This window comes from Megasphaera cerevisiae DSM 20462 (genome assembly GCF_001045675.1).
In the GTDB taxonomy this organism is placed as follows: domain Bacteria; phylum Bacillota; class Negativicutes; order Veillonellales; family Megasphaeraceae; genus Megasphaera; species Megasphaera cerevisiae.
Genome location: NZ_LEKT01000001.1, coordinates 1 through 57,671 on the forward strand (window position 1 = coordinate 1; position 57,671 = coordinate 57,671).

General features: G+C 48.0%; 47 protein-coding genes, 1 tRNA gene and 2 riboswitches (1 of these 50 running past the window's edge). Of the genes, 43 read left to right on the forward strand and 5 right to left on the reverse strand.

The features are described 5' to 3' along the window. Positions 1–405: 405 nt before the first annotated feature. Entirely contained in the window at positions 406–819 is a 414-nt protein-coding gene (locus AB840_RS00005; protein WP_048512774.1) for a hypothetical protein, read from the forward strand. Positions 820–829: 10 nt separating this feature from the next. Further along, a complete protein-coding gene (locus tag AB840_RS00010) occupies positions 830–1,681 on the forward strand; it encodes a DMT family transporter (RefSeq protein WP_048512775.1) in 852 nt (283 codons plus the stop codon). A gap of 76 nt (positions 1,682–1,757) precedes the next feature. Here AB840_RS00010 and AB840_RS00015 read toward each other — a convergent pair whose 3' ends face one another. Next, the gene (locus tag AB840_RS00015) at positions 1,758–2,459 is read right to left on the reverse strand and encodes a hypothetical protein (RefSeq protein WP_048512776.1); all 702 of its coding nucleotides are present in this window, start codon (positions 2,457–2,459) and stop codon (positions 1,758–1,760) included. A 113-nt stretch (positions 2,460–2,572) separates the two neighbouring features. Then, positions 2,573–3,130: a TetR/AcrR family transcriptional regulator gene (locus AB840_RS00020; protein ID WP_048512777.1), complete on the reverse strand. Its 558-nt coding sequence runs from the start codon at positions 3,128–3,130 to the stop codon at positions 2,573–2,575. A 295-nt stretch (positions 3,131–3,425) separates the two neighbouring features. Between AB840_RS00020 and AB840_RS00025 the strand changes: the two genes are divergently transcribed. From AB840_RS00025 to AB840_RS00060, 8 genes are all read left to right on the forward strand, one after another. Beyond that, positions 3,426–4,703: a double-cubane-cluster-containing anaerobic reductase gene (locus AB840_RS00025; RefSeq protein WP_234984839.1), complete on the forward strand. Its 1,278-nt coding sequence runs from the start codon at positions 3,426–3,428 to the stop codon at positions 4,701–4,703. Next, positions 4,703–4,969: a DUF3343 domain-containing protein gene (locus AB840_RS00030; protein WP_234984840.1), complete on the forward strand. Its 267-nt coding sequence runs from the start codon at positions 4,703–4,705 to the stop codon at positions 4,967–4,969. The genes AB840_RS00025 and AB840_RS00030 overlap by 1 nt, the downstream gene beginning before the upstream one ends. A gap of 20 nt (positions 4,970–4,989) precedes the next feature. After that, complete coding sequence (locus AB840_RS00035; RefSeq protein ID WP_048512778.1) at positions 4,990–5,754, forward strand: acyl-CoA dehydratase activase; 765 nt, start codon at positions 4,990–4,992, stop codon at positions 5,752–5,754. A gap of 272 nt (positions 5,755–6,026) precedes the next feature. After that, on the forward strand, positions 6,027–7,196 hold the full coding sequence (locus AB840_RS00040) for an SLC13 family permease (protein WP_048512779.1): 1,170 nt from the start codon (positions 6,027–6,029) through the stop codon (positions 7,194–7,196). A gap of 45 nt (positions 7,197–7,241) precedes the next feature. Then, positions 7,242–7,571, forward strand: coding sequence for a 6-carboxytetrahydropterin synthase QueD (queD, locus tag AB840_RS00045; RefSeq protein ID WP_048512780.1), 330 nt, complete (start codon positions 7,242–7,244; stop codon positions 7,569–7,571). Then, a complete protein-coding gene (locus tag AB840_RS00050) occupies positions 7,561–8,193 on the forward strand; it encodes a radical SAM protein (RefSeq protein ID WP_048512781.1) in 633 nt (210 codons plus the stop codon). Before queD ends, AB840_RS00050 begins: the two co-directional genes overlap by 11 nt. A gap of 44 nt (positions 8,194–8,237) precedes the next feature. Then, the gene (locus AB840_RS00055) at positions 8,238–9,164 is read left to right on the forward strand and encodes an EamA family transporter (RefSeq protein WP_048512782.1); all 927 of its coding nucleotides are present in this window, start codon (positions 8,238–8,240) and stop codon (positions 9,162–9,164) included. Positions 9,165–9,292: 128 nt separating this feature from the next. Further along, on the forward strand, positions 9,293–10,390 hold the full coding sequence (locus tag AB840_RS00060) for a zinc-dependent dehydrogenase (protein ID WP_048512783.1): 1,098 nt from the start codon (positions 9,293–9,295) through the stop codon (positions 10,388–10,390). Between the two features lie 80 nt (positions 10,391–10,470). Here AB840_RS00060 and AB840_RS00065 read toward each other — a convergent pair whose 3' ends face one another. After that, the gene (locus tag AB840_RS00065; RefSeq protein WP_048512784.1) at positions 10,471–11,277 is read right to left on the reverse strand and encodes a DeoR/GlpR family DNA-binding transcription regulator; all 807 of its coding nucleotides are present in this window, start codon (positions 11,275–11,277) and stop codon (positions 10,471–10,473) included. Positions 11,278–11,515: 238 nt separating this feature from the next. Here AB840_RS00065 and AB840_RS00070 point away from each other — a divergent pair, with 238 nt between their 5' ends. The 15 genes from AB840_RS00070 (at position 11,516) to AB840_RS00135 (ending at position 39,291) form a co-directional block, all read left to right on the forward strand. Continuing rightward, entirely contained in the window at positions 11,516–12,667 is a 1,152-nt protein-coding gene (locus tag AB840_RS00070) for an iron-containing alcohol dehydrogenase (RefSeq protein ID WP_048512785.1), read from the forward strand. A 227-nt stretch (positions 12,668–12,894) separates the two neighbouring features. Then, positions 12,895–14,505, forward strand: a complete 1,611-nt coding sequence (locus tag AB840_RS00075) for a mannitol dehydrogenase family protein (protein ID WP_048512786.1) — start codon at positions 12,895–12,897, stop codon at positions 14,503–14,505. Positions 14,506–14,521: 16 nt separating this feature from the next. Next, entirely contained in the window at positions 14,522–15,535 is a 1,014-nt protein-coding gene (locus tag AB840_RS00080) for an alcohol dehydrogenase catalytic domain-containing protein (protein ID WP_048512787.1), read from the forward strand. Positions 15,536–15,573: 38 nt separating this feature from the next. Beyond that, a complete protein-coding gene (iolC, locus tag AB840_RS00085; RefSeq protein WP_048512788.1) occupies positions 15,574–16,590 on the forward strand; it encodes a 5-dehydro-2-deoxygluconokinase in 1,017 nt (338 codons plus the stop codon). A gap of 15 nt (positions 16,591–16,605) precedes the next feature. Then, on the forward strand, positions 16,606–17,925 hold the full coding sequence (locus AB840_RS00090; RefSeq protein WP_048512789.1) for a gluconate:H+ symporter: 1,320 nt from the start codon (positions 16,606–16,608) through the stop codon (positions 17,923–17,925). 15 nt (positions 17,926–17,940) lie between these two features. Next, positions 17,941–18,786, forward strand: coding sequence for a ketose-bisphosphate aldolase (locus AB840_RS00095; protein ID WP_048512790.1), 846 nt, complete (start codon positions 17,941–17,943; stop codon positions 18,784–18,786). Positions 18,787–18,970: 184 nt separating this feature from the next. Continuing rightward, entirely contained in the window at positions 18,971–19,801 is an 831-nt protein-coding gene (gene pgeF, locus AB840_RS00100) for a peptidoglycan editing factor PgeF (RefSeq protein ID WP_048512791.1), read from the forward strand. After that, positions 19,794–21,947, forward strand: a complete 2,154-nt coding sequence (locus AB840_RS00105) for an ASKHA domain-containing protein (RefSeq protein WP_048512792.1) — start codon at positions 19,794–19,796, stop codon at positions 21,945–21,947. The genes pgeF and AB840_RS00105 overlap by 8 nt, the downstream gene beginning before the upstream one ends. 27 nt (positions 21,948–21,974) lie before the next feature. Next, positions 21,975–24,452 carry a homocysteine S-methyltransferase family protein gene (locus AB840_RS00110; RefSeq protein WP_048512793.1) on the forward strand — a complete coding sequence of 826 codons (2,478 nt, stop codon included), beginning with the start codon at positions 21,975–21,977 and terminating at the stop codon, positions 24,450–24,452. Positions 24,453–24,624: 172 nt separating this feature from the next. Further along, entirely contained in the window at positions 24,625–24,771 is a 147-nt protein-coding gene (locus AB840_RS17000; RefSeq protein WP_159445778.1) for a hypothetical protein, read from the forward strand. A gap of 344 nt (positions 24,772–25,115) precedes the next feature. Then, on the forward strand, positions 25,116–29,900 hold the full coding sequence (locus tag AB840_RS00115) for a TonB-dependent receptor plug domain-containing protein (RefSeq protein WP_152669405.1): 4,785 nt from the start codon (positions 25,116–25,118) through the stop codon (positions 29,898–29,900). Positions 29,901–30,481: 581 nt separating this feature from the next. Next, positions 30,482–31,786 (forward strand): TolC family protein, encoded by a 1,305-nt coding sequence (locus AB840_RS00120; protein WP_200809879.1) that lies wholly within the window; start codon positions 30,482–30,484, stop codon positions 31,784–31,786. Beyond that, positions 31,783–32,970 carry an efflux RND transporter periplasmic adaptor subunit gene (locus AB840_RS00125; RefSeq protein ID WP_048512794.1) on the forward strand — a complete coding sequence of 396 codons (1,188 nt, stop codon included), beginning with the start codon at positions 31,783–31,785 and terminating at the stop codon, positions 32,968–32,970. The genes AB840_RS00120 and AB840_RS00125 overlap by 4 nt, the downstream gene beginning before the upstream one ends. 20 nt (positions 32,971–32,990) lie before the next feature. Beyond that, complete coding sequence (locus tag AB840_RS00130; protein ID WP_048512795.1) at positions 32,991–36,113, forward strand: efflux RND transporter permease subunit; 3,123 nt, start codon at positions 32,991–32,993, stop codon at positions 36,111–36,113. 46 nt (positions 36,114–36,159) lie between these two features. Beyond that, positions 36,160–39,291, forward strand: a complete 3,132-nt coding sequence (locus AB840_RS00135; protein ID WP_048512796.1) for an efflux RND transporter permease subunit — start codon at positions 36,160–36,162, stop codon at positions 39,289–39,291. A 171-nt stretch (positions 39,292–39,462) separates the two neighbouring features. Here the strand turns inward: AB840_RS00135 and AB840_RS00140 are convergent, their stop codons facing one another. Continuing rightward, on the reverse strand, positions 39,463–40,200 hold the full coding sequence (locus AB840_RS00140) for a type I 3-dehydroquinate dehydratase (protein ID WP_048512797.1): 738 nt from the start codon (positions 40,198–40,200) through the stop codon (positions 39,463–39,465). 67 nt (positions 40,201–40,267) lie between these two features. Next, positions 40,268–40,342: transfer RNA gene (locus tag AB840_RS00145), tRNA-Arg, on the reverse strand. Between the two features lie 325 nt (positions 40,343–40,667). Next, a riboswitch (SAM riboswitch) is annotated at positions 40,668–40,768 on the forward strand. An 80-nt stretch (positions 40,769–40,848) separates the two neighbouring features. Between AB840_RS00145 and AB840_RS00150 the strand changes: the two genes are divergently transcribed. The 18 genes from AB840_RS00150 to AB840_RS00235 form a co-directional block, all read left to right on the forward strand. Next, the gene (locus tag AB840_RS00150) at positions 40,849–42,330 is read left to right on the forward strand and encodes a putative sulfate exporter family transporter (RefSeq protein ID WP_048512798.1); all 1,482 of its coding nucleotides are present in this window, start codon (positions 40,849–40,851) and stop codon (positions 42,328–42,330) included. A 59-nt stretch (positions 42,331–42,389) separates the two neighbouring features. Further along, entirely contained in the window at positions 42,390–42,611 is a 222-nt protein-coding gene (locus AB840_RS00155; protein ID WP_048512799.1) for a hypothetical protein, read from the forward strand. A 58-nt stretch (positions 42,612–42,669) separates the two neighbouring features. Then, complete coding sequence (locus tag AB840_RS00160; RefSeq protein ID WP_048512800.1) at positions 42,670–43,440, forward strand: HesA/MoeB/ThiF family protein; 771 nt, start codon at positions 42,670–42,672, stop codon at positions 43,438–43,440. Positions 43,441–43,500: 60 nt separating this feature from the next. Continuing rightward, a riboswitch (cobalamin riboswitch) is annotated at positions 43,501–43,685 on the forward strand. A gap of 113 nt (positions 43,686–43,798) precedes the next feature. After that, complete coding sequence (locus AB840_RS00165; RefSeq protein WP_048512801.1) at positions 43,799–44,416, forward strand: MotA/TolQ/ExbB proton channel family protein; 618 nt, start codon at positions 43,799–43,801, stop codon at positions 44,414–44,416. A gap of 1 nt (position 44,417) precedes the next feature. After that, the gene (locus tag AB840_RS00170) at positions 44,418–44,834 is read left to right on the forward strand and encodes an ExbD/TolR family protein (protein ID WP_234984819.1); all 417 of its coding nucleotides are present in this window, start codon (positions 44,418–44,420) and stop codon (positions 44,832–44,834) included. Further along, on the forward strand, positions 44,831–45,607 hold the full coding sequence (locus tag AB840_RS00175) for an energy transducer TonB (RefSeq protein ID WP_048512802.1): 777 nt from the start codon (positions 44,831–44,833) through the stop codon (positions 45,605–45,607). The genes AB840_RS00170 and AB840_RS00175 overlap by 4 nt, the downstream gene beginning before the upstream one ends. A gap of 66 nt (positions 45,608–45,673) precedes the next feature. Continuing rightward, entirely contained in the window at positions 45,674–47,560 is a 1,887-nt protein-coding gene (locus AB840_RS00180) for a TonB-dependent receptor plug domain-containing protein (RefSeq protein ID WP_234984820.1), read from the forward strand. Between the two features lie 41 nt (positions 47,561–47,601). Further along, positions 47,602–48,576 (forward strand): ABC transporter substrate-binding protein, encoded by a 975-nt coding sequence (locus AB840_RS00185; RefSeq protein ID WP_234984821.1) that lies wholly within the window; start codon positions 47,602–47,604, stop codon positions 48,574–48,576. Continuing rightward, positions 48,576–49,577, forward strand: a complete 1,002-nt coding sequence (locus AB840_RS00190; RefSeq protein ID WP_048512803.1) for a FecCD family ABC transporter permease — start codon at positions 48,576–48,578, stop codon at positions 49,575–49,577. The genes AB840_RS00185 and AB840_RS00190 overlap by 1 nt, the downstream gene beginning before the upstream one ends. After that, positions 49,577–50,380, forward strand: a complete 804-nt coding sequence (locus tag AB840_RS00195) for an ABC transporter ATP-binding protein (protein WP_048512804.1) — start codon at positions 49,577–49,579, stop codon at positions 50,378–50,380. The genes AB840_RS00190 and AB840_RS00195 overlap by 1 nt, the downstream gene beginning before the upstream one ends. After that, complete coding sequence (gene cbiD, locus AB840_RS00200; protein WP_143742680.1) at positions 50,377–51,522, forward strand: cobalt-precorrin-5B (C(1))-methyltransferase CbiD; 1,146 nt, start codon at positions 50,377–50,379, stop codon at positions 51,520–51,522. Before AB840_RS00195 ends, cbiD begins: the two co-directional genes overlap by 4 nt. Then, positions 51,519–52,232, forward strand: a complete 714-nt coding sequence (gene cobI / locus AB840_RS00205) for a precorrin-2 C(20)-methyltransferase (RefSeq protein ID WP_048512805.1) — start codon at positions 51,519–51,521, stop codon at positions 52,230–52,232. The genes cbiD and cobI overlap by 4 nt, the downstream gene beginning before the upstream one ends. Next, a complete protein-coding gene (cobM, locus tag AB840_RS00210) occupies positions 52,229–53,014 on the forward strand; it encodes a precorrin-4 C(11)-methyltransferase (RefSeq protein WP_048512806.1) in 786 nt (261 codons plus the stop codon). The genes cobI and cobM overlap by 4 nt, the downstream gene beginning before the upstream one ends. A 10-nt stretch (positions 53,015–53,024) precedes the next feature. Then, positions 53,025–54,080, forward strand: a complete 1,056-nt coding sequence (locus AB840_RS00215) for a cobalt-precorrin 5A hydrolase (protein ID WP_048512807.1) — start codon at positions 53,025–53,027, stop codon at positions 54,078–54,080. A gap of 3 nt (positions 54,081–54,083) precedes the next feature. Continuing rightward, complete coding sequence (cobJ, locus tag AB840_RS00220) at positions 54,084–54,818, forward strand: precorrin-3B C(17)-methyltransferase (RefSeq protein WP_048512808.1); 735 nt, start codon at positions 54,084–54,086, stop codon at positions 54,816–54,818. Next, positions 54,815–55,597 carry a precorrin-6A reductase gene (gene cobK, locus AB840_RS00225; RefSeq protein ID WP_048512809.1) on the forward strand — a complete coding sequence of 261 codons (783 nt, stop codon included), beginning with the start codon at positions 54,815–54,817 and terminating at the stop codon, positions 55,595–55,597. The genes cobJ and cobK overlap by 4 nt, the downstream gene beginning before the upstream one ends. After that, on the forward strand, positions 55,594–56,814 hold the full coding sequence (locus AB840_RS00230) for a bifunctional cobalt-precorrin-7 (C(5))-methyltransferase/cobalt-precorrin-6B (C(15))-methyltransferase (RefSeq protein ID WP_048512810.1): 1,221 nt from the start codon (positions 55,594–55,596) through the stop codon (positions 56,812–56,814). Before cobK ends, AB840_RS00230 begins: the two co-directional genes overlap by 4 nt. Then, positions 56,814–57,671, forward strand: the 5' portion of a protein-coding gene (locus tag AB840_RS00235; protein ID WP_072061700.1) for a cobyrinate a,c-diamide synthase. The gene runs 546 nt beyond the window's last position; 858 of the gene's 1,404 nt are visible here — the first part of the coding sequence; it begins with the start codon at positions 56,814–56,816; the stop codon falls past the right edge of the window. Before AB840_RS00230 ends, AB840_RS00235 begins: the two co-directional genes overlap by 1 nt.

The following is a 57,671-nucleotide window of genomic DNA, read 5'->3' on the forward strand; positions in this document are numbered from 1 at the left end:
GTTCGTTTTGCTCGCGACTGTTGTTTTTTCTTGTTCCAGTAGTATGTGGTTTCGTAAGCATATGTAATGCCAGATCTTTTATCGGTTTGCGTTATGATGGACATGCTTCACCTCGTCATGTTTATATCTATTATTATAAAACATGACGAGCGAATAGTCAAGCGTAAATGGCAATGAACGTAGTAAAATCAATGGTTTTAACGATGTATGACGAAACATTCATCGTCATGTTTTCGAGAATCCAGGATATATACTAAGATAATATGTATTCTGTTGAAATACGTATGCTGCTGCATGAAAAATAGATATAAAATTTATTTGACGGATAGGCTGCATGGATTTAGAATTTAAATACGTTTTTTTATAGTATAATTTTATTTATAGTATGCAGGAGTATGTGAAAATATGGAAAAAAAATTCAAAATCGGGTTTCATCACATAGGCAAACCAGTCCCATTGGAAAAAATTCAAAACAATGCCGCAGTAAAGTATAGCCCTCTATTTGATATGTACTCATTGGATATGAGTAATGAATTATTCATTCCCATCGAATGGCATGCCTTTGGAAAACATTCGCCGCTGGATTATCGAATTCAGCATGAGATACACGTTGCCTTTACCGTATCTGATATTGTTGCGGCGCTTCATGGCAAAGAGATCATTATGCCTCTTTACCAGCCTTTTTCCGGATACCGCTGTGCGATGGCAAGTATTAATGGACAATTGGTGGAGCTCATTGAAACTTCTTTATCGGAACGGGAAATATGGGGAGAGGGAATATTCAAGGACAGTATTCTGTATCCGGACGCATCGGTATAAGAAAATGGGCATGAACAGTAGAAATAAGGGATTGATAGAAATTCATTCGGCTGTCTTTTTGTTCGGCATATCCGGTTTGTTTGGGAAACTTCTGACCATATCTCCCATAATTATTGTATTAGGCAGAGTGCTTTTTTCAAGCATTTGTCTGTTTTTTATCGTAAAATATCTGCACATGGCGATTAAATTAAAATGCCGGCTGCATTATGGATATTTTGGTATGATGGGAATGCTTTTGGCCATTCACTGGTGTACTTTTTTTCAGTCTATTCAAGTATCTACCGTAGCGATAGGCTTACTTACCTTTTCTACCTTTCCTATATTTGTCACATTTCTTGAGCCGTATTTTTTTAAGGAAAAGCTGTATTTGTCAGATATAGCGGCGGCTGCCATTACTTTTTTGGGCGTGCTGTTGGTGGTTCCGCATTTTAAAATGGGAAATACGATGACACAGGGCGTTATTTGGGGGATTCTTTCCGGATTTAGTTATGCTGCATTATCTATGCTGAATCGAAAATTTGTCAAGGCATATGCCAGCGTAAAAATTGCGTTTTATGAACAGGGTACAGCCGTGATTTTGCTGCTGCTGTTTCTACTTTTACAGCAACCCGTATTCAAAACCCGCGATGTCATGCTTTTACTGGCATTGGGAGTGTTTTTTACAGGTATATCTCATATAATATTTATAGACGGACTGAAGTATGTAAAAACAAAGACAGCCGGCATTATATCCAGCCTTGAACCTATGTATGGTATTGTATTTTCACTACTTCTGTTAGGAGAAATACCGTCAATTCGAGAACTGGTGGGAGGCAGTCTTATATTGACTGCCGTTTTTTACTCGACACTCAAAAAGCAATAGACAACAATAAAAAATGGACGGCTGCCAATGCAACAGATACGGCAATAAAAGCCTTATCATAGATCCGCCTTTGTATTTATAGGCCAGATGGTAAGCTGTTTTCTGAAATAAACTCATCTTTGTCCTGATTTTTCATGCTTCGGTAACCGATTAGCACTGTCCAGACATAGGCACAAGTCTTCGGAATCATCAGCATGCCGACAGCGGGCAGAGTCTGAGCCCAGAGGACGACAGGAATATAGCAGGCAAAGCTTAGTGTGATTGTCAGCCACATCCAGCGAAAAGCTGTATCCGTATGCTCTTTAGCACTGGTATAAAACAGTACAATGATCAGCAGACCCAGAAGGGCAAAGGGAATATTGCGGTAGATACCCCAGGAAAGGGGCGGCACCGCGCTCAGCCATTCGTTTTGAGGGAATAAGCATAGTACAATGCGCAGTCCAGCCAGACACCACACCGCGATTGTCAGCAGGTCCCGACCGGCAATATGATAGCGGCTGCGCCACACATAATATAAAAGCACGTAAAATACCGTCATGGTAATGGAGGTAATCAATTTGCCAGTACCAAGAAGCCCTGTAAAACTTGTCAATCCCGTTGTGGCAAGGGCATAAACCCGCGGAACCAGGTGAAAGGCATCACCGGCTCCCAGAATGACTGCCATAATCCCAAACAATTTGTACTGTGCGGCACGATTGTTTTTTATCATCAGGAATCCGACAGAAATCACTCCGATAAGATATACCAAATCAAATGCTATTTCTGCAAAGTTTCTCATATGTATCTCCTTTTCTTTGGCAGTAGGATAACCAGCTGCCGGCATAATTATATATTTTTATGAACGATGTTCAGTTTAGCGCAGAAAAATGTTTTTTCAAGATACGAATACCATTAGTACAAGATTCTGCGAATAACCTCTATGATTGCTGAGGTATCATAGTTTTCCTGTAATAAAGCGGCAAGAAGAAAACTGAAAATCAAATCAATAAATTTTTCAGCCGTAAATTGGGAAGTAAAGGCCTTTGGACGTACTGCTGTATCCTGCATCAGAATATCGTATAATTGCTTCCGGATATGGCGCTGGGAAGCAGCCATCAACTGCCGCCCTTTTTCCTTATCTTCTGACTGGAAGTGCAGAGGGTGGGCCGCAAAAAATCCCGGATACGTACGGCTTCTCTGTTCTATATTTTGGAAAAGCCAAACTATATAATCTGAAAAACAGAGAGATTTCCATTTATCTTCATCTGTATGAAATAAATACTGCCAAATGCTGGCTACCGTAGCCATAACCAACTCTGATTTGGAATCAAAATAGTTATAAATTGAACCTACTGACACACCGCAGGCCGCAGCAACAGTACGGATAGTAATGGCTGTCCAGCCCTGTTCCCGTAGCAGAGATCTGCTTACTTCTAAAATCAATTCCTTTGTTATCATACCTTTTGGCATACTACTGAACCTCCAATCTGAACAATGTTCATTTTATATGTATTGATAGATTTTGTCAAGAAATACTGTTATAAATAAAGCATGCACTGATTTGTACGGCTTGATGCGCTGTTTACATCAAATGGCATATTTGTTATAATAAATTCACATAATGCATCGGTGGATACGGGGCGTTGCAGCCATCATATTAAGGCGGCGAGTCACCGATGACAGATCGGGGAACAGGGTGTATTAAGATGCGGATGAGAGCATAGCGCTTTGTTGTTTTTTATACATGTGGAGCAGAAAGGATTGAATGCAAATGACAGACCGGCATGAAATGTGGAAAGAATTGGGAATGGATTTGGAGGCGCATGATACCTTGTGTGCCGTACTTCCGACAGCATTTGGAGATATTTTTTTGTCGCAGGAAAATCGCCCGGAAGGGATGGCTTTTTATGATATGGTCGTATCGGATATCCATGGTATCCGCCCAGCAGAACTGATAGAAGAGCAAAAACGAGGGCGTAAGATTTTCGGTACGTTTTGCCTGTATGTGCCAGATGAAATTATTGTGGCCGCTGATGGCATTGTGACCGGTCTTTGCGGCGGATCACAGTTTTGGGTGCCTGATGGTGAAAAAGTGCTGCCGAAAAATGTCTGTCCCCTTATTAAAGCATCCGTTGGTGCCCGGTTGGGGCGTACCTGTCCATTTTTTCGTATTGCTGATATGTATGTCGGAGAGACGACTTGTGATGGCAAGAAAAAAGCCTGGGAAATTTTAGGCGAAGATGTACCCTTGCATATTATGGATATGCCGCAAATGAAACGGGTTAAGGATATAGAAAAATGGATCGGAGAAATTAAAGAGTTCAAACAGGTTGTCGAAACCTTTACAGGACATGAAGTAACTGCAGAAAATCTGCATGCTGCTATTGTTCTCTTAAACAAACGCCGTAAAGCAATGGCGCGTGTCTACGCCTGCCGCAAAGCCGATCCTATACCTATCAGCGGCAAAGACGTGCTTCTTATGACCCAAATAGCATTTTTTGATGATCCGCAGCGCTGTGCCGATCAAGCGAACGCGCTGGCTGAAGAACTGGAACGCCGCATTGATGCCGGGATAGGCGTCTTTCCTAAAGGAACCAAACGCATTTTACTGACTGGTACGCCAATGGCGATTCCCAATTGGAAGATGCATCACATTATTGAAACCTCCGGAGCCGCTGTCGTTTGTGAAGAATGCTGTACAGGTACACGGTATGTTGAGCACCTTGTCGATGAACGGCCGATGATGATGGAAGGACAGCTGCAGGCGCTTGCCGACCGGTATATGAAAAATAACTGTGCCTGCTTTACACCGAACAAGGGGCGTATTGATGATATTATCCGTCTGGCAGAGGCCTACCATGCTGATGGCGTTATCGACGTCAATCTCAAATTCTGTACGCTCTACGACACGGAAAAACGGGATGTAAAGCGCGCGCTAAAGGCAGCCGGCATTCCTGTGCTGAGTCTGGAAACAGATTATGATGATACGGATGCAGAACAGCTGCGGACTCGTGTTGAAGCTTTTATAGAAATGCTGGGATAATGATGACGTGCTGTATTGATTACTATGTGTTATTTAAAAATCATACGGATGCTATGGCATTGTATCAGGCTGTGCGCCGGCGGGGCATTGCCGTACGGATTTCGCCGACCCCGCGGCAAGCATCCTTGTGCTGCGGCGTATCTCTTTTAGTTACGGAGGATGCCGTAGAGGCAGTTGAAACGTGTATTTGTGAAACCGGCGCATCCTATGAGCGAATAGTGCCGTTGCCCCGGCAGACAGATTCCCGCCGCGATGTATTTTGCTGACCCTATCGATAAGGAGCGCCATGATGAAGCAGATCTGGTATATTGGTATTGACATGGGATCGACGGCAGCCAAAATAGTAGCCGTCGGAGATCATGAACTTCGGTTTGTTATGCCTACGGGTTGGAGCTGTCTGGATACAGCTGGACAAATTCTGAAAAAATTGAAAAATCAGGGGATTTTACCGGAAAACAGCCGCATTGTTTCTACGGGATATGGTCGTCAGGCCGTATCCTATGCCGACAAGGCCGTGACGGAAATTACTTGTCATGCTGCCGGCTGTGCACAGCAATATCCCGATTGTACAATCATTGATGTCGGCGGCCAGGATACCAAGGCGATTCATGTGTGCAGCGCCGTAGTAGATGACTTTATTATGAACGATAAATGTTCGGCCGGAACAGGAAAATTCATAGAAATCATGGCCAACAGGCTTGGATGTACGATCGATACATTATTTTCACTGGCGGCAAAAGGCCGGCCTGTGAATATCAGTTCGTTGTGTACCGTATTTGCGGAGTCCGAAATTATCGGACATATCAGCAAAGGAAAAGCACGAGAAAACATTGCCGCCGGTATTGTCCGCAGTGTTGCCATCAAGGTAACTCAGCTGGCACAGCAGGTTCCCGTAACGGGACCGGTATTGCTTACGGGAGGGCTGAGTCATTTGCCGTATTTTGCCGCGGCATTGGGGAAGGAACTGCAATGTGTCGTGCGCAGCGCACCACAGGGCCGGTATGCGGGTGCCTATGGAGCTGCTGTCCTGGCAAAAAAAGTAAGCCAATAGAAATACGCTTAGTAATACAGACAGGCAGATTCTTTGCGGAGAGAACTGCTTGTCTGTTTTTGCAGTATATAATATTTTGAAAGGCGTAATGATGATAAATTATGATGACCATTTTTTCTGAAAAACGGTTCCCGTAAAGCATAAAAGATTGGCACTGACCCGGCGAACATGATACAATATATCAAAAGGCTTGTAGAAAATACTTTTCTCAGGCCTTTTGATGTTTCTACTAAAAAATATCGGATGATTTTATATAGAAATACAGGTGTATCATGGAAATAAGAGAATATAAAAAACTCGTCATTACGCTGAACCGAACCCGGTCGGTATCGCTGCCGGATATAGGACGCAGCCTGCGCAGTAATCCGGATTTGGCGGCGGCTGTCATATTTGCCGGTGCGACGACTGCCGCCGTGCCCTTTTCGCTGCCAGCAATGTTAGGAAGCATTAATACATCTCTGATCAGTATTCTATTTTGCTTGATGGCAATTATTGCGGGGCTGCGTCAAGGTGGTATTCTGACCTATTCGTACAGGCTTCTTTTTTCTGATACCGTTTCGTCCCGACGGCTAGTCCGCTTTTTTGTGTTCAGCTGCTTTACTATGTCCATGGCCGTGACTAATGATGTAGCTCTTATTATCTTTGTGCCGCTGGCGGTAATGGTACTGCAGGCAGCAGGAATGCAAAGTCATTTGATTTTTGCAGTGACCTTTCAGACAATCGCCGCCAATATGGGAAGTATTCTTACACCTATCGGCAATCCGCAGAATCTTTTCATATATTCTTATTATCATATGACCTTGTGGGAATTTTTAAAGGTAACAGGACCCATTACCGCTGTCAGCGGCATATTGCTCTATCTGATTTCTTTTTATATTCCTAATTACCCGGTAGATATACCGTCTGTACCGGCACCTGTTATGAAAAAAAGGACAGTCTTGGTGCTTATCTGTTTATTGGGACTATGTATTTTGACCGTGCTGCGTGTACTGACACCGGCTATTCTGGTAGGAATTGTCTGCCCCGTTCTATTTTTGACTGATCGGTCGGTGTTCCGCGGTGTAGACTATAAACTTATCTTGTTGTTTATCTTTTTGTTTATCGGCGTGGGAAATTTAGGACGGCTTCCTTTTTTTGCAGACGGAACCGCTGCATTACTGCAGGGACATGAGCTTTTCGTTTCATTGCTCCTTAGTCAGGTTCTCAGTAATGTGCCAACGACAGTCCTGCTAGCGCCATATACTCAGCATGCGCAGCCCTTGCTTGCCGGTGTCAATATTGGCGGTTTGGGAACAATTATTGCATCTATGGCCAGCATTATTTCCTTTAAAGTCTATGCAGACTGCCGGGATAGCCGCCCCGTCCGGTATCTGCTGATTTTTACCACTGTCAACATGGTGTTTCTGCTGTCTGTTCTGGCCGCATGGTGCCTGCTAGAATAATTGGCAGAGCCTTGTCCTGCTTTAATTTTGAAAGGAGTCCTTTGGGTGTATACAGTAATTAAGAAGCTGGAAATTTCAGCTGCTCATCATTTAGTACTCGACTATGAAAGTAAATGCGAAAATCTTCACGGACACAACTGGATTATCTATGTGACCTGCCAAGCGGAATCGCTAGATGCTAACGGCATGGTTATTGATTTTAAAAAAATAAAAGAATTGATCCATGGAACCATGGATCATCATAATTTGAATGACGTTTTTGATTTCAATCCGACAGCAGAAAATATTGCCAAATGGATTTGTGATACAGTACCCAACTGTGTCAGAGCAGAGGTGAGGGAAAGCGAGGGGAATACAGCCGTTTATGAAAAATAGCTTGTGGGTCAATGAGATTTTTGACAGTATTGATGGAGAAGGGAAAACTGCCGGACAATTAGCTTCCTTTATCCGCTTGAAAGGCTGTAATCTCCGCTGTGCCTATTGCGATACGACATATGCTTTTCATGAAGGATATCTCATGGAGGCGGAGACCATTGCGTCAAAAGTATCCTATCCGGATATAACTATCACGGGCGGCGAACCTTTATGCCAGGATTTACACGGGTTGCTGGAACTCCTTCAAGATCACAGCATCAATATCGAAACGAATGGCAGTATGGATATTACACCATATTTTCGTTATGCCGGCGTATGGTTTACTATCGATTACAAAAGTCTGTCATCGGGCATGAGTAATCATATGCTGCTTCACAACTTCCGCTGTCTTCGCCCGCAGGATGTACTGAAATTTGTTGTCGGAACGAAGGACGATTTGGAACAGGCACGCTTTGTATGCGATACATACCGGCCTGGGTGTCCCGTGTATGTAGGGGCTGTTTTTGGGGCAATATCTCCGGGAGAGATCGTTGAATTTATGAAGGAATATGAGCTGACTGACTGGCACCTCCAGCTGCAGCTGCATAAATTTATATGGGCACCGGAGGCTCGCGGTGTATAGAAAAATATACCGAAAATTACCGTTTGATACTATGGGGGAATCATATGAAAACACGTGATGCAGTACTGGCGTTTATCGTCATTGTCGTATGGGGAATTAATTTCACTGTTATCAAATTTGGCGTGGAGGGCGTACCGCCGATGCTGCTGGTAGCGCTGCGTTTTATTTTCGCGGCCTTCCCAGCCGTTTTGTTTATAAAGCCGCCGGACGTCAGCTGGAAATATGTTGTGGCCTTTGGCTTGACTGTAGGGGTTGGTCAATTTTCCTGCTTATTTTATGCCATCTATACCGGTATGCCGGCTGGTATTGCTTCAGTCGTGCTGCAGTCCCAAGCTTTTTTTACGATTTTATTTGCTTGTATCTACTTTAAGGAACGCATCCGTACTAGTCAGATTATCGGCCTGTTGGTATCCGGAGTAGGACTGTTTTTTATTACTGGGAGAGTAGGCGAACAAAATGCTGCGCCAATTCCCATAAGCGCTTTTTTTATTATTTTGGCAGCCGCATTTTTCTGGGGACTTTCCAACATTGTTGTACGGCAAGCCTCACAGGCAGCCGCGGCACAAGGGAAGAAAATGAATGTGTTCAGCATGGTTATATGGTCGAGTCTGGTGCCGCCGCTGCCTATGCTGGCTGCTTCGTTGGTTTTGGAAAAGCCGGCATTGATTTGGCAGGCACTGATTCACATTAATGCGTTGTCAATTTTTTCCATTATATATCTTGCATTTTTGGCTACGGTGGCAGGATATGGTCTGTGGAGCCAACTTATGTCGAAATATCCCGCGCAAAAAGTGGCGCCGTTATCTTTGCTGATTCCTGTAGTGGGCCTGATTGCGGCCAGACTGATTTTGGGAGAAGAATTATCACTGATGCAGTGGGCCGGCGGCGTGATTATTATTGCCGGCTTGCTTATATCTAACTTTACCGTGCTGACAAGCACATTGGCTTTCGGAAAACGAAATAAAAAATAACATCATAATAAAAAACACAGGCATAGACTTATGGGAAGCAGGTGCCTGTGTTTTTTTACGTAGGGAATATCTTGTGATATTTTTTTATTTGTTTTACAATAATAAAAAAGATGAAAAGGGGAGGTGTTATGAAAGCGGCAATATATAAAGACATTGGCAATATTGTGATAGAAGAGATAAAAACGCCTCATGCCGGAGCAGGGGAACTGTTGGTGCAGGTCAAAGCCTGTGCTATCTGCGGCGGTGATCTGCGTACCTTCCGGTATGGGCATCAGGCGATTCATCCCCCCATGGTACTGGGACATGAAACTTCCGGTGTCGTTGTGGAGGTTGGGACAGGTATCGACCGGTACGCTGTCGGCGATCGTGTCATCGTGGCTCCCGGGATTGGCTGCGGCCATTGCTCGTATTGTTTATCGGGAAATCAGCATTTATGCTATCACAGAAGGACCATTGCTCATCATTATAATGGCGGTTTTGCCGAATATGTTTTGATTCCGGCGATTGCCGTTCAGGCCGGCAATGTAAATTTCATTCCCACTGAAACGGATTATTTGAGTGCCTCTCTGGCAGAACCGCTGGCCTGTGTCATAAACGGGCAGGAAGCCATGCATATTCAGCTAGGGGATACGGTGGCGGTTATCGGCGCCGGTCCTATTGGACTCATGCATGCAGAATTGGCAAAAGCCAGCGGTGCCGGAAAGGTGTTTTTGATCAATCGCAGCGCGGCGCGGCTGGAAAGCGCCAAACCGCTGGGATATGACGGGTATATCAATTCAGGCAGTTGTGACGCCGTGCAGGCAGTAGAAGAATTGACCGGCGGCAGGGGTGCCAATGTAGTCATTGTCACGGTAGGCAGCGCAGCAGCACAGCGTATGGGAATGCAAATGGCCAGTAAAATGGGCAAGGTCTGCCTGTTTGCGGGACTGCCCAAAGACAGCCCCATGGTAGAACTCGATGCCAATCGAATCCATTATCGCCAGATTGCCTTGTATGGTACATTTTCGTCGGCTCCGCGTCATAATGCCTTGGCCATAGAAATGATTCGCAGCGGTAAAATCAATGTAGATCAAATTCTGACACACGTCGTTTCCCTGGACGATATTTGTTACGGCATAAAGCTTGTGGAAAACCGGGCCGGCCTTCGCGTGGCTGTAGCACCTCATTTAGAGGATATCCAAAAAGATATTGCAAAGCATGAGAAGCTTATTGTGGCACGACCTTGAACGCATCTGCTGCGGAAGAAATTTCTAAAATGAAATACCGGCACGAATAAAAAAACTCACCGTATACACGGCGAGTTTTTTTATTCAGCATGAGCTGATGTTTCTGCTGAAGCTATCTGAGGCGTCAATAGATGGACACCCTGTTCTTTACAGTATTGTATGTATTTTTCAGGCGGCAGCGTATCAAGAAAAATATAATTGAAGTTCTGCAAAGGACTAAACGTTACCAAAGACGAGACATCCAGCTTAGATGAATCAATGAGTAAAAATTTTTCACCCGATTTAGTCATTAGCTTGCGTTTTATCTCATTTTCGGAAATAGAAGCATTAGTGGCACCGTTTTCCAATGAAATGCCGGTGGAAGCCAGAAATATTTTGGAAATATTATAATTGTCGAGACATTTCAATACACTGGGGCCGACAAACGCCATAGAAGGATAATATAATGTGCCTCCAGTCGTGATAAGATTAAACTCTTTGGTTCCCGTATAGATAGCGGCTGCGTTTACGACGTTGACACTGGCAGTAATAATCGTCAGATTTTTTGTATTCAAAAGATATGGAAGCATATGCATTGTCGTCGTGCCGGAATCAATAAAAATCACATCGTTATCCTCGACGAAGGAAGCCGCCATGCGGGCAACCTGCTGCTTTTGCTGGAAATTCTTGGATTTTCTGAGCTGAAAGGGCTCGGGAGAAGTAGAGTGGGATTCTTCTAGCACGATACCACCGTATACCTTTTTTATGATACCCTGATTTTCCAGCTCATTGATGTCACGTCGGATCGTGTTTTTGGATACGTTAAACGTGTTGCATAAATAATTAATGGAAAGACATTTTTCCTTTTTCAGCATTTCATGTATAGTATTAATTCGGGTGATTTTCATGAATATATATCTCTTTCTGTTTCGATGATGAGGCTTTTTATCACAAAAAGCTCATTGTAAATCCAATATTGTAAATATTAATTTTAAAGTCATTATAAGGGAATTTTTAAAAATATACAAGTGATTTTTATAAAAAGGCAGGTTCAGCAGGAAAAAAAGAAATACTATTGACTTTTTATGAATATTGCATTAAATTATAATCTAAATATTATCATAATATAATCAAAAGGAGATCAAAATGGAAAATGTATTTATGGTTCCAAAAAAAATTGTATACGGCACCGGCAGTATCAGCACACTGGGAAAGCATATTCAAGGCCGAGGGACGAAGGCGCTGATTGTCACAGGCCCGATCGTAGCTCGTCTCGGCAGTGTAGCAAAGATTACCCATACACTAACAGCATCAGGCATAGACTATGCGGTTTATCTGTGCCCATCTACCGAACCGACAGACACCGTTGTCACTGCGGGACTGACTATGTACAAGAAGCAGAAATGTGATTTTTTAATTGCCCTAGGCGGCGGCAGTCCGCTGGATACGGCCAAAGCCATTGCACTGCTGGCGATATATGGCGGACAGCTTTCAGATTATATGCATACTATCATCGACCGGCCGGTTCCTTTTCTTGTTGCCATACCGACAACTGCTGGTACCGGTTCGGAGGCGACTAAAAATACAATTATTGCAGATACAACGCAACATATAAAAATGCTGCTGGGCGGGCCTTCTCTTATTCCGGCCTTAGCCGTAATTGATCCGGACCTGACCATGACCGCCCCGCCCAGCGTTACCGCGGCCACAGGGATTGATGCGCTGACGCATGCGATTGAAGCCTATACCTCGAGAAAAGCACAGCCCCTGACGGATCAATTTGCATTGCCGGCGATAGCGAAAATATATCAAAATCTGCCTGTATGCTGTCGTGATGGAAAAAATGCCAAGGCTCGCCTGCAGCTGGCGCTGGCGTCCTTGGAAGCAGGTATTGCCTTTACCAATGCGTCTGTCACTCTTGTACATGGCATGAGCCGTCCTATTGGTGCTTTGTTTCATATTGCGCATGGGGTATCCAACGCAATCCTGCTGCCTGCCTGCCTAGAATTTGCTATTCAGGAAAATACCGCACGTTTTGCCGTCATTGCCAGAACTATGGGAATCGCTGGCAGCAATGTTCCTGATACGGCCGCCGCGCAGGTTCTGCCGGCGGCCGTAGCTCGGTTGTGTAAGAACGTAGGAATTCCGACACTGGCAGAATTAGGGGTAAAGAAAGAAACCTTCTTGGCGCAGCTGGATAAAATGGCGGCAGATGCTTTGGAAAGCGGCAGTCCACAAAATACAATGAGAATTCCCGATAAAGAAGATATGATCCATATCTATAAAAAACTTTTCTGATATTCGTAAAAAAGGTCAAGGTCTAAAGATGCCTTGACCTTTTTTTAAATGGCTTTTTTACGGTATCTTCCTTTTATTCGTAGGTTTTTAAGTTACACTTTCATTACAATTTGTAAATATTGATATGATTAAACATTGACACGAATAAAATATGATGATAATATATTGGGCATAAGGTGATTAATATGTGCAAAAAATGATCAATAAACAAAAAGGAGGTACTTAAAATGTATTTAAACAAGAAAACGGTGTCTGATTCTGCGAAGTGGCAACAGGCTGGGGTCACTGGCATTGCTTATGATTACGAGCAGTTTGTGAAAACAAATATAGAAACGCCGCAATGGGTTCATTTTGGCATCGGTAATATTTTCAGAGCTTTTGTTGCGTCGCTGGCCCAGAACTTGCTGAACGAAAAACAAAGCACCGTAGGAATTGCTGCCGTCGAAGTCCATGATGAAGAAGTGCTGGAAAAAGTATACGTGCCCCACGATAATTTGAGTCTGCTGGTTATCATGAACGGAGATGGATCATTGGAAAAACACATTATCGGCAGCATCAGTGAAAGCCTGTTTGCTGATCCGTCTAACCAGCAGGACTGGGCCCGGGTGCAGTATATATTTACGTCACCATCACTGCAGCTGGCCAGCTTTACCATTACGGAAAAAGGCTATGCCGTGTATGATTTTTCCGGTAGTTTTACCGCAGACGTGCAGCACGATTTAGTTTACGGTCTGACAGCGCCCAAAAGCATGATGGGTAAACTAGCCGCATTGATGTATGCTCGTTTCAAAGCCGGAGCCTTTCCTATTTCTCTGGTCAGTATGGACAATTGGGCTCGAAACGGAGAAAAGCTGCAGCGTGCTTTCGATACGATCTGCAATAGCTGGGCAGAGCGGCATCTGGTGGAACCAGAATTTTTAAGGTATATCCGCGATCCGCAAACCGTAGCTTTTCCGTGGACCATGATCGATAAGATCACGCCGCGGCCCTCCCGTTCAGTGGAACAGCAGCTGCTGGCATTGGGCATAGAGGGCAACGAAGTATATTGCACGCAGAAAGATACGCATATTGCGGCCTTTGTCAATGCTGAAAAACCGCAATATTTGGTAATCGAGGACGATTTTCCCAATGGCAGGCCGCCGCTGGAAAAGGCGGGCGTTATTTTCACGGATCGGGATACCGTAGAAAAAGTAGACAAAATGAAGGTCTGTACCTGCTTGAATCCACTCATGACGACATTGGCCGTATTTGGCTGCACCATGGGATATACTCTGATGGCAGATGAAATGAAAAATCCTTATTTAAACAAGCTGGTTCGCAAAATTGGCTATGACGAAGGCCTGCCGGTTGTAACAGACCCCAAAGTTATCTGCCCCAAGGATTTTATCGATGAAGCTGTCAATGTGCGCCTTACCAATATTTATATGCCTGACACGCCGCAGCGTGTAGCAACGGATACCTCGCAAAAGGTGGCGCGTTTTGGTGAAACGATAAAATCATATCTGAAAAGTGAGACGCTGGATCCGTTGGACCTGGTATACATCCCCTTGGCGATTGCCGGCTGGTGCCGCTATCTGATGGCTGTCGATGATGCGGGAAATTCCTTCAGTCTAAGTACGGATCCGTTGATGGAGGAATTACAGAAGAATATTTCTTATTTGAAATTAGGTGATTCTGACAGTGTGGGCGAGAATTTGCACCCTATTTTATCCAATACAGAAATATTTGGTCTTGATCTGTACGAGGCAGGTCTGGGCAAACGGATAGAAGCAATGGTGGGCGAACTGATTGCTGGTCCGGGTGCCGTTGCCAATACATTAGAACGTTATTTACATTAAGAAAGAAGGAATGTACATGAAAGCCATCTGCATTGAAAAACCGGGAGAAATCCATGTCGCGGAAATTGCGCTGCCGCAGCGTAAGGAAGGCGAAGCACTGATCGAGGTTAAATCGATGGGCGTGTGTGGGTCTGATGTAGCCGCATATCGGTTTAACCATCCCAATTGCCATTATCCACTGATTATTGGACATGAAATTGCCGGCATTGTCAGAGAAATAGGGCCGAATGCCACTGGCATTGCCGCAGGAGACAGAGTCGTATTGGATCCGTACTTGTATTGCGGACACTGTTATCCCTGCTCGCAGGGACATACGAATTGCTGTGAATCGCTGCATGTACTGGGCGTACAAGTAGACGGCGCCATGTGCGAATATGTTGCACATCCGGCAGATATGCTGATTAAAATCCCTGACAGCATGACATGGAAAGAAGCAGCACTGGCTGAACCACTTACGATCGGTATCCATGGTATTCATACGATGGGAGTGCAGGCAGGAGAGCATGTTACCATCATTGGGGCGGGTACCATCGGCCTCATGGCAGCATTGACAGCCAAGGCCTGTGGCGCTGTTCCCATACTGGTTGATGTGGTTGACGGACGTCTGCAGAAGGCGCGGGAAATGGGACTGGAATATACCGTCAATTCCCTGACGGAAGATGCAGAAGCATATATCCGGGATCTGACCCATGGCCGTATGTCCGAAACGGTAATGGAAGCCTCCGGTGCGGAAGCCGGTATTGCAAACGCGCTGCGCTATGCTTCCTATTTGGGACGGATTGCGCTTACCGGATGGCCCAAAGGCGATGTGACGCTCCCGACAGCATTGATTACGCGAAAGGAATTACAGGTACGGGGTTCTCGGACCAGTGTTAATGAATTTGCGGAAGCGATCGATCTTATCTCTCAGGGCAAGGTAGATGTCAATCCGTTTATTACCGTGGCGGTCCCTTTTGAAGAGCTGCCGGAACACATTATAGGACAGGCACAGCATCCGGATACCTACTTAAAAATAGTAGGACTGTTATAATACCTAATTCTAAAGAGCTCATAAGGAGGACCTATACGATGAACAGCATGATGTTTGACCATTCAAGAAAATTTGATATCGTGTGCAGCGGGCGTATTGCTGTCGACTTTAATCCGGTAGATTTAAATCAGCCCTTGGAGGATTGCACGACCTTTAAAAAATATCTGGGCGGCTCTCCGGCCAATATTGCGGTAGGAATGGCACGTTTCGGGAAAAAAGTAGGATTTATCGGAAAAGTATCCAAAGATCAAATGGGTACATTCGTTACCAAGTTTTTTGAAAAAGAAGGCATTGATACGACACAGGTATGCCAGGCCGGACAGGGTGAATTTATCGGTCTGACATATACGGAAATATTAAGCCCTACGGAAAGCAGCATTCTCATGAATCGCAACTTTGCCGCTGATTTATCGCTGACGACTGATGATGTATCGGAAGATTATATTAAGCAAGCCAAAATTTTTCTTATTTCCGGAACGGCGCTGGCAGCCAGTCCGTCACGAGAAGCGATGCTTTTGGGACTGCGGTATGCCAAAAAAAACAATGTCAAGGTTGCCTTTGTATTGGATTATCGGGGCTATACCTGGAAATCGAAAGAAGAAGTATCCCTGTACTATTCGTTCATAGCAGAAAACAGTGATATTCTCATCGGATCCCGCAGTGAATTTGATTTGATGGAAGCTACGCTGTTTAATGATAAAAACGATAAAAAATCGGCGCAATTCTGGTTGGACAAGGGAAATCAAATTGTCGTCATTACCCACGGCAAAGACGGTTCTACGGCCTATACGCAAAACGGTGAATCCTTTTCCATCAAGCCTTTCCCGGTCAAAAGCCTGAAAGGCTTCGGCGGCGGCGACGGCTATACCTCGGCCTTCTTATATGGTCTTACCGAAGGCTGGGATATCATCGACTGCCTGGAATTTGGCAGTGCCTCAGCGGCCATGCTTATAGCCAGCCATGCCTGCTCGCAGGATATGCCGGATACGACAGCTGTCAAGGCTTTTATCAAAAAAGAAAAAGAAGAATATGGGGAAATGATAGCCCGAGTTTAAGGAGGAAAATAATATATGCCGTTACTCATACTTGCATTGGGAATCGTCTTATTGTTTATATTGATTGTAAAATGTAAGCTTAACAGCTTTTTATCTTTAATCGTTGTATCTATGGTTATTGGCCTGGCTGAAGGCTTACCGCTGCTGAAGGTCATTCCGTCTATCGAAAATGGGGTCGGCGGCACGCTGGGGCATCTGGCACTGGTTATCAGCTTTGGGGCGATGCTGGGCAAACTCATGGCTGACAGTGGCGGTGCGCAGCGGGTTGCGACGACGCTGATTGACAAATTTGGTCGTGACCATGTCAAATGGGCGCTTTGCATTACCGGATTTGTCGTAGGGATTGCACTATTTTATGAGGTAGGTCTGGTACTGCTCATTCCTATCGTATTCACTGTCGCTAAATCAGCGGATCTGCCGCTGCTGGAAGTAGGCGTTCCCATGACTGCCGCACTTTCCGTTACGCACTGCTTTTTGCCTCCCCATCCGGGACCGACGGCTATTTCTGTTTTGTATAATGCCGATATCGGCCTGACCTTATTATATGGCATCATTATTGCGATTCCGACAGTCATCATTTCCGGTCCCTTGCTGTACCGCACGATGACGGATCTGCATCCGGCTATTCCGGAAGGCTTGTCGACCTCTAAAACGTTTACGGATGAAGAAATGCCAGGCTTTGGCGTGAGCCTGTTTACCGCGCTCATTCCGGTATTTCTGATGGCATTTGCCTCTATTACAAAGCTCATATGCCCGCCGGACAGCTGGATCAATGTCATTATGGCTTTTATCGGCAACCCGGATATGGCACTATTTCTGGCGGTAGCGGTAGCCATTTATACTTTTGGCCTGGGCCGCGGCAAGGCTATGCCGGAAGTAATGAAATCTCTGGAACAAGGCGTGCTGGCTATTGCCATGATTTTGCTGGTTGTCGGCGGCGGCGGTGCGTTCAAGCAAGTACTGGTGGATAGCGGCGTCGGTAATTATATTGCCCAGCTGGCGGAAAGTGCGCCGTTCTCACCGCTCATTCTGGCTTGGTTTGTTGCTTCCGTCATTCGCGCCGCTGTTGGCTCGGCTACGGTCGCAGGCCTGACGACGGCCGGTATTATGGCACCTATTGTCGCCGTTACGAACGTAAGTCCGGAGCTCATGGTATTGGCTACTGGGGCCGGTTCTGTCAATTTTGGCCCCCCCAATGATCCCGGATTCTGGATGTTCAAGGAATTTTACGGCCTGACAATGAAGGAAACCATTCGTACCTGGTGTGTCATGGAATGTGTAATAGGGATTTGCGGTATCCTTGGGATTTTAGCCCTGAACGCAATTATTTCATAAAGGAGAGAACGCTGTATGTCACTTGTAAAGATGAGTGCCCTGCTGGATAAGATTGAAGATAATTCATATGCTGTGGGATCGTTTAATGTATCTAACATGGAAATGGTGATGGGAGCGATCAAGGCTGCAGAAGATCTGCATTCTCCCATTATATTGCAGATCAGTGAAGGGCGGCTGCCGTATTCACCGCTAGCGCTGCTCGGCCCGATTATGGTTGCCGGTGCGAAAAACGCTGCTGTTCCTGTCGCTGTCCATTTAGATCATGGCGTAACGATGGAAACCATACAGCTGGCTCTTGATTTAGGCTTTACGTCTGTCATGTTTGACGGCTCCAAGCGTACTGTTGAAGAAAACATCGCCATGACAAAAGTCGTAAAAAAGATGGCGGCGGTATATGATGCGGATATAGAAGCAGAAATCGGCCGGATTGGCGGATCTGAAGGAACCTACAGCGCGGATGAATTGATTACCACTGTCGAAGAAGCGAAATATTTTGCTGATGCGACAGGTACGGATGCGTTGGCTGTTGCGATTGGCACGGTGCATGGCCATTATCGGGAAAAACCGGATCTGCATATAGAACGCCTCAGGGAAATCGCCTCCGTCGTTTCGTGCCCGTTGGTTCTTCACGGCGGTTCGGGCATTTCTGATGCTGACTTTCGGAGATGTATACGCGGCGGGATTCGAAAGATCAATATTGCTACCTCTTCCTATGATGCCGTAGCCCGGCATATCTATGACCGGGCACAGGAAGACAGGCACGCTTCCTATTTTGACTTCAGTGCCGCGGCTGCAAAGGGCACTTATGAAAATGTAAAGCGCCACATGCTTGTGTTTGGCACAGAAAACAAAGTGAAATAAACCGACTGAATGAAAAATACCCTTGCGCAGGATAATGTGTTATCACCCTGCGCAAGGGTATTTTTGATAATGACGGTAAAAGCTGACGCCGGTCATATTTATATTGTCACTGGTCAGATGACAGGGAATTTTGTATAATAGTACCAATGCAGACGCCTATGGCTTGCGGAGGAGGAAGATAGTCATGTTGGAAACTAAAAATGGAATCACGTTTGCCACGTTTGATATATTGAATAAGACTGGAACAGTTACTGCCGCGGTTTCAGCACGCACCGGCGGAATAAGCCGGCCGCCCTTTGATTCGCTGAACATGAGCTTTTCCAGCGGCGATGTGCCGGAGCATATCCGGGAAAACAGGAAGCGCTGCCTGGAGGCCCTGGGAATTGATCCGGTCCGGATCATCAGCTGCAATCAGGTACATGGTATTCATATTGAGGCGGTGGGAAAAGACGACTGCGGCCGCGGTGCGTTGAATCGGCAGGAGGCAATTGCCGATTGTGACGGACTGATGACCCATGAAGTCGGAGTTCCGCTGACGATGAATTTTGCTGACTGCACGCCTCTTTTGTTTTATGATCCGGTTCGGCGCGTTATCGCGCTCAGTCATGGCGGCTGGCGCGGCGCAGCGCGGAATATCGGTGCCGTTACCCTGAAAAACATGCACGATGCCTATGGTACGAAGCCGGCGGATGTGCTGGCGGCGATCGGGCCGACCATACATGACTGCTGCTTTGAAGTGGGCGGTGATGTATTACAGGCATTTTCTACGGTTCTTCCTGAAGCGGAAGTACGGCGGCTGTCCCGGGACAAGGAGAATGGAAAATATTATTTTGACCTGCCCGGCGCCAATAAGGCACTGCTGCTGCAGACCGGTATCCTGCCGGAGCACCTGGAGGATGCCGGTATTTGCACCGGCTGCCGTGAGGAGTTGTTTTATTCGTATCGGAAGGCGAGTTGGCGTAAAGAAAAAACAGGCCGTCACATGGCGGTGATGGAGCTGAAGGAATATGCGTGATATACGGATTATCAAAGGGCGCTATATCGTGCCGGACGAAGAAACGGCATTGAAGCTGGCCGGGTATCGCAGCGGCAGCCCGGATTGGGAAACAGGCCGTGCACGGTTTCAGGAACTGGAACCGGAAATCAAACGGCATATACAGCCTAAAGCAGCGCTGGCTTTTATCGAAGACCGGCAGGAGCGGGGGCTTTTCATTATACTGACTCTGGGTTCTGCCGTCACCAGACGGGCTGACGCTTTTTTTGACAGCCGGGATTATTTGAGTGGTGTATTGTTTGATGCCATGGCTGGCAGCTGCTTATTTGCGTTTGAAAAACAGCTGCTGCCGCAGATTAAAGTTATTTGTCAGGAAAAGGGCTGTGGTATTGCATGCCGGCATGAAGCTGGGATGGATATTCCCTTGTCCGTACAAGCAGAGGCCGCTACCGCCGTAGCGGCAGAACGCACGCTGGGTGTCCGTGTAACGGAGGACATGGTACTGCTGCCGGCCCAATCCATGTGTATTGTATTTGACCTCTCTCGTGATCCCTCTGTATTTCGACTGGAGCATGACTGCCGCAGCTGTACACAAAACCACTGCCCTACGAGAGGGGGAAAAACGGGTGCGCATATACCCTGCCGCAACGGCCAAAGCGTATGGCAGACACTGCAGGAACAGGGCATCTTCGTCCCGGCTCCCTGCGGTGGCAAGGGTCTATGCGGAAAATGCCGGATCCGTGTCTGTCAGGGGCAAATCCCCGTTACCGCGGAGGATGCTGCCTTTTTTTCAGCCGCAGATCTGCAGAATGGCTGGCGTCTGGCCTGCCGGGCTATTCCTGACGAAGACATAGAAGTGATCGTTCCCACCTGTGAAACCAATATATTTGCGTCTTTGGGAAGTCCCCGGGACGGGGTGAAAGAGCCTGCCGATCCCAGTCACAGCTATGGCGCAGCCGTCGATATCGGGACAACGACGCTGGCCGTAGCTCTCGTCGACATGACGCAGCGCCGTATTGTGGATACGGTCACGGCACTCAACCGGCAAACCCGCTTTGGCGCTGATGTCATCAGTCGTATTCAGGCTGCTAATATGGGACGCGGCAGAGTCTTGCAGCAAGCTGTTCAGCAGGAGCTGCTGCGTATGCTGCAGACTCTGCTGCACCGGTACCAAGGTCTGCAGGTGACGCGAATAGCCGTTGCCGGCAATACGACAATGGAACATCTTTTCATGGGATATTCCTGCAGCGGTCTGGGGACTTGGCCATTTTCGCCTGTTTCCTTTGGCGGCGAGACCGTTCCGGCAGTTCAGGTATTCGGCAAGGACAGCCCCGCTTGGATGTCTGCGTGTACGGTCACGCTGCTGCCCGGTATCAGTACCTACGTAGGCGCCGATATTACCGCAGGCTTATGGGCCTGTGGCCTGCCGGGCAAGGGAGGGCCGGCTTTATTTCTTGATCTGGGAACGAATGGTGAAATGGCCCTGGCAGCTGATGGCCGGATCACCGTGGCCTCCGCTCCGGCAGGGCCGGCGCTGGAGGGCGGCAACATTTCCTGCGGCACCGGCAGCATTCCCGGAGCTATCTGTGGAGCGGACATGCTTCATGGACGGGTGCAGCTCCGTACGATTGCGGATGCGCCGCCGGTGGGTATCTGCGGTACCGGTGTTATCGAAGCCACTGCCATGCTGCTCAAGTCAGGCATACTGGATGCCGCGGGTAAGCTGCAGGAGCCGTATTTTCATGACGGATTTCCACTAGCGCAAAGAGCTGACGGGGACACCCTTCGTCTGACACAAAAGGATATCCGGGAAATTCAGATGGCCAAGGGGGCTATCCGTGCCGGCATGGAGGTCCTCATGGCGCATTGCGGTATAGGCAGTGAAGCTCTTGCTCAGGTATATGTGGCAGGCGGCTTTGGTTACTATCTGAATCCGGAAAAAGCAGCCGCCATTGGATTGCTGCCGGCTGACTGTATCGGACAGGCGGCGGTGTCAGGAAACACGTCGCTGGCTGGAGCGGCAGCCGTATTGACAGATGAACGCGCATTGGCGGATATGCAGTATATCTGTCGGATTGCGGAAGAGAATATATTGGGAAATGACGATATGTTTCAAACTCTATATATACAGTATATGAATTTTGACATATCGCGGCCGCTGCCATAAAGACGGCTGCCGACAGGGGGGAAGAAAATGACGAAAGAAGAATTTCAGAAGCTAGTAGAACATGGCGTGGTCATGCTTGACGGGGCGACAGGTACTAATCTGCAGCAAGCGGGCATGCCTATCGGTGTATGCCCGGAACAGTGGATACTGGAAAACAGGGACGTTATGCTGGATCTGCAGCGTCGTTTCGTTGAGGCAGGGACGCAGATACTCTATGCGCCGACCTTTACGGGAAACCGGATCAAGCTGGCCGAATATGGCTTGGAAGAGCGGTTGAAGGAAATAAATGGAGAATTGGTACGGCTCTGCAAGGAAGCTGCCGGCGGCAGGGCTTACGTAGCCGGGGATATGACCATGACCGGCCGGCAGCTGTATCCTATGGGAGACCTGTCATTTGATGAATTGGTCCAAATTTATAAAGAACAAGCCCAGGCGCTGTATGAAGCCGGCGCCGATCTTTTTATCGTAGAGACGATGATGAGTCTCCAGGAAACGAGAGCCTGCGTTCTGGCGATAAAAGACGTCTGCGACCTGCCCGTCATGGCCAGCCTGACCTTTGAAAAAGATGGCCGTACACTATATGGCACGCCGCCGGAAGCGGCTGTCGTCGTCCTGCAGGGACTTGGCGTCGATGCGGTAGGCCTCAACTGCTCCACCGGTCCGGAGGATATGGTCGATACGGTACGATCCATGTATGCCTATGCGGATATTCCTGTTCTGGCCAAGCCCAATGCGGGGCTTCCTATATTGGAGGACGGCCGGACCATATATAAAACGACGCCGGAGGAATTTGGCCGGGACGGCCGTCTCCTCGTCGAAGCCGGCGCCCGTATCGTCGGTGGCTGCTGCGGCACGACACCGGCCCATATCCGGGCCTTGGCAGATTCCGTGCGTGATATGGTGCCCCTGCCGATCCGTGCCGCAATGCGCCGCGTACTGGCGTCAGAACGAAGCGTTGTAGAGGTGCGTTTGGATGGTCCCTTCCGGGTTGTCGGCGAACGGATCAACCCGACCGGTAAAAAGAAGCTTCAGGCAGAGCTGCGGGAAGGCAAACTTGATCTGGTTCGAGCGATGGCGCGGGAACAAGAAAAAAACGGCGCGGCCATCCTTGATGTCAATATGGGAACCAACGGCATTGACGAAAAAGAAATGATGCTTCGTTCCGTCTATGAAGTCACAGCTGTTTCCGGCCTGCCCTTATGCATTGATTCCAGCTTTCCTGAAGTCATCGAAGCGGCGCTGCGGATATATCCCGGCCGGGCTCTGATCAATTCCATTTCCTTTGAAAAAGAAAAAATGAAGCGGCTCCTGCCTGTCGCCAAAAAATACGGTGCTATGTTTATTCTGCTGCCTGTTTCCGATCAGGGGATTCCTCAAACCCTCGAAGAAAAACATGACGTTATCCGGAATCTGCTGCAGGAAGCCGCAGTCTTTGGTTTTACCAAAGAGGACGTCATCGTCGATGGCCTCGTCGCTACGGTAGGTGCTTCACCGTCAGCGGCGCTGGACTGCATGGCAACCTTTTCCTATTGCCGGCACGAGCTGCGCGTCCCGACGGTTTGCGGCCTGTCAAATATTTCTTTTGGCTTGCCGGATCGGACTTATGTCAACATGGCCTTCCTTTCCATGGCCATTGCCAACGGGCTTACTCTGGCCATTGCCAACCCCTCTCAAGACATGCTCATGAATGCGGCAGCCGCCTCAAACATGCTCATGAATAAGGCTGGCAGCGACATTGCCTATATCAAGCGGATGCAGTATTTTGACAACAAGGAAATCGAAACGCAGCGGCAGCGGCAGGCTGAATGGATGGCTGCCGGCGGTTTTACCGGTCCGATTGCGGACAGTGCTGCCCAGCCGGCAGAAGCCAAAGACGCGCTGGGCGATAACGCCGTGTACCGTGCTGTATTGGAAGGGGAAAAAGACCGTATCGTCCAGTGTGCCCAGGGGGAGCTCCAACGGGGCCTGGCCCCGGAAAAGATAATTGATACCCTCCTGATCCCGGCTATCAACAAGGTTGGCGAGTTCTACGACCAGCAGGTATATTTTCTGCCGCAGCTTATTGCCAGCGCCAATACGATGGAAACGGCCATTGCCTATTTGGAGCCGCTGATTCAGCATGGCGGCGATGAACGGGAAATGGCGACGATCGTGATTGCCACGGTCGAAGGCGATGTCCACGATATTGGTAAAAACCTGGTAGCTCTCATGTTGCGCAATTATGGCTACCACGTCATTGATCTGGGAAAGGATGTGCCGGCGGCTTCGATTATTGAAACGGCAATGCGGGAAAAAGCCTCCATCGTCGGCCTTTCCGCACTGATGACGACGACCATGATGCGCATGAAGGAAGTCATCGCCCTGGCATCAGAAAAACAATATACAGGCCGCATCATTATCGGCGGCGCCGCCGTGACGCCCAGCTTTTCCGATGAAATCGGCGCCGACGGATATTCTAAGGACGCCGCGGACTGTGTGAAGCTGGTAGAAAAGCTTCTGGCCTGATAAAGGAGCGAATGTGATGAAATTGCGAATACTGGTGGATAACTACACGCTCATCAATCAATAGTATCTGAGAGAACCTGGGGTCTCTTAGTATCTGGAGGACGACGGACGAGCCTATCTGTTTGATACGGGGTATTCTGATGTTTTCCTGCGCAATGCGGCATCCCGGCAAATGGAAAAAACAGTTTCCTATTTTGAGCAAATCAAGCCGGATTCCGTAGATGCCGCGCATTGTACGGATCTGGCGGCAAAATGTGCCTTGTCCCGGGTGACGTCTGTCGTCGAGGGCGGCGTCTATACCGTACGGCAGTGGATCTGACGGCAATACACGGCAGACACATATATAGATATATGAAAAAAATCTTCAGACCGTAACAGGGTTTGGAGATTTTTTTTTACAGGCCTACCTGGTACATACTGTGGCGTAATAGAAACGATGGCCCGTCCTTACGGAAAGCATCAAAAAACGCAAAAAGAAGAAAAAAATCCATCTTCTCAAAACAGATGAAAGACAGCATGCATAGTATACTCTTACTATACTATTTTGAAAAAATGTCCAAACGGATCATTTTTATGTCCGAATGGAGTAGAAGGATTGGGCTGTATTTGATATAATGGCAAACAGAAAATGATTACTGGTATCGAAATAGATACTATGTGGAAATGGAGAAGCCTTATGAACTATACAGCAGCAAGAATGCCTCGCCGTGCCTGGTATGCCGGCCTGTCCTGGGCTGTCGCACTGTGGCTGACGGCTCCCGTCCTGGCGGCAGAAAGTCCAGTGGGGGGGGGGGCAATAATTCGGTAACGACACGGGATGTCGTTGTGGAGGCGGACAAGGCGAAGGAGGAAGCGAAGTACAATTCGCAAAGTGTCACCGTCATTACCAAAGAAGATATTGCGCGCAAACAGGGGAAATCCGTGGAGGACGTGATTTTCAACGAAGTAGGCGTGACCAGAACCGTCGACACTATGGGTAAAGTAGGCATCTCTATCCGTGGGGCCGATCCTCGTCATACCCTGATTATGGTGGACGGTCAGCCCGTCCTGGGAGACGTGAGTAAATACAGCGGCAATGGCGACGAGCTCATGCGGATCGGCGCGGAAAATATCGAACGCATCGAAATCATCCGCGGCGCCGCCAGTGCTAAATACGGAGCCGATGCTATCGGCGGCGTCGTCAATGTCATTACGAAAGGGCCGAAGGATACAGCGGCTGTACAGTTTAATGCGGAAGGACGATATCATAGCTCACGATATACGAGTCCGTATGAATCGAGTGCCTTGCCGACCAACTTTTTTTTACGGGCCGACAGCGGCAAGGTGGGGAAATTCAGCATATCCGGATGGACATCCAAACGGGACATTATGCCGGTGTACAGTAAAGAGCGAGCTTATGGTGATGGTACAGACAATATGTGGTTTCAGCAGTTTAAGCCATCCCTGCGATATTACGGTGACGTGAAAAATAGCGGTGTTAGTGGTGCCTACGAATTTAATCCAGATCATAAAATAAATTTCAGCTTTAACAGCGAACGGGAAGATGTGGAACGGCGCAATAAGTCCGCTTTGGATATTGGCGGTATCTTTGAACCGATGCAAGTCTTCAACCGGAATATGAAACGAGATTCGTATTCTTTTTCATATAAGGGTAAGGGAGGTAATACGGACTGGACTATTGACTTCATCCACGGGAAGATGAGGGAAAATGATGTCGCGATATTGGATATGGGAAGCGGAAGTCAATACAGTGGGAGAAATACGTTAGCCAGCGTGGATTGGCTGGAACATGAACGAACGGATGTTAATGTAGGTATGAATACTGCTATTAACGACAAACATCTGCTAAGTTACGGATTTGGTCACATGCGGGAATGGGCGACAGGGACGCGTTTGAAAAGTGCTCCGAAGACACATATCGAAACGATTAATCCATGGGATTACGATAAATCTTTATATGTTGAAAAAAATACAGCGAGTGGTACAGATGCGCCACGTTCGTATGTCCATAATTTTGAACTGGTGCGCGATGGAAAAAGCTTTTTATGGGATAAGAATAAAGAATTTTATGGTGAGAAAACTCCTGGTTTTACGTATAAAGATGCGCTGATAATGAAGGATGATAATGCCCTAACTTCTATTGTTGGCGGTATGATTCATAATAAAGAAGCCACTTTAAATGAACTACGAGTAAAGTATGGTGTTGATCTTGTGAACCGATATGTTGCTTTTGACACAGCACTGAGACAAGAAAATAAATTGACTGATATTACGTTGGATAATTATAATAATCACAATCTTGATGTGAATGGCAAGATTACCAATGCTAAATGGTGGATGTCTCCGGTGCTGGCATATTATGGTTTCCTTACACCTTTAACACAAAATAAAGAAGATATTCAATATAATGGTAATTATTATGGACAGGGATTTGAAGATCGGGCAAATCAGGTTTCTGTCGGAGAAGCAGAAATCAATAAGACCTATGCCTATGTGCAGGATACGTGGCAGGTCAATGATCAGACTACGATTACACCGTCTCTGCGCCTCGACCACAGCGATCTCTTTGGCAGTCAGGTTACAGGAAATGTAGGACTTCTGCATAATGTCCATGGCAATCCCAAACGACGTTTCAAGGCCAATATCGGCACCGGCTATGCCGAACCGGGCATGGGCGAGCTCTATTATAATTGGGAAATGTTTGGCGCCGCCGGCAGTCATTTGGGGTGGTACTGGATCGGCAATCCGAATTTGAAGCCGGAAAAATCTCTCAATTTTGATGTGTCCCTGGAAGGGGAAAGCAATAAGACCTTTACCAAGGTCAGTCTCTTCCACAATGAAATCAAAGATTATCTGACCAGCTATTTTACGGGACAATTGATCGATTTTGGATATGGTGATATATATAATCGATATGGTTCGGATTTTTATCATCCCATGCCGGATCGGGTCTACAGTTTCCGCAATATCGGCAAGGCCAAGATTACGGGCTTGGAAGCAGAAGTACAGCAGAAATTCAACGATCACTGGTCGGCTAAGCTGGGCTATACACTCTTACATGCTGTCAATGCCAGTGACGACGACATGCCCCATAAGCTGTTGGATCGGCCGACCCATAAGGTGGACATTGGTCTGAACTACAAAAATACCAAAGGCGATTTCCGCGGCGCTCTCTGGGGCAGTTACTACATCCACATGCTGGACAGCAATTCTGTATCGACGGAAAGCCTCTTTGACAAGGATGAAGACGGCAACTATATCCGCAAAGAAGGAAAATATCAGGAAAAGACCTTTGGCATCTGGAATATACTTTTCGAGAAAGATTTCAGCAAGGATCTGACGGCCTATGTGGGCGTCGATAATATTTTTGATCACCGTGATGATGACCGGGCCTTTCAGGACCGGGTGTACCGCTTTGGCGTCAATGTTAAGCTGGAGGACTTAGGCGAAGCCCTGTCTCAGCCGTTCCATATACGGAAGGATAAACAGGGGAATCCTATCATTACGAACGTATACGGCGGCGACTGGTTCCTGAGCCGTCCCGGCGACCTGTTGGAACAGCGCAAGGCCGGTGATGTTCGTTTTTTTGGCGACTATCGTGTGCGCAGTAATATGTTCAAAGGCGAAGACAAAGTCGCGATGCGGGATACGAAGACAACCCAGCCCAGTGCCGCCGCAGCGAAAAACTATGCTGATAAAAGCGATCATGGTTTGGAGCAGCGACTCCGTGTCGGCGCCGATTACCAGATTGCTGACGGCCTGAACCTGCAGGTCGTCGGTTCCACGGCGAAACGGGATACGTCGTACAACGTGGCGGAAAAACGGGGCCTCCACGATCCGTACTTGGAACAGGCGGAACTGACGAAGAGCACGAAAAAATGGGACTGGTCCGTAGGCCGTATTTCCGAGCCTATGGGCGTGACGGGCTATTGGTTTGGCAAGGAGTATGACGGCGCTCGCGTCGTCTATACAGATCAAAAGACACAGGTCAGCGTGGGTTATGGTGATTTCAGCCAGACAACAGGTGTTACAGACAGTGCTTATAATCATAATGAATTGACGATGATTCAGAGAGCACCAACGATTGAAGAATTATTAGGACTTAGTCTGTATAAAATTGATAATGTACTTGGTGGTATTTATCAATATCCTGATTTGGTAAATGGAGCTGACGGTCAATTTGATTATCGCAAGAAATTTGATATGGCTAAAACTCCAGAAGAAAAGATCCAAGTTATGAAAGATTTTTTTGATGTTATGAAGATCGTATCAGATACCGCAGTAAAAGAATATGTTGGCTATAAAGGTTTTTATGAAGATTTAGTCGAAAGGGTTAATCCAGGAAAGAATCTTAATGGGCAACTTAATATTCAAGTTAAAACGAATAACGGTATGGTAGATCTTACTGATTCTAAAGCCCTGAGTGAAATCGTAGGGGAAGATAATCCTTATATGCTAAATATATATAAGAATATGAGTTTAGAAGATTGTTTGAATACGGATATTGTGAAAAGAAGACTTTCAGAAATTTTAGATAAGTCGGGAGCTGTTGCATATTATACAATGAATGGGGATCCATTAGCGGACAAAAATGCGGCTATCAACTATTTATTTACTTCTTATGTGGGACAAAATACCGCATATACGGTAACTGATTATAGTAAACCCTTTGGAACGCAGAGGACGATATATGGTGATTATGCAGTCTATAATATAATAAGTAAAATACTAGATAATGTTAAGTGGCCTTTAAATGAATTTCTTGCCAAGTATCTGAATCTAGGGACGGTCCCGCTTCCCGGTGGACCAATCACCTTTACCCAAGAAGGGTATCTCCTCAAACAAGACGTCATCCCCGCCATGGACCGGGCCGCTTATATCAAGGTACGCCGTCAGCTCAGCGACACCGTCGGCGTCGAAGCGTGGAAGCTCAATTCCTTTGGTCAAGGGGCTCAGGACTCCCACGGCCTTCACGACATGCAGATCGCCGACGTCCTCGGCATCGGCACGCAGATCCGCCTGGGCAAGCGGTCTATGCTGTCCTTTGACTACGGTCAGAACCGTTCCGACATGGGGAAATTCTTCCATGGCGGCCGCGATGCCTATGGTGATTACAGCGGCGGCCATACGCCGGACTTCTGGGTGGCCCGCCTCGACATCGGTATCGCCGATACGGACATGCCCGGCAGCTGGCACGCCTATCTGGATTACAAGGCCTTCGACCACGGCTCCTTCGTCGGCGGCACCGGAGCCGACCTGCCGGACCGCTACCTCGACGGCATCCGTTCCTTCACGACCGGCATCGGCTACGTCCCGGCACGCAACCTGCTCTTGGAAGCGAGCTATACCTTCGGTGCCAAGAGCACGCAGATGCGGGATACTCTCTATACGCCGGAAAACTTCCGTCTGGGAGATTATACGAGAGTTCAAATGACGTATAAGTTCTAGTTAACGAATTGCCGGACCGACCCTGAGTATGGCAGGGCCGGGCTCGATGAACCGAGCCACTACAACGCCTCAATACACAAGAGTTCCATATTGAATCATGCCCAGAGAGGGCCTGCTGTCTTAGCCTTTCGTAGGGGCGTCCATTCATGGCGCCCGCCCATAAATAGAGAACGGCATCGAGTCGTTCTCATACATAGAGATTCCTCGCCCAGACAGATTATGCGATTGGCCGGTACCGGCAGACCTGCTGTTTATACACGACAGCATATCTGCCGTATCATAGAGGCCCTGCGTTACCTCATTTCCGTGAGGGCCGAATCATTTTCTCGGAAGAGTCGAGACAGCTTGCTGTCCCGGCTCTTTTTATATATGCAGAAATGATAATCGTCTTTATTTCATTGTCTATATTACTTTCAGTATGTGAATACATGACAGTTAATATTGAACATTTTGTTATAATTCTATCATGTAATTGTGACAATACTGTGATATTTTTGCTGTATCATACAGTCATAAACGAATCTAGTCTATTGATAATGGTGTACATTCAAATCATGAGAAAGGCAGGAGGCAAATCATAATTGTATCAAATAAAAGTAGTTATGTTTTTTGTTATCGGAATGGTGTTGATTATGTGCCCCAAGACAGGAAGGGCAGCAGACGCGAGTAATTCTGCCCCTTCTTCTCCAACTGTTTCGCTGACATTGGCCGATAGCGTCCGTATGGCAATGAGTCATAATTATAATCTCAAATATTATCAGGGGGCAAAAGAAAAATCATATTGGGCGCTGCAGCAGACAAAAGCAGGAAAGGGAATTACCGTTACATATGATTACACAGGAGAACGATATAAGCCAACCAGTTCCAATCATTATACGAATTATTTTGATAACCAGGTGGAGGCTTCCGTGACGGTATATTCAAAAAAGATAGATGCCGAAATAGAAGAGGCCAAGCAGGATCTGCAATATGCAGATTTAGATGTCACCGCTGTCAGGCAGCAGCTGAAGGGGACGGTAATCAGTGATTACTTTTCTGCTCTGGAATATCGGAATGAGTTTAAAATCAGTCAGGATACGATCAAAAATTACCAGGATCATTTAAACTTTGTACAAGCTGAATTTACGCAAGGATTAGTTGCCAAAACAGATGTGCTCTCAAGTCAGGTAAATCTGGCAAACGAACAGGATACGTTTATTCAGTCAAGAAATAATTATAATAATGCCATTGCGGCGCTCAATAACGATATAGGACTCGCCCACGACACGCCGTTGATATTGACAGATGCCTTTGGGTATCTGCCCTATTCTCTGACACTTGAAGAGTGCCTTCAATACGCATTGAGCCATCGTCCTGAACTGGCACAGTATGAGGCAAAGAAAAAAGGGGCAATCGCGGAGATTGCGGAGGCTAAAAGCGGCAAATTCCCGACAGTAAAGCTGGGCGCCGGACAAGAATGGTATGATTATCAGAAGGTTTCGGGATTCAACAATGGAAATTGGTTTGTGGAATTGACGGCTTCGTTTACTCTTTTTGATTCTGGTCTTGTCAATGCTGAAATCCGCCAATCAAAGTACAACTTGGATATGGTAACCAATCAGGCAGATGCGGAACGGGATTCGGTACTGCTGGAGGTTCGGGAGGATTATCTGAGTATGAAAGAAGCAGCGCAGCGTATCAAAACGGATCAAGTCACGATTCAACAGGCTAAAGAGAATTTTTCTATTGAAAGTGTCCGCTATTCCGTCGGAGCAGGGACAAATTTGGATGTACTCGATGCTATATTGTCTTTGAATACAGCTCAGGTAAATTACACAGAAGCGTTGTATGACTATAATAATTATAAAGCAAAGTTGGAGGTCGCAATGGGGGTTCCTGTAGTATGATATTTCATATCAAGAAAAAATGGACGTTAAAAAAGCCGTCTCGTACGGTATGCATCGGGGTTATCATACTGCTTATGGCCGCAGGGCTGGGAATTACGAAATACGGTTCTTTTTTTAAGCAGAAAACTGCAGCGGTTCCGCAGGCTGTCGAAGTCAGGGCAATGCGGATAGCGGCCAAGGATACGCCTGTGGATTATGAATTTGTCGGCAAGGTGGTTTCAAAAAACGAAATATCCATCATGTCAAAAATTTCAGGTAATATTATCAATAAAATGGTCAAGGGCGGCGACATCGTTTATCAAGGGCAGCCATTGTTTCAAATTGACGACAAGCAGTATCAATCCAAAATAAACGCTGCCAAGGGAACGTTGTCCAAGGATAAGGCCACATTGCAAAATACGCAGCGGGACCTTGCGCGCTACCGCGCTTTGGCGCAGATCCAGGGAGTGTCTCAGCAGACGGTGGATTCCTATGAAGCGCAGGCAGAGGAAGAGCAGGCTACGGTGGATTCTGACCAGGCTTCGCTTGATGAAGCGCAGCAGGATGAGCAGGATACGCTTATTTTGTCGCCTGTGGATGGGAAGATTGATGTCAATGATCTTAGTGTCGGACAGTATATTACAGCCGGATCCAGTACGCTGGCCACGGTATCCTCGCTGGATCCGATCTGGGTACAATACAGCATTAGTGAAAATGAATATATCCGGCTGTCTCAGGAGGGACAGGCTTCTTTGCCGGAAAATTTTAAAAATAATTTGAAATTGATTTTAAGCGATGGGAGCGAATATCCTCTGCGCGGTCAAATTGATGCTATCGATAAAGGAATCAGTACGACGACAGGCACGTTGACAATCAAAGCGGTGTTTGATAATCCGCAGCATTTTCTGATTCCCGGCATGTTTGCCAAAATTGTCGCGGCCGGAGAGGTACGCAAAAATGCGCTGTTAGTGCCGCAGCAATCGGTGAAGGATCTGCTGGATAATTCTTTTGTCTATGTCATTACGGCGGATAATACTATTGAAGCCCGCAAAGTCACGCTAGGTCCTAAGGTAGGCAACATGGTTATTATTGATGACGGCGTTAAGGACGGCGAAGCGGTAGTGGTGGATGATGTGGACAAGGTCAAGGACGGCGCAGCGGTAGCTCCGACTTTTGTTACGGCCGATCAGTTCAGCAGTACGTAGAGAGAAACGGGGAAATACATATGGCTAAATTTTTTATTGAGCGGCCGGTTTTCGCTATTGTATTCTCGATCATTATCGTCCTTTTAGGCATTATTTCTGTCGTGAATTTATCCATTGCTCAATATCCCAAGATAACACCTCCGACCGTTTCCATCAGTACCAGCTATCAAGGCGCGAATGCAGAGGTAGTAAACGACGCGGTAGCGCAGGTAATCGAAGAGAAGGTCAATGGCGTGGATGGTATGGAAACCATGACGGGGAGCGTCATGGACGATGGCTCTTATAAACTGCGCATACAGTTTGAAACCGGAAAGGATCCGAATATAGCAGCCGTACAGGTACAGGACCGCGTATCGTCGGCAAACTCGTCTTTGCCGACAACGGTACAGGAAAAAGGAGTTACAAGCAGGAATTCTTCTGAAGATATGGCGTTCGTTTTTCAGTTATATTCTCCCAATCATACATATGATGCAAAATTTTTGAAAAACTACGGCAGTTTGTATTTATTAGATAGTCTGAAGCGAATTCCCGGTGTAGGGGATGTAAATGCTATGGGATCTGACTATAGCATGCGTGTCTGGCTTCAGCCCGACAAAATGGCTAAGTTGGGTGTATCGGCCAGTGATGTCGTATCTGCGGTCAAAAAGCAGAATCTGGAGGCACCGGCAGGCGCTATGGGGGCACGGCCTTCTTCTGACCACCAGGAGTTTCAGTTTACGGCCCGCGTAAAGGGCCGGTTAGCAGATGCTGCTCAGTTTGGCAATCTTGTGATAGCTGCTAAATCAGATGGCTCTATCGTATATTTGAAGGATATTGCCAGAATAGAATTGGGAAGTGAAGATTACACGCATGTCACGACTCAGAACGGAAACGAAAGCGCCGGTTTTGCGATTTTGCTGAACAGCGATGCCAATACGCTGGAGGCAATCGGCAAGGTCAAAACATATTTGGAACAGGCAAAAAAAGATTTTCCGCCGGATATGGATTATCAAGTGTCTGTGGATAATACAAAGTTTATCCGCGAATCCATGGTCGATGTCAGCAAAACCTTTGTTGAGGCACTTTTGCTGGTAGCTGTCATCGTATTATTGTTTTTACAGAGCTGGCGTGCTACGCTGATTCCTCTTCTGGCAATTCCTGTTTCCCTTATCGGTACGTTTGCGGCTTTTATTATTTTGCATTTTACGATCAACACGCTGACGTTGTTTGCGTTGGTATTAGCCATTGGATTAGTCGTGGATGATGCGATCGTGGTCATAGAAGCCGTAGAATATCATATGCGGTATGATTTTTTGAATCCCCATGATGCTACCTGTGCAGCTATGAAAGAGGTATCCGGTCCTATTGTGGCAATTGCCTGCGTATTGGCTTCTGTATTTCTGCCGGTTGCTTTTTTTCAGGGAATGGTAGGCATATTATACCGTCAATTTGCCTTGACGATTGTCGTTTCTATGGCGTTGTCCGCGCTGGTAGCGCTGACGCTGACACCGGCACTGTGCGTGCAGCTGCTGCATGCCTATCAGCCAACACCGCCGCGCGGCAGAGTACGCGTTTTTTTCAGGAAGTTTAATACAGTCTTTGCAGACTGTATCCAGACGTATAGCTTGTATTTGCAGCAATGCATGAAAAAAACGACAGCAAGCCTGTTTTTTCTGCTGGCATTAATTGGGATCAGCGGTATATTGTATGCGGTGGTACCCAGCACGTTTATTCCCACGGAGGATCAGGGACGCTATATTGTGGCTGTCAATTTACCGGAGGCATCTAGTCTGGGCCGTACGAAGGCGGCGTTGGAAAAGCTGGCCGGAATGATACAGAAACAGCCGGGCGTTTCTCAGGTCATGACGCTTTCGGGCATGGATTTGGTAGGTGGTGGTGATAAATCCAGTGCCGGCGCGATTTTCGTTTCTTTGAATCCCTGGGAAGACCGTACCAGCAACGCACAAAGTATTCAATCAGAGATCAATCAGACCATGGAAAACGGACGCCATCTGCAGGAAGGAACGGTAATGGCCCTGAATCCGCCGGCTTTGCCGGGGCTGGGATCTGTCGGCGGCTTTTCGATGATGCTGGAGGATCGGAGCGGCAATACATTGACTGCTTTGGATGCAGCCGCTCAGAAATTTATAGCAGCCGCACAGCAGCGGCCGGAGATTGGCCGGATTTCAACTGGCTTTACTGCCGGGACACCGGGCTATGAATATGTGGTGGACCGGGATAAGGCCAAGGTACTGGGGGTATCGGTCAGTGATATCTTTGATACGTTGCAGATTTTTATGGGCGGAGATGAGGTCAATGATTTTACTCTGTTTGGCCGCAATTATAAGGTATCTCTTCAAGCTGACAGCGCGTTCCGCAGTGACGTAAATTCTCTGCAATATTTATATGTAAAAAATTCAAAGAATGATATGGTCCCGTTAAATACCCTGATTATACCTAAAAAAGCATATGCACCTTCCGCAATTACTCGCTTTGACGGGGTAAAGGCAGTTCAAATCAATGGCGGTGAAGCCGCGGGATATAGTTCCGGGCAGGCCATGAAGGCGTTGGAGGAGGTAGCAGCGCAAACGCTGCCGGAGGGATATACCTACGAATGGTCCGGACAAAGCCGAGAAGAACAGAAGTCTTCTTCTAAAGCGCCCTTGTTGTTTGGCATGGCCTTTTTATTCGCGTTTTTATGTCTGGCAGCTTTATATGAAAGCTGGAGTGTTCCCTTTGCTGTTTTACTGGCTATTCCGGCGGGTGTATTCGGCGCGTTTTTATTTCAATATATACGAGGTCTGGAAAATAGTATTTATATGCAGATCGGACTGGTCATGCTGATTGGGCTGGCGGCTAAAAATGCGATTTTGATCGTGGAATTTGCAAAAATAAGAGTCAATCAGGGAATGACGGTACAGCAGGCTGCTATGGAAGCGGCTCAATTGCGGGTACGCCCGATTGTAATGACGTCTCTGACCTTTATTATCGGCTGCCTGCCGCTTATGTTTGCCAGCGGCGCCGGTGCCGGCGCCCGTATTTCCATGGGGACAGCTGTTGTCGGCGGTATGCTGGCTGCGACAGCAATCGGCATATTCCTTATTCCCGTGTTATTTGTACAGATTGAAAAGCAAACAGAAAAATTTCACTTTTGGCATCGATAGCGGCATACCTGCTGTGTGACAGGCTAAGGAGAGATCAGGAGAAACCATGGCTAAATTTTTTATTTACAGACCTATTTTTGCTATTGTAGTTTCCATTATCATTGTACTGCTGGGGATCGTATCAGCTTTCAATTTGTCGGTGGCCCAGTATCCCAATATATCGCCGCCAACGATTGCCGTCAATACTAAATATCAGGGGGCGAACGCAGAGGTCATAAATGATACGGTAGCACAGGTCGTGGAAAACCAGGTAAACGGGGTAGACGGCATGCAGTCTATGACCTCTTCCAGTACGGATACCGGTTTTTATACACTGAATGTGCAGTTTGAAACAGGCACTAATTCCGATATTGATTCCGTACAGACACAAAACCGCGTATCTGAGGTGAAATCCTCTTTGCCGGATTCGGTGCAGTCGCAGGGAGTTACTACTACTAAGTCTTCTGATGACAGCGCCCTGACCTTTACGTTATATTCCCCTAACGATACGTATGATGCCAAATTTTTGGAAAATTACGGCAATATTTATTTATTGGATGATATTAAGCGGATCAAAGGGGTAGGAGAAATATCCGAGTTTGGAGCTGATTACAGCATGCGGGTATGGCTGCAGCCCGAAAAAATGGCCAAGTTGGGCATTGCCGTCAGTCAGGTCATATCGGCCATTGAAAGTCAAAATGTGCAGGCACCTGCCGGATCACTGGGAAAGATGCCTGCAGATACGAAACAGGCATTTGAATACACGGTACGGGTACAGGGACGTCTTACGAACGCGGAAAGCTTTGGCAACATCATTATATCTGCAGCTTCAGATGGCACAATGATTCGCTTGAAGGATATTGCCAAAGTAGAAATGGGCAGCCGGGATTATATTTATAATTCCAAGCAGAATGGACATGCCAGCGCCGGATTTTCTGTCAAATTGAACAGCGATGCCAATTCATTGGAAACGATTGGACAGATAAAGGCTCTGCTGCAAACCGCGAAGGAAAAGTTTCCTGCAGGCATGGATTATGCCGTGACCATAGATAATACGAAATTCATATATGAATCAATTTTAGAGGTATGCCGAACCTTGGCAGAAGCCCTGGCACTGGTTGTACTGGTTGTCTATCTGTTTTTACAGAGCTGGCGGGCAACACTGATTCCGCTGCTGGCAGTTCCGGTTTCACTGATTGGGACTTTTACCGCATTTACTTTTTTGGATTTTACTATCAACACCTTGACCTTGTTCGCTATGGTGCTGGCTATCGGCCTGGTAGTAGATGATGCGATCGTTGTTATCGAGGCCGTGGAGCGGCATATCAGAGATGATGCCATGAGTCCCCGCGAGGCTACACTGCAGGCGATGAAGGAGGTATCAGGACCGGTTATTGCGATTGCTTTCGTGCTGGCGTCGGTCTTTTTGCCGGTTGCCTTTTTTGGCGGCGTCATGGGAATTTTATATAAGCAATTTGCTTTGACAATCGCATTTTCCATGGGGGTATCCGCCTTTGTGGCTTTGTCGCTTACGCCGGCATTGTGTGCCCTGATTTTAAAGCCGCAGCCGGTATTGCGGAAGAATACAATGATATTGACTCGCTTTTTTGATGCTTTTAACAACTGGCTGCAGAAAACGACGGTTCGGTATGAGCAGACTATTCGGCGGCTCATTCCTAAAGCAAGGCTATGTGTTATGGCATTGGCCGGGATGTTGGCTTTGACCGGCGTGTTATATCAGTTGGTGCCCAGCTCTTTGGTGCCGGAAGAGGATCAGGGCTATTACATGGTCGGCGTGACGCTGCCGGAGGGGGCCAGCCTGACACGGACGATTCATGCTATGGACACGCTTTCCGCAAGTATTCAAAAGCAGCCCGGCGTGCAGCAGGTAATGTCTCTGGCTGGAACAGATCTGCTGACCGGCTCCTCTAAAACGAATACAGGAGAACTTTTTGTGGGCCTGACTCCCTGGAAGGAACGAACCGGCAGCGGTCTTTCGGCACAAGCGGAAATACAGAGTACGCTGGCTCACGCTTCTTCCTTTTTGGAGGGAAAGGTCAGCGCTTTCAGCCCGCCGGCATTACCCGGATTGGGTTCCGTAGGCGGAATCTCGCTTATGATAGAGGATCGTAATGGCGGTACGTTGTCGAATTTGGATACGATAACAAAAAACTTTATAGAAAAAGCGAAGGCTCATAAGGAAATTGGTTCTGTTTCTTCGAATTTCAGTACTTCAACGCCAGGCTATCAATTTGATGTTGACCGGCAGAAGGCTGAGGTTTTAGGCGTATCTGTCGATGATGTTTTTTCCGCTTTGCAAGTATTTCTGGGAGCGGATGAGGTAAACGATTTCACAAAATTCGGACGTAATTATAAAGTCATTCTTCAGGCCGAAAGTCCGTATCGGAGTGATACGGATACATTGCAGCATGTATTCGTCAAAAGCTCTTCTGACGACATGATTCCGCTGAGCACTCTGGTAACAGCCAAACGCGTGCTGGCACCATCTGTTATTACACGGTTCAACGGTGTTCAGGCGGCCAAGATCACTGCGTCAGAGGCTTCCGGCTATAGTTCGGGACAGGCAATCCAGGCCTTGGAAGAGGTTGCCAAAGAAACACTGCCGGATGGCTATACCTATGAATGGACCGGTCAAAGCCGGGAGGAACAGGAGTCTGCCGGGAGAACCCCCATCGTTTTCGGCATGGCGCTGTTGTTTGCATTTTTGTGCCTGGCAGCCCTGTATGAAAGCTGGAGCGTTCCGTTCGCCGTCTTGTTTTCCATACCTACCGGTATTTTTGGCGCTTTTGTATTTCAATATATTTCGGGACAGGCTAACAGTGTATATATGCAGATAGGCTTAATCATGCTGATGGGCTTAGCAGCTAAAAATGCGATTCTCATCGTGGAATTTGCCAAGGTACGAGTGGACCAGGGCATGAGTCCGGAGCAAGCGGCAGCAGAGGCAGCAAAATTACGACTGCGGCCTATTATTATGACTTCGATGGCCTTTATCATCGGCTGTATTCCGCTGATGCTGGCGACCGGCGCCGGATCGGCGGCACGGGCCTCCATGGGCACTGCCGTTGTCGGCGGTATGCTGGCCGCTACAACGCTGGGTATATTTCTTATTCCCATATTATTTATCATGGTGGAACGATTCACGCAAACAATCGGCAGACTGCGGAAATCACGATAAAGCAGTGCCGTAATGGCCTTTTTTATGTTGATTCTTGAAAACATATGAAGAAAAAAAGTATTGCATATAAAAAATCTGCCGGCTGAAATGAGTCGGCAGATTGTAGTTGCAGAGAGGATACTCGTTTGTGTTTTTTATTTTATATAATCCTAGCCTTTGAGAAATCAGAGGTTAGGATTCTTTTTGCAGCAAGGTCTGCAGTACCGTACTGGATAACCGTGTTTCTGTTTCTTCACCGCCTGCGGCATAGAGTACCGGAGAGCCGAAGGTGCTGCCTGCCAGCAGCTCTTTTTTGGCAGCCGGGCCGGTAGGCTCAATAATGATCTGTACTTTCTTACGAGAATCGGCAAAGACAGCGGCTCCGGTTTTCAGGGCTTCAATATCAGCGGCAGACCGGACAGGACAAAGGAGATGGAACATGGACGCATCGGAATCTGCTATAGCCGTCAGCTTTTGCGTAACCATAGCGGCCGTGCTGCCGCCGGCGAGCCGGAGGGTAATAATAGGGACGATGCCGGAGTCGACAGCCCGTTCAGCAATATCATCCATATAGTCTTCACGGAGTGTGGATTCAATTTCCACCGCATCAACCAGACCGGTGCGAACGGCAAATAAGAGAATGTTGTGGTAATCTGTTTCCGTATGGTAGTATTCCGGTATCTGCGACATATCACAGGAAAAGATCAGTGGAGCTTCGTCAGATTCCTTGGTAATAGTAAGCAGTGCATTCCAGAGCTGGGAAAAGTTAATGACGCCGTTGAAGCTGCCGCTGTGAAATTGGATCATATCAAAAGGCTTGTTGACGAGCTGCTGTGTTTTCCGGCCCAGATCAGCAATTGTTTCGCCGCACAGGGGCACACAGATTTGGGGGACAGCGGCATCAAAACGCAGTACGTGTACATTGGACATGGAAAGTTCCTCCTGTTTTTTGCACAACAATATAAATAAAGAGCAGCCATCAAAGGCTGCTCTGGTTTGGTGCGCCTAGTAGGATTCGAACCTACGCACCCGGTTCCGGAGACCGGTGCTCTATCCCCTGAGCTATAGGCGCATAACAAGGGTCGTAACGACTACCTTCTAATATTACCACGTCTTACAAAGAAATACAAGAAAAAATTACTTTCAAAGCCTGTCTTTTTCACTAAATATAACTAAAATATAAATTAACCGGAATTGCCGTTTTCTTCCTTGACATATTCCCTATAATAGTGTACCATTTCCGTAAACATTGCAATGTGTAGTTGGCTTTAAAGTAATTATTTTCCAGATTGGGAGTTGGATACAATGAGGTACTTAAAAAATTTGACGATCATGTGTTGTAACTGCATATAGTGTACTGAAATAGTTTTTACGTTATTATTTCATCGTACATACATCATTCATCGAGAGCAGCAGAAGGACTGGCCTAATGAAGCTGCGGCAACCTCCGTCATACGGAACGGTGCCAATTCCAGCAGGATTACCTGACAGATGAGCTAGCAATAGGATATTTGCGCGCATCTGTATAGATGACGCGTTTTTTTATTTGCATAAAAAAATGAAATGCGGGGTGTTTGCATGACAACAGAACATACTACTACAGGTGCTGCTAATTCAGCCTTTTTTAAAAGTGAGGATTGGTGGGCGGTATGGCTGGGTTTGCTGATTTTTATATTGGGAGCCGGTCAGATTTGGAATTTGGATTTATTGGGGTGGGTGTCACGATTTAGCGTTTGGATCGACCCGGAGCAGGCTGTACAGGCCAGTTCAAAGTCGTTTGCATGGTTGAACGGCATTGAGTCTGCTGTGATCACGTATCTATTTGTTTTGGTTATTACGACGGCTGGAGCGTATTTCATGGGCAGTCGTATTCGGAATTTTGCTTTGGGGTTTACGGTAATGTATTGGATTACCGTAGGAACTAGTATTCTTGGTAATTACGCATATTTAGCGGCGACTCCGAACAGCCGCGATGCCTTTCATATTTCATGGTCTCTCAGTTTGGGAGAACTGGGTTTTGTATTTGCGTTGCTTGTCGGGTTAATTATCGGTAATTTTTTTCCCAAAACGGCGCAGTTCTTATCTGATGCGGCCAAGCCGGAGTGGTATATCAAAACCGGTATTGTGATTCTTGGCATGAGTATTGGCATTCAGACGATTGGCGCATTGAGCCTGGCTGGAACGGTCATCGTTCGCGGTATATGCGCTGTCGTGGAGGCGTATTTGATTTACTGGCCTGTTGTGTATATTGTGGCCCGGAAATTTTTCCGCTTTACGCCGGAATGGGCAGCTCCCATGGCCTCGGGTATTTCCATCTGCGGTGTAGCGGCAGCTATTGCGACGGGCAGTGCCATCCGGGCCCGCCAGATTATTCCGACAATTCTGGCTTCGGTCATTATTGTATTCGTGGCGGTTGAACTATTGATACTGCCGTTTGCCGCGTCCTACTTTTTACCGGGTGAACCTATGGTAGCCGGATCGTGGCTGGGATTAGTCGTTAAGAGTGACGGTGGTGCCGTCGCTTCCGGGGCGATTGCCGATACCTTGATCCGCAATCAGGCGCTGCAGCAATTTGGTATCCGCTATCAGGAAGGATGGGTGCTGATGGCCACGACGACTTCCAAAGTGTTTATTGATATTTTTATCGGCATTTGGTCTTTTGTTTTGGCTATTGTATGGTCTGTATATCATTTAAATAGTAAGCGCGCGGCTGCGGATACCTCATATACGGTTTCCAAAAGAGAAATTTGGGAACGGTTTCCGAAATTTATTATTGGTTTTGCGGCGACCTTGATCATTATTTTTGCTGCCGGCTATATACAGCCGGATATTGTTAAGGCAGCCAAGGCCGGTGCAGGGCAAGCCAATCTGCTGCGCGGTGTCTTTTTCAGCTTGTGCTTTTTCTCTATTGGATTGGTAACCAATGTACGCAAGCTTTGGCATGCCGGTCTTGGCCGGGTTATCGGCGTCTATGCGGTGGCATTGCTGGGATTCATCATATGGGTTGGCTTGATTATTTCATGGATTTTTTATCATGGTGTCGTACCGCCTGTCGTGTAAAGGCTGAAATTTTTATAAAATAATGAAGTGCGTTATAATAGCAGAAAGGGGAGATTGAGATGACAGATCGTTCATTGCATCGTGCAGATCCTACAGCAGATGCATATTACTATAAGCAGGCACATCAGCAGATCAGCCAGCAGGTGCAGGAGGCCGGACTGGAGTCAGATGCCGACGAATATTTCGAACTGCAGCCAATAGAAAAAAAACTTTGTGCCTATTCGCTTGGTCTGGGGCTGATTTTACTGGCCGTCTTTATTCTGGTTTTTGAGATATTTTAGAATGGTATGACGGCGGGGCAGCGTAAATTTTTATAATATAGTTTAGGAGGAGACTTCGTTGAATTTAACAGAGGAACAGTTAGAGCGGTACTCCCGACATCTCGTGCTGGACACGATCGGGCGGCGGGGGCAGGAAAAGATAATGGCAGGGAAGGTGCTGGTCATCGGTACTGGCGGGCTGGGATCGCCGGTCAGCTTGTATCTGGCGGCAGCCGGAGTCGGTACGCTGGGAATTGTCGACAGTGATGTCGTCGATTTATCCAACCTGCAGCGGCAGCTTCTTCATACGGTACAGGATATCGGCCGGCCTAAAGTTTTGTCTGCCCGAGAAAAAATTAACCGTTTGAATCCTGATGTCAATGTGGTTACGTATCATGAAAAGGTCGATGCCCAAACGCTGACCGATGTCATCAGAGACCGGGAGTATGATTTCATCATCGATGCTACGGATAATTTTCCGTCCAAATTTTTGATCAATGATACGTGTGTCCTTTTGAAGAAGCCTTTTTCTCATGCCGGCGTGATCCGATTTCAGGGTCAGACCATGACGTATGTGCCGGGAAAAGGTCCCTGTTACCGCTGCCTCTTTGAAGAACCGCCGCAGGAGGGGGTCGTGCCGTCGTCAAAAGAAGTAGGGATTCTTGGCGCAGCCGCCGGCGTCATCGGTACAATACAAGCTACGGAGGCTTTGAAATACCTGCTCGGCGCCGGAACCTTGCTGACGGGGACCTTACTCACGTATGACGGGCTGACCATGACTTTTCGCAGGATTCCAGTCAGCCATAATCCCCAATGTCCCGCCTGCGGCAATCAACATGCTTCAGTATGATGCTGTCCCGATGTAAAAATGAATTTGACACGTCATATCCGTCATGCTATAGTAAATAAAACTATATAAAGCAGGTCAGGTGTCATCCCAGACTCAATAGAGAAGCCGGTGCGAAACCGGTGCGGTCCCGCCGCTGTATGGAGGAGCTAAGCTGCAGATATCGCCACTGTATCCCAGAGGGTATGGGAAGGCGCAGCGCTGCTATGATCCCAAGCCAGAAGAACTGCCTGACTGATAATCACCGATAGACCTGCGAGCGATGGGTATGGAGATTTATATTGAAATAGCAGCCGTAAGGATATCCTTGCGGCTTTTTTTATTCTCATGGCATATAGTAATAGTAATGTAGGAGGATGAAATGGACGTTATTGTACAAGGATTGCATGTATTTCAAAAGGGTGGCATTGTCATGTACGTATTGCTGGCCTGTTCTTTTTTTGTCGTATATATTGGGGCTGAACGGGCTTTGTTTTACGGGCATATGGATTCAGGAGAGTCCTTTGCGTCCCGCTTTTATACATATATAAAGATGAAAAAATATGATGATGCCCGGGAGCTGGCTGCCGGTCAAAAGGGCGGATTGGCGCTGATTCTGGCAGATGCCATGAAGGGAAACGAGCAGGCAGCCGTGCCGGCGTTTATGGAGGTCCAGTCGGGAATTTTGATTGCCAAGCTCCGCAGCCGGCTGTATTATTTGAGCGTCATCGTGACTATGGCGCCCCTTTTGGGACTGTTGGGAACGATCAGTGGTATGATCCGTTCATTTAGTATTTTTAACGTCGAGTCTGGCCAGGCCGTCGCTATTACAGGTGGTGTTGGGGAGGCCCTTGTTGCCACGGCGTTTGGCTTGTGCGTCGCCGTATTAGCTCTGGCCGTCCATGCGTATTTCACACAACGTCTGGATCGTATGATCACGGATATGGAAATGTGTTTTTCTGCGCTGGAATGGATGCAGTCCGGCATGTCTGGACGGTGATATGATGCGTTTACGAGACAGACGTTCTTTTACCAAGCCCGAGGTTATGATAATTCCCATGATCGATATCATGTTTTTTTTGTTGGTATTTTTCATGATCAGTACGTTATACATGGTAGATATGAAAACGGTTCAGGTCAATTTACCGCAGGCTCTCCATGCAGAAAATCAGACAAAAGTCAATTATATCGTAACCATCAAAAAGGATGGTACGTTGTGGCTGGAGGATGCACAGACAGATACAAACAGCCTGATCCGCAGCGCCCGTGAGGAACAGCGGCGCAATCCGCGCTTTTCTGTAGTAATCCGCGCGGATCAGGGTCTGGATTACGGACAGGTCATTGCTTTATTAGATGAGCTGCGGGGAGCGGGCATTAGCCACTTTGGTCTTGCCGCTGAAAGCGGTGGTTCCCAATGATACCGGAAAAGCAGGGCAGACGGCTTGCAGCAGCCATTTCCATAGGCTTGCATGCCGTGGTTTTCAGTGTACTGGCAGCAGGCGGTCTTTTTTCTTTTCTGCAGCATCATTCACAGCCGCCGGTCGATGTGACGGTGTATAACGAAGATTCACCCCATGACCAACTGGCGGCAAATTCGGGGAGTACCGGCAGTAACAGCGCAGCTGCTGAGACGGTCATGATAGCGCAGCAAAATTTACCGCAAATAAGTGAAACGTATACGCAGGAAATTCAAAAAAAGAAAATAGTAAAAACCGGTATGACTGAGCAGGAATCAAGTGAGACACCGTCAGAACCAGTTGCTGCCGCCGTGATGAACGGTGATGCAGCAGGCAGCATATCGGCTGAGACAGGCAGCTCGACAGGCCCCCAAAGGTCAACCGGTAATGAAACGGATGCTTCCGGCAATGGAAATAATATAGGCAGCACAACTGACGGGCCGGGCCGGATGCCATTTCAAAAGGCGCGGCTTATTGCAAAGCCTGACGTTGATTCGTACTATCCACCGGAACTGCGGACAAAAAATATTTCCGGTATGGTTGCCGTGCGTGTGACGATTTCGTCTGATGGCACGGTCGTCGGCGCAGCAGTTATCTCACCGTCAGGGTATCCGGCCATGGATGCGGCGGCGCTGCAGATTGCATATCAATGCCGGTATGAACCGGCAAAAAATGAATATGGGCAGGCAGTAAGTGCTGAACGAACACTGCATATTCCGTTTGAGCTAAAATAATGAAACAAGGATAAAGCGTATAAGGCTGCAATAACTATATAAAATAAATAATGAGGGGTTTTTAAGATGAAGCGATATAACATATTAACTGCGTGGATTTGTCTTTTTATGGCAGCCAGCATGCCGGTACTGGCAGAACAAACCGTTGATGATGATACGGATACAATCATCGTCAGGGCGAAACGATATGTGACGCCGCTGGCGGTGCCTGTTGTTTCTTCCAGCCAGTCCAACACAACCGTAGTGACGTCCAAGACTATTGCGGACAACCATTATCTTTCTGTTCAGGAGGCGCTGCAAAAAGTCAATGGCGTTACCGTTACCGACCAGGTGCCGGGCATTTCGTCTTATATTCGTCTCAACGGCGACGACCGGGTTCTGATTCTTGTCAACGGCCAAAGCATCGCCAATGCTCAGAGCGCCGCATATGGCCGGGGCTCTGTGGATCTTGCGACCTTGCCGGGCGTAGCTAATATCGATCGCATTGAAGTAACCAAGGGCAGCGGCTCCGTCAAATACGGCAGCGGAGCGGTCGGCGGCGTCATCAATATCATTACGAAAAAGGGAAATAAAAACAGCACGACACTGGATATGAATACAGGCTCGTGGGGAACGCACAACTATACCCTCAGCAATGAAGGGACGAGGGGCAATACGAGCTGGTATGTGACGGGCAGCTTGAATCATCGCAAGTATTACAAATTCAACGGCGACGGATATAATACGGATCAGAGCCGCGGCGATTTCAACAAGGATTCCTTTACGGCACGTATTGACCAGAAGCTCAATGCCGCAAGTTCGCTGACTTTTGATGTGTCTCATACCAATTCTGAAGGACATGGTTCCACTTTCGGATCTAGTGAGACAGATGATTTAATTCATTTAACAGCGAATAAGATTATTGAGCGTCTGAATAATGATTACAGCGTAACCTATCATTTTAGAGAGAATACGCAGACTCCGGGATTCCTCCGGTATTTCAATGATTATTCTCAAAATTATTGGACATACCGATTCCATTCCCGAACCCAGGGGGTACAGCTGCAGAACAGCTGGAAGGCAGATAACAGCCTGATCACAGCCGGCACGGAATGGACGGAGGATACGGGAACCAACGCCGCTGCCGGATATATCGATCAAAAACGGACCAATCGGGCATTTTATGTTGAAGATGCAATTGACTGGGGCAAGCTGACGGTAACGCCGGGTATCCGCGTCGACGACAATAGTCAGTTCGGCGTACACAAGACACCGCGCCTTGCCGTAAATTATCGGGCTAACAGCAAATTCAACGCCTATGCCAACTGGGGGCGCGTGTTTGCCGCACCGAAACTGAACGACTTGTATTATTATTTAGTCGGTGACAATAAGGTATCATATGGAGATCCCAATCTGCGACCGGAAACAGGATATACGCAGACGGTCGGCTTCACGTATCAGTATGACGCAAAAACCTTGTTTAATTTCAGCCTGTTCCGCAGCAGCCTGGATAATGCGATTCGCTGGGATCGCGGCACAGGGTATTCCGAAGTACGAAATCTTAATAAGGAAAAAAAGAACGGTGTGGAAATTTCCATGAACAAGACTATCAACGCGGCGTGGGATTACGAGCTGGGATATGCCTACATTCATACGCGCATTGATGAGGGCGACGGCCTGGGACTTCATTTGGACGAAACCTTCAATCGCCCCAACGGATATCATGCAGGACTGCATTATCATGCCCGGGCCTGGCGGGCCAATCTCTTCATGACCGCCGGCACGGGGCGCAATGATACATATTATATGAATAATTCATATGTTGTCTGGGATGCCAATATAAGCTATGATATGAATAAAGATATGACGCTGTACGCCGCCGTCAATAACTTGACCAATGAAGGGTATGACTTGTATCATAATTACCCCATGTCTGGCCGGTATTGGCAGGCTGGGGTGAAATATACCTTTTAATGCGGCAGGGCACTGCTTTTTTTTTGATGAGGGAGCTGACGATGGTGAAAAGATGGATTAAAGGCATGACTGTATTTTTATGTGCTGCCACACTGTTTATAGGCGGCTGTACGCCGCAGAATGCCGCTACGGCAGGCAGCCGCGGCACGGGCAGTGGAAATTATGCCGTAATTACAGATGATGCAGGCCGGACGGTAACGCTGAAGGACAAGCCGCAGCGAGTGGTGGTTCTTTCCACCTCTCTTTTAAATTTTGTCGCCGCTGTGGACGGCAATCTGGCCGGCCGGGCGACGGTCAAATCCGAAGTAGCGTCAATCCCTGAAAAATACCAGACTGTTCCTGATGTAGGACCCGTCTATAATGTCAGTACCGAAAAAATCATCGAGCTGAAACCGGATCTGGTCATTGCCAGTGAAATACAGCATAAAGAGCTGATTCCGATTTTGGAACAAAATAATATTCCCGTCCTGGCGTTGCGTACCAAGACATATGATGATGTAAAGCGCAATCTTGAGGTCATTGGCAAGGTGTATGGAAAGGAAGATACGGCAAAAGCAAAACAGGCAGAAATGGATGCGGCAATTGCCGCAATTACTGATAAGCTTCCTCATGAACATAAAAAGATCGCCATTATTCACGCCACACCGAGCTCCGTTACGGTAGAACTTCCAAACAGCCTTGCTGGTGACATTGCGCAGCTTCTCCACTTGGACAATGTCGCTGCCGGTGCAGGCACCGTGCAGGGAGATGCAGAAAAAATCCCGTACAGCATGGAAGCTCTGGTAGAAAAGAATCCTGATGTCATTTTTTTCACTTCAATGGGACCATCTGAAAAGATTCAGAAGCGGATCAAGCAGGACGTGGAGAGCAGTCCCGCCTGGTCTTCCTTGAAGGCGGTGGAAGAGGGTAGTGTGTATGTTCTGCCGGAAAATTATTTCCTTTTGAATCCGGGACTGGATTATCCGAAGGCAGTAGACTATATGGCACGTCTCGTATATCCTGAGGTATTTCAATAATGAATAAATATACATTCCATACGACCCGCACACCCTGGCGGCTGGGCATGCTTATTCTTTTTGCCGTACTGGCAGCTGCCGGCATTATCCTTTCTGTGGTGCAGGGCGTGGCGGATATTTCAATTCGTAACGTCATTTCTATTCTTTTAGCGCCAACGGCAGCCACTGCTGATAAAATTGTCTGGAATCTCCGTCTGCCCCGGGCTATTACCGGTGCTTTGGCCGGCTCCAACCTGGCTATGTCAGGAGCTATCCTGCAGGCGGTCATGAGAAATCCCTTGGCAGACCCGCATATCATTGGTATTTCTTCTGGTGCTGGTATAGCAGGTATTTTGATTCTGATTTTGTTCCCGGCCTATACGTATATGATGACTCCAGCGGCTTTTTGCGGAGCCATGACCGCGGCGGCAGCAATTTATGTCCTGTCCTGGAAAAACGGTATTAAACCAGTACGCATCATCTTGGCCGGTGTCGCCGTTTCCGCATTTCTCAGCGCCGGAATTTCCAGTATTCTCATTTTTTACAGCGACAGAGTCCATGGAGCACTTATGTGGATGGTAGGCGGCCTTGCTGCACGGAGCTGGAACGACGTGTCCGTCATTGTGCCTTATGCCATTATCGGCTTTGTACTGGCAATGTCCGGATCGTATTATTTAAACATTCTTCAAATGGGTGATGATATGGCTCGCGGTCTTGGTCTCAGCGTAGAGCGCACAAGGGTCCTGCTGACGGCTGTTGCGGCCCTGCTGGCAGCCAGTGCCGTCAGCGTTGCCGGGCTGCTTGGTTTTGTCGGATTGATTGTGCCGCATATTGTGCGGCTTCTCATCGGGGCAGACTATCGGTATATTATTCCCGGATCCGCCGTTTTGGGGGCAGCAGTAGTCACCTTCAGCGACACGGCAGCTCGGCTGCTGCTGGCACCGGCAGAGCTGCCTGTCGGTATTATCATGGCTTTTTTAGGAGCTCCCTTTTTCTTGTTTTTATTGCGGAGGGAAATGTAATGACAGAAGCAGTTATCCATATGGAGCATGTTGCCGTACAGATTGGTAAGCAGGAAATCCTGCATGATATCAGCTTGAATATAGAATCGGGATGTATTGTCTCCGTGATCGGTCCTAACGGCTGCGGCAAGAGTACCCTTTTAAAGGTTATGAGCCGTATGCTGCCGGGTTCGACAGGAAACGTGTATATCGGCGGCCGAGATATCTGCTCCTTCGGACGCAAAGAACTGGCTCGGGAGGTGGCTGTTCTGACGCAAATCCATCATGTTCCGGACGATGTGACGGTTCGTGAGCTGGTACGAATGGGCCGCTTTCCTTATCGGACATTTTATACGATTGCTTCAGCAGCAGATCGTATATATGTAGAAAAGGCAATCAGCGCGGTCCGGCTGCAGCATTGTGCGGATCAACTGGTGAAAACCTTGTCCGGCGGCGAACAGCAGCGAGCCTGGCTGGCGCTGACACTGGCTCAGCGGCCTAAAATTCTTCTGTTGGACGAACCAACGACATATCTGGATATCCGTCATCAGCTTCATATGATGAATGTATTGCGCCATTGCAAGGATAAACTGCATTTGACCATTGTTATAGTCCTTCATGATATCAATCAGGCATTGCAGTTTACAGATGCAGTGATCGTCATGAAGAACGGACGCATTATTCAGACCGGCAGGCCGCAGGAGGTCATTACAGAAAGGGTGGTCAAGGAGGTGTTTGGCGTCCGCGCGGAGATGTGCCGCACGTCTGAGGGCAAGCCGACAATTTTGCCTGTCGGTATTTATCAAACGGAGGAACAGCCGTGATATCAAATAACTTTACCTTGAAGGATGGGAAAAAACTGCGCTGCGGCTATACGACAGGCAGCTGTGCCGCAGCGGCAGCCAAAGCGGCGGCCTGCATGCTCCTCTCGCAAAAAACAGTTTCCATGGTACGCATTGAAACGCCGTCAGGAACTATTTTGGAGTTGGAGCCAGAGGACATTATGTTTCAATCAGATGCCGTCCAGTGCGCGGTTCGCAAGGATGCCGGAGACGATCCGGACATTACCAACGGGATTTTAGTATATGCCGCTGTCCGAAAGACGAATACCGGCTTTGCTATTCACGGCGGTGAGGGAGTCGGTCAGGTGACTAAGCCGGGTCTGGCCTGCGCCGTAGGCGAAGCGGCGATCAATCCTGTGCCGCGCCGTATGATTGCGGCGGCGCTGCAAGAGGCTGCGGTTCAAAACGGCTATACGGGAGGCCTGTCTGTCATTATTTTTATTCCAGAGGGGAAAATGCTGGCAGCAAAGACTTTTAATCCCCGTCTGGGAATCGTCGGCGGCTTGTCTGTATTAGGTACGTCGGGAATTGTCAAGCCAATGAGCGAACAGGCTCTCATTGATACGATACATATAGAAATGAATTCTCGAAAAGCTGCCGGCGAAACACATTTGCTGGCTTTTTTTGGCAATTACGGTGTCGATTTCAGCCGGGACATTTTGCATATCGACGTGTCACAGCGTATTACATGCAGTAACTTTGTCGGTGAAATGCTTGATTATGCGGTATACTGCGGATTTGAAGATGTACTGCTTATCGGTCATATGGGGAAATTAGTTAAAATGGCACAGGGAATTATGAATACGCACTCCCGATGCGCCGATGGCAGAACGACCTTTTTATCTATGGCTGCCATGCTGGCCGGTGCTTCCCGAACGACAGGGCAGGCAATATATGACAGTCTCACGACAGATGAAGCTGTGAAGATTTTGCAGGCTGCTGCAGTTTTAGAACCGGTTATAGCACAGGTAACGGATAAAATAGAGTTTTATATGGAGCATAGAGTACTGAATACGCTGCGCGTCGGTGCCGTGTTGTTTTCTAATACATACGGAGTTTTAGGATATACCTCCCAAGCCAGGGAACTGCTGACGCTGCACGAAAAAAAGGAGAGGGATATATGAAGGGAACATTGTATTGCATTGGTGTCGGGCCGGGCGATCCGGAGCTGCTGACGCTGAAGGCGTGGAAAAGACTGCGCAGCTGCTCCGTATTGGCAGTACCGCAGGGACATACCGGCGTGCTGACGGCTAAGCAGATATTGCTGCATGCCATAGAACAAAATGGAGATATAGATGTATCGCAGAAGAAAGTACTGGTTCTTGATTTTCCCATGACGCGGGACGCTGCAGTTCTTAGCCGCGCCCATGCTGCCGGTGCCGCGGCCATCGAGCAGGAACTGCAGCAGGGCCGGGATGTGGCGCTGATTACCTTGGGGTGCCCGACCGTATATGCTACGAGTATTTACGTGCACCGCATCGTGCGGAACGATGGTTATGAAACGGAAATAATACCGGGAATACCCAGCTTTTGTGCAGCTGCGGCCCGCCTGCAGCAGCCGCTGTGCGAAAAAAATGAGCTTCTTGTTATTATTCCCGGGGGCTGCCGGGACAGAAAAAAATTATTAGAATTGCCGGGCAACAAGGTGATTATGAAACCGCCCGGCGACCTGACAGCACTAAAGGAGGAACTGAAGGCTGCCCATATTTTGGATCAGGCGGCTATGATTGAACGGTGCGGACTGCCCGGCGAAGCTGTGTACAACAGCCTTGCCGCTGCAGAAGATACGGGATATTTTTCGGTCGTACTTGTTAAGGAGAGTGATCCGTCATGATTCATTTTGTCGGAGCTGGTCCCGGCGCTGTTGACTTGATCACCGTGCGGGGAAAGGATTTGCTGGAACAGGCCGATGTCGTTATATATGCCGGTTCTTTGGTTAATCCGCAGCTTTTAGCATATGTCCGGGAAGAGTGTCTCATTCTGGACAGTGCCGGGATGACGCTGGAGGCCGTTATTGCTGCTATGGAACGAGCCGAGGCGGAAAATAAAATGACCGTCCGTCTGCATACGGGCGATCCATCCGTGTACGGAGCCCTTCGCGAGCAAATGGATATTTTATCGGCCAAAGGATTGCTTTTTGATATCGTTCCCGGTGTCAGTTCCTTTTGCGCCGCGGCCGCGGCCGTACAGGCTGAATATACACTGCCGGATGTAAGCCAGTCAGTCATTATTACGCGCATGGAGGGCCGGACGCCTGTGCCCTCCCGACAGAAGATCGCCGATTATGCCGCCCATGGCGCAACCATGGTTATTTTTCTCAGTACGGGTATGTTATACAAATTGCAGACTGAATTAACCGCAGGCGGCTACGGAGAAGAAACTCCGTCAGCTATCGTTTATAAGGCGTCCTGGCCGGAGGAAAAGGTGCTGCACTGCCGCATCGGTACGCTGGCACAGACGGCCAGAGAGGCTGGTATCGACAGAACGGCCCTGATATTAGTCGGTGATTTTCTCGGTTCTTCATACAGCCGAAGTCAATTGTATCATCCATGTTTCAGTCACGGGTGCCGGAAGGCCGATCCGTCACAGCTGGCGTATTCTGAATATAAAAAGTAAGGTGACGACTATGGAAGCGCTTATATTTTCCTTCACACGGCACGGCTCTGTACTGAGCTTGTCTATCCTGGCTTTTCTGAAAAAGAAAGGCTGGAAGGCAGCTTCTTTGACAGTACGGCAGTTTGCGGAACAGGATCGGGAACTTGGTGAAATCACACCGAACCTGCAGGAAGCAGTGCAGGAAGCATTTCTAAAGGCAGAACTTATTGTTTTTGTCGGTGCTGTGGGAATTGCCGTACGATCTGTGGCTCCTTTTATAAAAAGCAAACAGACGGATCCTGCCGTAATTGTTGTTGATGAGTCTGGCGCCTTTGTCATTCCGATTTTGTCAGGCCATATAGGCGGCGCCAATGCATGGTCTCATAAGATTGCCGCTCATTTGCATGGACAGGCTGTCATTACGACCGCAACGGATGTAAATCATTTGTTTGCTGTCGACGAATGGGCCGTTCAACACCATCTGATTATGCCTGCGGCGCGGATCGTCAAGGCGTTTTCGGCAGCACTTTTAGAGCAGGGAAAGGCCGGTATATATAGTGATTTTCCTATTCAGGGCGAACTACCTCCCGGTCTGGAAAATGTCTCTTCAGGCCGGCTCGGAGTAGCGGTTACACTGCAGAAAGAATGTCGACCTTTTGATCAGACGGTCCTGCTGCATCCCCGTATTCTCCATCTGGGAATTGGCTGCCGCCGCGGTACGGAGGAAGCGGCGATTGCAGGCTTGGTGTATCGGGAACTGCGCCGTTTGGGAATCAGTATGAATACAGTAGCAGCGGCAGGCACGATCGATATAAAACGATCTGAGCCGGGATTGACACGTTTTTTTCGTACATATACGTTACCCGTACATTATTACAGTGCCGTTGAGCTGCAGCAATTGCCGGGAAATTTTACGCGGTCGGAATTTGTTTTACAAACTGTTGCTGTAGATAATGTCTGCGAACGAGCTGCCGTTTTATCCAGCGGCGGCGGTTCTCTGCTGCTGGATAAAACCGTGGCGGACGGAGTCACCTTGGCTATTGCATGTGAAAATTTTACGGTATCCTTTGATACAGTAAGGAGATAACAAATGAAACACGTCATTTATGTCGTTGGGATCGGTCCGGGAAGTATAGAGCACATGACATTTCAAGCCAAAAACATTCTTGAGGCCTGTGACTGCATTATCGGGTATAATACATATATTGAGCTGATCCGGCCTTATTTCCCGGAAAAGGAATATATTATGACCGGTATGACAAAGGAGGTCGATCGCTGCCGGCTGGCAATTGAAAAAGCACGTACGGGTCGATCGGCGGCCATGATTTCCAGCGGGGATGCCGGCGTATATGGTATGGCCGGCATCATGTATGAAGTAGCGGCTGACTATCCTGACGTGGAAATCAAGGTCGTTGCAGGAATAACGGCGGCCTGCTCCGGCGCAGCTCTGCTGGGAGCGCCTCTCGTTTCTGATTTTTGCTTGATTTCCTTAAGTGATTTGCTGACGCCATGGGAGACTATCGCCAAAAGGCTCGAGGCAGCAGCCGCCGCTGATTTTGTCGTTTGTTTGTATAATCCTGCCAGCAAGCGCCGGGCCGGTCACTTGCAACGGGCTTGCCAGATCATGCTCCGCCATCAGGAACCGAATATTCCGGTCGGAGTGGTGCACTGTGTGGGCCGTGAGGGAGAAAAGACAGAAATAACTACGCTTGGTAAGCTATCATCCATGACGGTCGATATGTTTTCCACTATTATTATCGGCAACAGCCAGACTAAAATTATAGCAGGATACATGGTGACGCCGCGAGGATACCAATTGTCATGAAACAGACGACAGTATGGATTATTGCCGGTACGACAGAAGGCCGGGAACTGGCTTGCTATGTAAGCCGTTTTGATGTACAGGTTTACGTATCTGTGGCTACGGAGTATGGTGCCGCTCTCATCCCCAATTGTCCCAACGTGACGGTTTTGCAGCAGCGCATGACAGCAGCGGAAATGATCCGCTTTCTCCGCAAATGTGAGCCTGTACTGGTTGTCGACGCTACGCATCCGTATGCGGCGGCAGTAACGGAAAATGTCAAAACAGCCTGCAAGGAGTCCGGTGTGTCCTATCTGCGTGTTGTCCGCCCTGAAAGCCACTGCGGCGGCTGTATTTCCGTCTGGTCCATGGAGGAGGCCGTCGAGCTGCTGAGCCATACAGACGGCACCGTGTTTCTGACTACAGGGAGTAAGGATCTTCCCATATTTACCCGGCTTGACGGCTATGCGGATCGAATTGTGCTGCGGATACTTCCTTCCCGTACCTCCCTGGACCGGGCTCTTGCGCTGGGATATAGGCCCGCTCACATCGTATGTATGCAGGGCCCGTTCGGTGAGGCTTTGAATGAAGCTATGTTCCGCCATTTTCATACGGCATATGTGGTGACCAAGGACTCCGGACGCCCCGGAGGCTTTGAGGATAAGGCGTCTGGCGCCGCCAGAGCCGGTGCCGAACTGATTGTCGTCCGGCGGCGTCATGAAGAAGGAACCGGATATTACGATGTTCTTGAGGTTATACGAAAAAGACTGGAAAACCGAATGCTGAAAGGAAAACATCTATGATCATATATATCATTGGTATGGGACCCGGCAGTCCTGACCTATGGACTGCCGCAGCCCGCAAGGCTCTGAAAGTCAGTACGGTTCTTATCGGAGATAAGCGGATGCTGTCCAACGTCTGTACTACAGGGAAAAAGGTATGGTATTCAGTAAAACCATCGGAAATTCACCGAATTATTGATGAGGTCAGGGAAAGGGAGCCGGCCGCTGCTATTCTGGTATCAGGAGATGCAGGCTTTTTCAGTCTGGCTAATCATCTCGGCCCTTTTCCTGGCTGTACGGTCAAACGCTGCTGTGGCATCAGCAGTCTGGTATATTTTGCTGCGCAGCTTCAAATGCCATGGCAGGACGCTTTTGTCATCAGCCGGCATGGTAGAAATGAGTCTGTTATCCACGCTGTGTTTATGCATCAGAAGGTATTTTGCCTGACTGGCGGGGATAATCCGGCAGAGCGTCTTTGTCGGGAGCTATCTGGGGCCGGATTGGGCGGCGTCCGAGTCTATGTAGGAGAAAATTTATCTTATCCTGCGGAAAATATTACGTCAGGAACCGCGTCGGAGCTTGCGTCATATCATTTTGAAAGTCTTGCCGTCGTCATGATTCTCAATGCTGCAATCAGACCACCAGACCGCCCGGTCTGTGGTTTAGATGACGCCCTTTTCCAGCGGGGCGCCGTGCCGATGACCAAGCAGGAGATACGTGCCGTCGCTATTGCCAAATTACAGCCCCGTGCTGATGCCGTCATTTATGATATTGGCGCCGGAACCGGGTCATGCTCTGTGGAGCTGGCACTGCAAGCACCCTGGGGACGTGTCTATTCCTTTGAAGTTCAGGAAGATGCGCTGGTGCTGCTGGCAAAGAACAAAGAGCGTTTCGGTACGGAAAATATGATTATTATAGCCGGTAAGGCCCCGAATACGATGTCCGGCACGGAAAAACCTGATTTTGCTTTTATCGGCGGTACCAAGGGAAATGCTGCGGCAATTATGGATATGATCTATCGTAAAAACTACGCCTGCCGCATTGTATTGACAGCTATAGCCATAGAAACCCTGGCGGCGGTCACTGCCTACTATGCAGATAAAAAAGAGTATACGCTGGATATTACGCAGGTATCTGTCGCGGCCAGCCGGATGAGCGGGCCGTATCATATGATGACAGGCCGCAATCCTGTATTTATTATCAGGGCGGATTATATTTCCGTTAAAAAGGAGATATAATGGCACAGCTTGCTATTCCCCGTCTCATCATAGGGGCACCTAAAAGCGGCAGTGGTAAGACAACCGTGGTCTGTGCTCTTTTACAGCTGCTGCGGCAGCGCGGTATGAAAACGACGGCTTTTAAAAATGGCCCCGATTATATTGATCCCATGTTTCATGCGCAGGTACTCGGTGTACCCTCTTATAATCTGGATCTGTTTTTATTCGGCGGTGAAGCCGGCGGCATCCGGACGGCCCGGCAGCTCATCGCCCGGCATACAGGCAATACAGCGTTGGCTGTTATTGAAGGCGCTATGGGCTATTATGATGGTATTGCCGCAACGAGTGAGGCCAGTACATATGCCCTGGCGGGGGCCGTATCCGCCCCGGCAGTTTTGGTAGTAGACGGCAAGGGGGCGGCATTATCTCTGGCAGCGCAGATAAAGGGTCTGGCAGAGTTTCGGACAGACAGCCATATTACTGGCTTTATCGTCAATAACGTCAGCCGTAGTGTATATGATTATTTTAAAGATATATGGAAACGGGAAACAGGACTGATTCCTTTAGGTTATATACCCGTTATGGAGGATTGCCGTCTTTCCAGCCGTCATCTCGGACTCATTACGGCAGACGAAATCAAAAATCTGCGTCAGATCATGAATAAACTGGCAGCACAAGCCGAGCAGTCCATTGATGTAGAAGGTATCCTCCGCTTGGCCCGCAGTGCCCCGGAGCTGTCATACGATCCGGTGGTCATCCCCTCCGGCACACCGGTCCGGATTGCCGTTGCAAAGGATAAGGCTTTTTGTTTTTACTATGAGGATGCGTTAGATTTACTGACGCAGATGGGGGCTGAAATAATTCCCTTCAGCCCTCTG

What these genes read in the sequence shown, in the direction of transcription:
- AB840_RS00140 (WP_048512797.1), bottom strand. Translation starts at nt 40,200, where the DNA reads ATGTCCAATGTACACGTACTGCGTTTTGATGCCGCTGTCCCCCAAATC.
- AB840_RS00030 (WP_234984840.1), top strand. Translation starts at nt 4,703, where the DNA reads ATGATGACGTGCTGTATTGATTACTATGTGTTATTTAAAAATCATACG.
- AB840_RS00175 (WP_048512802.1), top strand. Translation starts at nt 44,831, where the DNA reads ATGATACCGGAAAAGCAGGGCAGACGGCTTGCAGCAGCCATTTCCATA.
- cobM (WP_048512806.1), top strand. Translation starts at nt 52,229, where the DNA reads ATGATTCATTTTGTCGGAGCTGGTCCCGGCGCTGTTGACTTGATCACC.
- AB840_RS00125 (WP_048512794.1), top strand. Translation starts at nt 31,783, where the DNA reads ATGATATTTCATATCAAGAAAAAATGGACGTTAAAAAAGCCGTCTCGT.
- iolC (WP_048512788.1), top strand. Translation starts at nt 15,574, where the DNA reads ATGAACAGCATGATGTTTGACCATTCAAGAAAATTTGATATCGTGTGC.
- AB840_RS00150 (WP_048512798.1), top strand. Translation starts at nt 40,849, where the DNA reads ATGACAACAGAACATACTACTACAGGTGCTGCTAATTCAGCCTTTTTT.
- AB840_RS00015 (WP_048512776.1), bottom strand. Translation starts at nt 2,459, where the DNA reads ATGAGAAACTTTGCAGAAATAGCATTTGATTTGGTATATCTTATCGGA.
- AB840_RS00065 (WP_048512784.1), bottom strand. Translation starts at nt 11,277, where the DNA reads ATGAAAATCACCCGAATTAATACTATACATGAAATGCTGAAAAAGGAA.
- AB840_RS00010 (WP_048512775.1), top strand. Translation starts at nt 830, where the DNA reads ATGAACAGTAGAAATAAGGGATTGATAGAAATTCATTCGGCTGTCTTT.
- AB840_RS00190 (WP_048512803.1), top strand. Translation starts at nt 48,576, where the DNA reads ATGAATAAATATACATTCCATACGACCCGCACACCCTGGCGGCTGGGC.
- AB840_RS00020 (WP_048512777.1), bottom strand. Translation starts at nt 3,130, where the DNA reads ATGCCAAAAGGTATGATAACAAAGGAATTGATTTTAGAAGTAAGCAGA.
- AB840_RS00170 (WP_234984819.1), top strand. Translation starts at nt 44,418, where the DNA reads ATGATGCGTTTACGAGACAGACGTTCTTTTACCAAGCCCGAGGTTATG.
- cobK (WP_048512809.1), top strand. Translation starts at nt 54,815, where the DNA reads ATGAAACAGACGACAGTATGGATTATTGCCGGTACGACAGAAGGCCGG.
- AB840_RS00105 (WP_048512792.1), top strand. Translation starts at nt 19,794, where the DNA reads ATGCGTGATATACGGATTATCAAAGGGCGCTATATCGTGCCGGACGAA.
- AB840_RS00215 (WP_048512807.1), top strand. Translation starts at nt 53,025, where the DNA reads ATGGAAGCGCTTATATTTTCCTTCACACGGCACGGCTCTGTACTGAGC.
- pgeF (WP_048512791.1), top strand. Translation starts at nt 18,971, where the DNA reads ATGTTGGAAACTAAAAATGGAATCACGTTTGCCACGTTTGATATATTG.
- cobI (WP_048512805.1), top strand. Translation starts at nt 51,519, where the DNA reads ATGAAGGGAACATTGTATTGCATTGGTGTCGGGCCGGGCGATCCGGAG.
- AB840_RS00070 (WP_048512785.1), top strand. Translation starts at nt 11,516, where the DNA reads ATGGAAAATGTATTTATGGTTCCAAAAAAAATTGTATACGGCACCGGC.
- AB840_RS00195 (WP_048512804.1), top strand. Translation starts at nt 49,577, where the DNA reads ATGACAGAAGCAGTTATCCATATGGAGCATGTTGCCGTACAGATTGGT.
- AB840_RS00180 (WP_234984820.1), top strand. Translation starts at nt 45,674, where the DNA reads ATGAAGCGATATAACATATTAACTGCGTGGATTTGTCTTTTTATGGCA.
- AB840_RS00075 (WP_048512786.1), top strand. Translation starts at nt 12,895, where the DNA reads ATGTATTTAAACAAGAAAACGGTGTCTGATTCTGCGAAGTGGCAACAG.
- AB840_RS00060 (WP_048512783.1), top strand. Translation starts at nt 9,293, where the DNA reads ATGAAAGCGGCAATATATAAAGACATTGGCAATATTGTGATAGAAGAG.
- AB840_RS00025 (WP_234984839.1), top strand. Translation starts at nt 3,426, where the DNA reads ATGCAAATGACAGACCGGCATGAAATGTGGAAAGAATTGGGAATGGAT.
- AB840_RS00095 (WP_048512790.1), top strand. Translation starts at nt 17,941, where the DNA reads ATGTCACTTGTAAAGATGAGTGCCCTGCTGGATAAGATTGAAGATAAT.
- AB840_RS00165 (WP_048512801.1), top strand. Translation starts at nt 43,799, where the DNA reads ATGGACGTTATTGTACAAGGATTGCATGTATTTCAAAAGGGTGGCATT.
- AB840_RS00055 (WP_048512782.1), top strand. Translation starts at nt 8,238, where the DNA reads ATGAAAACACGTGATGCAGTACTGGCGTTTATCGTCATTGTCGTATGG.
- AB840_RS00090 (WP_048512789.1), top strand. Translation starts at nt 16,606, where the DNA reads ATGCCGTTACTCATACTTGCATTGGGAATCGTCTTATTGTTTATATTG.
- AB840_RS00110 (WP_048512793.1), top strand. Translation starts at nt 21,975, where the DNA reads ATGACGAAAGAAGAATTTCAGAAGCTAGTAGAACATGGCGTGGTCATG.
- AB840_RS00050 (WP_048512781.1), top strand. Translation starts at nt 7,561, where the DNA reads ATGAAAAATAGCTTGTGGGTCAATGAGATTTTTGACAGTATTGATGGA.
- AB840_RS00005 (WP_048512774.1), top strand. Translation starts at nt 406, where the DNA reads ATGGAAAAAAAATTCAAAATCGGGTTTCATCACATAGGCAAACCAGTC.
- AB840_RS00080 (WP_048512787.1), top strand. Translation starts at nt 14,522, where the DNA reads ATGAAAGCCATCTGCATTGAAAAACCGGGAGAAATCCATGTCGCGGAA.
- AB840_RS00185 (WP_234984821.1), top strand. Translation starts at nt 47,602, where the DNA reads ATGGTGAAAAGATGGATTAAAGGCATGACTGTATTTTTATGTGCTGCC.
- AB840_RS00035 (WP_048512778.1), top strand. Translation starts at nt 4,990, where the DNA reads ATGATGAAGCAGATCTGGTATATTGGTATTGACATGGGATCGACGGCA.
- cobJ (WP_048512808.1), top strand. Translation starts at nt 54,084, where the DNA reads ATGAAACACGTCATTTATGTCGTTGGGATCGGTCCGGGAAGTATAGAG.
- AB840_RS00040 (WP_048512779.1), top strand. Translation starts at nt 6,027, where the DNA reads ATGGAAATAAGAGAATATAAAAAACTCGTCATTACGCTGAACCGAACC.
- AB840_RS00130 (WP_048512795.1), top strand. Translation starts at nt 32,991, where the DNA reads ATGGCTAAATTTTTTATTGAGCGGCCGGTTTTCGCTATTGTATTCTCG.
- AB840_RS00135 (WP_048512796.1), top strand. Translation starts at nt 36,160, where the DNA reads ATGGCTAAATTTTTTATTTACAGACCTATTTTTGCTATTGTAGTTTCC.
- AB840_RS00230 (WP_048512810.1), top strand. Translation starts at nt 55,594, where the DNA reads ATGATCATATATATCATTGGTATGGGACCCGGCAGTCCTGACCTATGG.
- AB840_RS00115 (WP_152669405.1), top strand. Translation starts at nt 25,116, where the DNA reads ATGGAGAAGCCTTATGAACTATACAGCAGCAAGAATGCCTCGCCGTGC.
- AB840_RS00155 (WP_048512799.1), top strand. Translation starts at nt 42,390, where the DNA reads ATGACAGATCGTTCATTGCATCGTGCAGATCCTACAGCAGATGCATAT.
- AB840_RS17000 (WP_159445778.1), top strand. Translation starts at nt 24,625, where the DNA reads ATGGAAAAAACAGTTTCCTATTTTGAGCAAATCAAGCCGGATTCCGTA.